Origin of the sequence: Streptomyces sp. NPDC005496 (genome assembly GCF_042872045.1) — a bacterium.
Classification (GTDB): Bacteria; Actinomycetota; Actinomycetes; order Streptomycetales; family Streptomycetaceae; genus Streptomyces.
Genome location: NZ_JBIAJQ010000012.1, coordinates 282,800 through 340,470, shown reverse-complemented (window position 1 = coordinate 340,470; position 57,671 = coordinate 282,800). Strand labels below are relative to the sequence as shown.

41 protein-coding genes and 5 pseudogenes (1 of these 46 cut by a window edge) are annotated in these 57,671 nt (G+C 69.8%); 19 read left to right on the top strand and 27 right to left on the bottom strand.

Annotation, left to right across the window (positions count from 1 at the left end; translation table 11 throughout):
- Window positions 1-411: 411 nt before the first annotated feature.
- The gene (locus ACFYQQ_RS32705) at window positions 412-1,995 is read right to left on the bottom strand and encodes an aminotransferase class V-fold PLP-dependent enzyme (protein ID WP_356243979.1); all 1,584 of its coding nucleotides are present in this window, start codon (window positions 1,993-1,995) and stop codon (window positions 412-414) included.
- Between the two features lie 416 nt (window positions 1,996-2,411).
- Between ACFYQQ_RS32705 and ACFYQQ_RS32700 the strand changes: the two genes are divergently transcribed.
- Both ACFYQQ_RS32700 and ACFYQQ_RS32695 read left to right on the top strand, forming a co-directional pair.
- Window positions 2,412-2,774 (top strand): hypothetical protein, encoded by a 363-nt coding sequence (locus ACFYQQ_RS32700; RefSeq protein ID WP_356243976.1) that lies wholly within the window; start codon window positions 2,412-2,414, stop codon window positions 2,772-2,774.
- Between the two features lie 817 nt (window positions 2,775-3,591).
- Window positions 3,592-4,293 (top strand): DUF4142 domain-containing protein, encoded by a 702-nt coding sequence (locus ACFYQQ_RS32695; protein WP_356175076.1) that lies wholly within the window; start codon window positions 3,592-3,594, stop codon window positions 4,291-4,293.
- A gap of 312 nt (window positions 4,294-4,605) precedes the next feature.
- Here ACFYQQ_RS32695 and ACFYQQ_RS32690 read toward each other — a convergent pair whose 3' ends face one another.
- Window positions 4,606-5,130, bottom strand: a complete 525-nt coding sequence (locus ACFYQQ_RS32690; RefSeq protein ID WP_355789777.1) for a hypothetical protein — start codon at window positions 5,128-5,130, stop codon at window positions 4,606-4,608.
- Between the two features lie 618 nt (window positions 5,131-5,748).
- Here ACFYQQ_RS32690 and ACFYQQ_RS32685 point away from each other — a divergent pair.
- From ACFYQQ_RS32685 to ACFYQQ_RS32670, 4 genes are all read left to right on the top strand, one after another.
- Window positions 5,749-7,212 carry an FG-GAP repeat protein gene (locus ACFYQQ_RS32685; protein WP_356243972.1) on the top strand — a complete coding sequence of 488 codons (1,464 nt, stop codon included), beginning with the start codon at window positions 5,749-5,751 and terminating at the stop codon, window positions 7,210-7,212.
- A gap of 736 nt (window positions 7,213-7,948) precedes the next feature.
- Window positions 7,949-8,443, top strand: a complete 495-nt coding sequence (locus ACFYQQ_RS32680) for a GAF domain-containing protein (protein WP_355789772.1) — start codon at window positions 7,949-7,951, stop codon at window positions 8,441-8,443.
- Window positions 8,444-9,057: 614 nt separating this feature from the next.
- Window positions 9,058-9,935, top strand: a protein-coding gene (locus tag ACFYQQ_RS32675; protein WP_355794764.1) for an IS5 family transposase whose coding sequence is annotated in 2 segments (ribosomal slippage) — window positions 9,058-9,418 and window positions 9,418-9,935 — 879 coding nt in all. Because the reading frame shifts where the segments join, the coding sequence is not laid out codon by codon here.
- A gap of 33 nt (window positions 9,936-9,968) precedes the next feature.
- Window positions 9,969-10,226 carry a DUF6221 family protein gene (locus ACFYQQ_RS32670; RefSeq protein ID WP_355794762.1) on the top strand — a complete coding sequence of 86 codons (258 nt, stop codon included), beginning with the start codon at window positions 9,969-9,971 and terminating at the stop codon, window positions 10,224-10,226.
- A gap of 238 nt (window positions 10,227-10,464) precedes the next feature.
- On the opposite strand, the gene ACFYQQ_RS32665 is transcribed toward ACFYQQ_RS32670, so the two are convergent.
- A complete protein-coding gene (locus tag ACFYQQ_RS32665) occupies window positions 10,465-10,869 on the bottom strand; it encodes a hypothetical protein (RefSeq protein WP_356243969.1) in 405 nt (134 codons plus the stop codon).
- On the opposite strand from ACFYQQ_RS32665, the gene ACFYQQ_RS32660 reads away from it, so the two are divergent.
- The 4 genes and pseudogenes from ACFYQQ_RS32660 to ACFYQQ_RS32645 all read left to right on the top strand — a co-directional run bounded on the left by ACFYQQ_RS32660 (window position 10,852) and on the right by ACFYQQ_RS32645 (window position 13,990).
- Window positions 10,852-10,974, top strand: a complete 123-nt coding sequence (locus tag ACFYQQ_RS32660) for a hypothetical protein (protein WP_388906219.1) — start codon at window positions 10,852-10,854, stop codon at window positions 10,972-10,974. The two genes, ACFYQQ_RS32665 and ACFYQQ_RS32660, sit on opposite strands and share 18 nt — an antisense overlap.
- Before the next feature lie 370 nt (window positions 10,975-11,344).
- A pseudogene (locus tag ACFYQQ_RS32655) lies at window positions 11,345-11,583 on the top strand (alpha/beta fold hydrolase); the annotation flags it as partial.
- A 106-nt stretch (window positions 11,584-11,689) separates the two neighbouring features.
- Window positions 11,690-12,682, top strand: coding sequence for a sigma-70 family RNA polymerase sigma factor (locus tag ACFYQQ_RS32650; RefSeq protein ID WP_356175058.1), 993 nt, complete (start codon window positions 11,690-11,692; stop codon window positions 12,680-12,682).
- A gap of 111 nt (window positions 12,683-12,793) precedes the next feature.
- Window positions 12,794-13,990 (top strand): NAD(P)/FAD-dependent oxidoreductase, encoded by a 1,197-nt coding sequence (locus ACFYQQ_RS32645; protein ID WP_388906216.1) that lies wholly within the window; start codon window positions 12,794-12,796, stop codon window positions 13,988-13,990.
- Between the two features lie 132 nt (window positions 13,991-14,122).
- Here the strand turns inward: ACFYQQ_RS32645 and ACFYQQ_RS32640 are convergent, their stop codons facing one another.
- Together ACFYQQ_RS32640 and ACFYQQ_RS32635 are read right to left on the bottom strand one after the other, a co-directional pair.
- Window positions 14,123-14,608 (bottom strand): GNAT family N-acetyltransferase, encoded by a 486-nt coding sequence (locus ACFYQQ_RS32640; protein ID WP_356175052.1) that lies wholly within the window; start codon window positions 14,606-14,608, stop codon window positions 14,123-14,125.
- A 486-nt stretch (window positions 14,609-15,094) separates the two neighbouring features.
- Window positions 15,095-15,352 (bottom strand): amphi-Trp domain-containing protein, encoded by a 258-nt coding sequence (locus tag ACFYQQ_RS32635; RefSeq protein ID WP_355794348.1) that lies wholly within the window; start codon window positions 15,350-15,352, stop codon window positions 15,095-15,097.
- Between the two features lie 239 nt (window positions 15,353-15,591).
- Between ACFYQQ_RS32635 and ACFYQQ_RS32630 the strand changes: the two genes are divergently transcribed.
- The gene (locus ACFYQQ_RS32630) at window positions 15,592-17,079 is read left to right on the top strand and encodes an FG-GAP and VCBS repeat-containing protein (RefSeq protein ID WP_356175049.1); all 1,488 of its coding nucleotides are present in this window, start codon (window positions 15,592-15,594) and stop codon (window positions 17,077-17,079) included.
- A gap of 439 nt (window positions 17,080-17,518) precedes the next feature.
- Here ACFYQQ_RS32630 and secD read toward each other — a convergent pair whose 3' ends face one another.
- The 3 genes from secD to ACFYQQ_RS32615 all read right to left on the bottom strand — a co-directional run bounded on the left by secD (window position 17,519) and on the right by ACFYQQ_RS32615 (window position 21,056).
- On the bottom strand, window positions 17,519-19,870 hold the full coding sequence (gene secD / locus ACFYQQ_RS32625; protein WP_356175046.1) for a protein translocase subunit SecD: 2,352 nt from the start codon (window positions 19,868-19,870) through the stop codon (window positions 17,519-17,521).
- A gap of 99 nt (window positions 19,871-19,969) precedes the next feature.
- Window positions 19,970-20,347: a hypothetical protein gene (locus tag ACFYQQ_RS32620; RefSeq protein ID WP_356175043.1), complete on the bottom strand. Its 378-nt coding sequence runs from the start codon at window positions 20,345-20,347 to the stop codon at window positions 19,970-19,972.
- A gap of 160 nt (window positions 20,348-20,507) precedes the next feature.
- Complete coding sequence (locus ACFYQQ_RS32615) at window positions 20,508-21,056, bottom strand: hypothetical protein (RefSeq protein ID WP_355793850.1); 549 nt, start codon at window positions 21,054-21,056, stop codon at window positions 20,508-20,510.
- A 33-nt stretch (window positions 21,057-21,089) separates the two neighbouring features.
- Between ACFYQQ_RS32615 and ACFYQQ_RS32610 the strand changes: the two are divergent.
- Window positions 21,090-21,429: pseudogene (locus ACFYQQ_RS32610) on the top strand (transposase); the annotation flags it as partial.
- Window positions 21,430-21,439: 10 nt separating this feature from the next.
- Here the strand turns inward: ACFYQQ_RS32610 and ACFYQQ_RS32605 are convergent.
- Together ACFYQQ_RS32605 and ACFYQQ_RS32600 are read right to left on the bottom strand one after the other, a co-directional pair.
- Window positions 21,440-22,108 carry a hypothetical protein gene (locus ACFYQQ_RS32605; protein ID WP_355793851.1) on the bottom strand — a complete coding sequence of 223 codons (669 nt, stop codon included), beginning with the start codon at window positions 22,106-22,108 and terminating at the stop codon, window positions 21,440-21,442.
- 305 nt (window positions 22,109-22,413) lie between these two features.
- Window positions 22,414-23,490, bottom strand: a complete 1,077-nt coding sequence (locus ACFYQQ_RS32600; protein WP_356175037.1) for a serine aminopeptidase domain-containing protein — start codon at window positions 23,488-23,490, stop codon at window positions 22,414-22,416.
- A gap of 112 nt (window positions 23,491-23,602) precedes the next feature.
- On the opposite strand from ACFYQQ_RS32600, the gene ACFYQQ_RS32595 reads away from it, so the two are divergent.
- From ACFYQQ_RS32595 to ACFYQQ_RS32585, 3 genes and pseudogenes are all read left to right on the top strand, one after another.
- Window positions 23,603-24,238: a GNAT family N-acetyltransferase gene (locus tag ACFYQQ_RS32595; RefSeq protein WP_356175034.1), complete on the top strand. Its 636-nt coding sequence runs from the start codon at window positions 23,603-23,605 to the stop codon at window positions 24,236-24,238.
- Window positions 24,235-25,122, top strand: coding sequence for a PaaX family transcriptional regulator C-terminal domain-containing protein (locus ACFYQQ_RS32590; protein ID WP_355794322.1), 888 nt, complete (start codon window positions 24,235-24,237; stop codon window positions 25,120-25,122). Before ACFYQQ_RS32595 ends, ACFYQQ_RS32590 begins: the two co-directional genes overlap by 4 nt.
- Before the next feature lie 148 nt (window positions 25,123-25,270).
- Window positions 25,271-25,900: pseudogene (locus ACFYQQ_RS32585) on the top strand (DNA polymerase III subunit alpha); the annotation flags it as partial.
- A gap of 496 nt (window positions 25,901-26,396) precedes the next feature.
- On the opposite strand, the pseudogene ACFYQQ_RS32580 reads toward ACFYQQ_RS32585, so the two are convergent.
- Together ACFYQQ_RS32580 and ACFYQQ_RS32575 are read right to left on the bottom strand one after the other, a co-directional pair.
- A pseudogene (locus ACFYQQ_RS32580) lies at window positions 26,397-27,121 on the bottom strand (IS5 family transposase); the annotation flags it as partial.
- Between the two features lie 363 nt (window positions 27,122-27,484).
- Window positions 27,485-29,233 (bottom strand): S8 family serine peptidase, encoded by a 1,749-nt coding sequence (locus ACFYQQ_RS32575; protein WP_356243960.1) that lies wholly within the window; start codon window positions 29,231-29,233, stop codon window positions 27,485-27,487.
- Window positions 29,234-29,763: 530 nt separating this feature from the next.
- Between ACFYQQ_RS32575 and ACFYQQ_RS32570 the strand changes: the two genes are divergently transcribed.
- A complete protein-coding gene (locus tag ACFYQQ_RS32570) occupies window positions 29,764-41,148 on the top strand; it encodes an amino acid adenylation domain-containing protein (protein ID WP_356243957.1) in 11,385 nt (3,794 codons plus the stop codon).
- A gap of 321 nt (window positions 41,149-41,469) precedes the next feature.
- On the opposite strand, the gene ACFYQQ_RS32565 is transcribed toward ACFYQQ_RS32570, so the two are convergent.
- The 3 genes from ACFYQQ_RS32565 to ACFYQQ_RS32555 all read right to left on the bottom strand — a co-directional run bounded on the left by ACFYQQ_RS32565 (window position 41,470) and on the right by ACFYQQ_RS32555 (window position 44,968).
- Entirely contained in the window at window positions 41,470-41,802 is a 333-nt protein-coding gene (locus tag ACFYQQ_RS32565) for a hypothetical protein (protein ID WP_355781991.1), read from the bottom strand.
- A 464-nt stretch (window positions 41,803-42,266) separates the two neighbouring features.
- A complete protein-coding gene (locus ACFYQQ_RS32560; protein WP_388906245.1) occupies window positions 42,267-44,009 on the bottom strand; it encodes an endo-1,4-beta-xylanase in 1,743 nt (580 codons plus the stop codon).
- Window positions 44,010-44,341: 332 nt separating this feature from the next.
- Entirely contained in the window at window positions 44,342-44,968 is a 627-nt protein-coding gene (locus ACFYQQ_RS32555; RefSeq protein ID WP_356243952.1) for a nucleotidyltransferase family protein, read from the bottom strand.
- A 76-nt stretch (window positions 44,969-45,044) separates the two neighbouring features.
- Here ACFYQQ_RS32555 and ACFYQQ_RS32550 point away from each other — a divergent pair.
- Window positions 45,045-45,471: pseudogene (locus ACFYQQ_RS32550) on the top strand (transposase); the annotation flags it as partial.
- A 108-nt stretch (window positions 45,472-45,579) separates the two neighbouring features.
- On the opposite strand, the gene ACFYQQ_RS32545 reads toward ACFYQQ_RS32550, so the two are convergent.
- Window positions 45,580-46,548, bottom strand: coding sequence for an AraC family transcriptional regulator (locus ACFYQQ_RS32545; protein WP_355793665.1), 969 nt, complete (start codon window positions 46,546-46,548; stop codon window positions 45,580-45,582).
- Between the two features lie 108 nt (window positions 46,549-46,656).
- Here ACFYQQ_RS32545 and ACFYQQ_RS32540 point away from each other — a divergent pair, with 108 nt between their 5' ends.
- Window positions 46,657-47,337: an NAD(P)H oxidoreductase gene (locus ACFYQQ_RS32540; RefSeq protein WP_355793663.1), complete on the top strand. Its 681-nt coding sequence runs from the start codon at window positions 46,657-46,659 to the stop codon at window positions 47,335-47,337.
- A 142-nt stretch (window positions 47,338-47,479) separates the two neighbouring features.
- Here the strand turns inward: ACFYQQ_RS32540 and ACFYQQ_RS32535 are convergent, their stop codons facing one another.
- From ACFYQQ_RS32535 to ACFYQQ_RS32500, 8 genes are all read right to left on the bottom strand, one after another.
- Window positions 47,480-48,775: an asparagine synthetase B family protein gene (locus ACFYQQ_RS32535; protein ID WP_388906205.1), complete on the bottom strand. Its 1,296-nt coding sequence runs from the start codon at window positions 48,773-48,775 to the stop codon at window positions 47,480-47,482.
- Window positions 48,772-49,254 (bottom strand): hypothetical protein, encoded by a 483-nt coding sequence (locus ACFYQQ_RS32530; RefSeq protein ID WP_388906202.1) that lies wholly within the window; start codon window positions 49,252-49,254, stop codon window positions 48,772-48,774. Before ACFYQQ_RS32530 ends, ACFYQQ_RS32535 begins: the two co-directional genes overlap by 4 nt.
- 127 nt (window positions 49,255-49,381) lie before the next feature.
- Window positions 49,382-49,888, bottom strand: a complete 507-nt coding sequence (locus ACFYQQ_RS32525; RefSeq protein WP_356243946.1) for a hypothetical protein — start codon at window positions 49,886-49,888, stop codon at window positions 49,382-49,384.
- A 52-nt stretch (window positions 49,889-49,940) separates the two neighbouring features.
- Window positions 49,941-50,804: a hypothetical protein gene (locus tag ACFYQQ_RS32520; RefSeq protein WP_388906199.1), complete on the bottom strand. Its 864-nt coding sequence runs from the start codon at window positions 50,802-50,804 to the stop codon at window positions 49,941-49,943.
- 1 nt (window position 50,805) lies between these two features.
- On the bottom strand, window positions 50,806-50,958 hold the full coding sequence (locus ACFYQQ_RS32515) for a hypothetical protein (RefSeq protein WP_356243941.1): 153 nt from the start codon (window positions 50,956-50,958) through the stop codon (window positions 50,806-50,808).
- 1 nt (window position 50,959) lies between these two features.
- Entirely contained in the window at window positions 50,960-52,048 is a 1,089-nt protein-coding gene (locus tag ACFYQQ_RS32510; RefSeq protein ID WP_356176274.1) for a hypothetical protein, read from the bottom strand.
- Entirely contained in the window at window positions 52,045-53,124 is a 1,080-nt protein-coding gene (locus ACFYQQ_RS32505; protein ID WP_388906195.1) for a phage holin family protein, read from the bottom strand. Before ACFYQQ_RS32505 ends, ACFYQQ_RS32510 begins: the two co-directional genes overlap by 4 nt.
- Window positions 53,121-53,864, bottom strand: coding sequence for a cupin domain-containing protein (locus tag ACFYQQ_RS32500; protein ID WP_355795803.1), 744 nt, complete (start codon window positions 53,862-53,864; stop codon window positions 53,121-53,123). Before ACFYQQ_RS32500 ends, ACFYQQ_RS32505 begins: the two co-directional genes overlap by 4 nt.
- A 288-nt stretch (window positions 53,865-54,152) precedes the next feature.
- Here ACFYQQ_RS32500 and ACFYQQ_RS32495 point away from each other — a divergent pair, with 288 nt between their 5' ends.
- Window positions 54,153-54,827, top strand: coding sequence for a hypothetical protein (locus tag ACFYQQ_RS32495; RefSeq protein WP_356243928.1), 675 nt, complete (start codon window positions 54,153-54,155; stop codon window positions 54,825-54,827).
- 356 nt (window positions 54,828-55,183) lie between these two features.
- Here ACFYQQ_RS32495 and ACFYQQ_RS32490 read toward each other — a convergent pair whose 3' ends face one another.
- The 3 genes from ACFYQQ_RS32490 to ACFYQQ_RS32480 form a co-directional block, all read right to left on the bottom strand.
- The gene (locus ACFYQQ_RS32490; protein WP_355793604.1) at window positions 55,184-56,371 is read right to left on the bottom strand and encodes an Ig-like domain-containing protein; all 1,188 of its coding nucleotides are present in this window, start codon (window positions 56,369-56,371) and stop codon (window positions 55,184-55,186) included.
- 427 nt (window positions 56,372-56,798) lie between these two features.
- The gene (locus ACFYQQ_RS32485) at window positions 56,799-57,284 is read right to left on the bottom strand and encodes a hypothetical protein (RefSeq protein WP_355793602.1); all 486 of its coding nucleotides are present in this window, start codon (window positions 57,282-57,284) and stop codon (window positions 56,799-56,801) included.
- Window positions 57,285-57,424: 140 nt separating this feature from the next.
- On the bottom strand, window positions 57,425-57,671 hold the 3' portion of the coding sequence (locus tag ACFYQQ_RS32480) for a hypothetical protein (protein ID WP_388906190.1). It continues 248 nt past the right edge of the window; the window shows 247 of its 495 coding nt (coding positions 249-495); the start codon falls outside the window, past its right edge; the stop codon is at window positions 57,425-57,427.

Genomic DNA, 57,671 nt, shown 5'->3' with positions numbered 1-57,671 from the left:
TCGGTCGTGCCGGCTGGTGCGGTGTAGCCGAACCGGGCCCGCTATGCCACGGTGATCCCGGTCGTCGAGCACACGTCACACGCGAGTGAAACCCGCCCTAGCCGACGTGCGCGCTGCCGGTGCGGTCACCGACCCTGCATCGGACTGCACCGTGCGCGAGCAACCCTCGGCTACGGGGGCCTCGGCGATGTGCGGCGCAACGACTCGGACCTTCCCGCCCTCGCTGACGAGCTCGTCCCACGACCTGGCACAGGCAACAGTCACCGGACCGGCCGGTGCCGTCATGCCGCGTTGGCAGGCATGGTGGAACTGAACGGCGTAGCGACACGCGCATGTACTAGCAGCCCGGCTGGCATGACGGCAGGCAGTCCACAGGCGAGACCCGCGTCGTGGCAGCGCGAGCAGCCCTTGTCAAGCTCCGTGCAGCGGCCGTAGGTCCGCACCAACTGCAGCGCCGGCAAGCCGACGCGAACTCGATGGCAGCGACGAAACCAGACGCAGAAACTCGGCAGAAGACGCAGTCGGCTCCAAGACCGGTACGGCGTCCGGAAGCGGCACGAAGGCCCCGACCGGAGCCGGAACCGAAGCAGGCAGCGGGGCCGACTCACACTCCGCGTCGGTAGGCAGAGCCGGCACAGCGCGCAACGTGACGGGGGCCCGCAGCGCGGACGCGGTACGCCGGGAGGAAGGGGTATGCAGGCTGGGCGGGGTAGGCGCAGTGCCCGGCGCGGAGGCCGCGAACGGGATGGAGGGGGTGTGGGGGGTGGGCTGGGAGTGTCCTTGGGCGATGGCGTCATGCAGGGCGTTGGCGAACCGGGTGATGTCGCCGGGGGTGATGTCGTGGCTGACACTGGCACGAACGGCTGTGGTGATACCACGCCGGGGCAGATACAGCGGGCTCTCATCGGCGACGATCTTGTCCACCAGAATGCCGCGGTCCGCGAGACGGCGGCGCAGCACGGCAGCGGGTACCTGGGCGTGGCGGAAGGTGACGATGCCACTCTGCCGGCCACCAGCGGCGATCAGTTCGCTACCGGCACTGCTGCAGACGGCCACGCGCAGCAAAGACGTCAACCGGCCGATCTGAGCGCCGGTGCCGACGTCGGCACCGGTGTCACAGCCGGCGGTGCCCAGGTCGGTGCTGGGGTTCGTACCGTCGCTAACGCCATTGCTGTTACCAGGGTCGCTGTCGGTGCTGAGGCCAGGGCCAGCGGCGGAGTTTGCGCCGGTGGTGGGGTGGTGGGTGAGGGCGGTGTTGAGGGCGGCGAGGGCCGGGGCGGGCGCGGGCAGGGGAGGCAGGCCGCCGTGCGGGGCCAGGACCTCGTGCAGGCGTGGTGCGGTGTAGGCGAAGCCCGCGCTGTGGGGGCCGCGCAGGAAACGCCAGCCGTCCCCGGTGAGCAGGTCACAGCCGAAGGCGGCCACGTCCAGGGGTAGTTGTCCAACCGCGTGGGAGGCGTCGACCGCGTAGAGGCAGCGGTGCCCGGCCAGCAAGGCCCCGACCTCGTGGACGGGTTGGACGGTGCCGCAGACCGCCGACACATACGGCAGGCACACCAGAGCGACGTCCTCATCGAGGTGGCGGGCCATCCACGCCACATCAACCTCCCCGTCCGCGTCCTGCGCGATGACCTCGATCCGGCAGCGGGTACGCGCCCGCAGCGCAACCAGTGCAGACAGCTGCGCGGGCGAAGCGTACGGGCTCACCCACACACGCTCCCCAGGATTCAGGGGCAGGCGGGACATCACCGCCGTGAACGCCTGATCGCCCCCGCCACACACCACCACATCCCCAGCCGGCGCACCCAGCATGACGCCCAGCCGGCGCGGCAACTCCCCGTACAGGACGTCCGCGAGACGCTCCTGCACCACCAGCGGGCCCTCCCGGTCCTCCACCCGCGTCCAGCGAGCCATCACCTCCGCCACCACAGGAGACAGGGCGCCGGCGCCGGCGGTGTTCAGATCCACCCGCAGCTGATCGAGCTGTATCGCCTTCACTGTGGGCCTCCCCCGTCAACAACACATATGAGGCAATGTGTTGCCTCCTTCTTGGCAATACATTGCCTGGAAAGAATGGGAGTTGGCAACACGGGCTCCGGCCACACTCAAGGCAAACCGACAAAACGCCACCCCACCGGTGCCGGCTGAGGTGTTCCCGGGTTTCTTCTTGAGGGATTGCCGAGCGTTGCCAAAGACTTCCCCGACGCGCCGACACAACACATAACCGCAGGCCAGAACCGCTTCGAGAGGGCCTGTGAGGCGGTTTCGGTCTGGGCATGGAGTGGTTCTGGCGGGCATGTCGAGTCAAATGCGATCCATTCCCCACCCATTCACGAGAATGCGTTGCCAATCTTCTTGGCAGAAGGTTGCCAAGCCCCGAACACGAAATTGACACACCCAAGGGAGAACCCGCCATGAACCGCATCGTCCGCATCGCCGCCACCATCACCACCCTCACCGCCGCCGCCCTCACCATCACCACCGCCACCCACGCCGCGGACACCGGCCGCCCGGCCCACACCGTCCAGGCCGGCAACATCGGCTGGCCGTCCGCTCCCACCGCCATCCAGACAGGGGACATCGGCTGGCCCACCGCCCCCACCGCGATCCAGGCCGGGGACATCGGCTGGCCCACCTCCCCCACCGCGATCCAGGCCGGGGACATCGGCTGGCCCACCTCCCCCACCGCGATCCAGGCCGGGGACATCGGCTGGCCCACCGCCCCCACCACCGTTCCCGCAGGCGACATCGGCTGGCCCAAGGTCGCCTCCGTCTAAACACCCCCAGGCTCGACCCCCACCTCGTGACGCCCCCGCCGGCCACCACGCCGCAGCGGGGGCTTCGACGTTCCACGAGATGGACCGGGAGATCGGGCTGTCACGGCTTACGCGGCAGCCGCGGCCGGACTCCCGGAGAGGCCGCGCATATAGCACTAGGCGGATCGAGTAAGAGACCCGCGACCCCCGGTGTCGCCCCGGAGATGGCGGCTGTTTTCCTCCAGTGCTTCAGATACAGAGCGTGGTCCTGCTGGTCAAGTTCCCGCGCTCGCGGGTGCTGCTTGCGCCCTGACCTCATCGTCGGTGGCCAGTGCGATCGCCCCGGAGGGCCATACAGGGCGAGACGTGGGCACCTCGGAACCGGCCCCTTCGACAGCACCACAGCCGCCGACGTCGCCAACGCTCTCGACTACGCCGAACCCGAGGCGCGCGAATCTTCTGGTTCGAGGCTTCCTCCTCCGGAGTCAGCTCCGCACGGTAGGTGTCGTAGGCGATGTGCAGGCCGAAGGCGTTCAAGTGGTTCTGCCGGCCGCTGTGGTCCCCGTACGGGATGCGATCGAGGGGGCAGTCGTCCCCCACCGAAACCTTAGGCGTTGCCCGCTCGACCCCACCCTGCTGTGAACCAGAGGGTGCCACGATGAGTACGAGCGACCACAGTTCCTTTGCCCCGCGATGAGCGGGAACCCCTTTCACTGCGTACTCCTCAACGCCCCGCGTCTCGGGGGTGGGAACATTGGCGGGTTATCGAACAAGGGGAGAACCGGTGCGGCGTTCGCGGAACATGGTCGGAACACTATTCGTGGTCGGTGCTCTCATCATGACGCTCGCCGCCTTGGTCTACCCGGCCGTGCTGGGGCTGGACACGACGACGACCTCGAACGACCGGATCATCGCCAACACGCAATGGGGGCCGTTGACGGAGGGCGAGCGGGACTTCGTGGTCAAGGTGCGCGCTGCCGGCCTGTGGGAGCACCCGCTCGGCCTGATCGGGCTGCAGAAGGGGCAGAGCAAGGCCGTGAAGGTCGCGAGTCAGCACCTCGTCGACGGGCACGCGGCCCTGGACGCCAGTTGCCGCAAGATCGCACCAATGCTGAACATCACGCTGCCCAATGTGGCGAGCCCTCAGCAGGTGGGGTTCGTCACCAAACTCCAGGGAGAGTCAGGGAGGCAGTTCGACGTCGATTTCGCCAACATCCTCCGGATGACGCATGGCTCGATCTTCAACACAATCGCCAAGGTCCGCTCGACCACGAAGAACACGCTGATTCGCGCCCTGGCCGATCAGGCAAACAACACGGTGCTCGACCACATCACCGTGATGGAGAAGACCGGTCTCATCGACTTCGACACCACAGTCTTCAACCAGACGACCCCGCCGAAACTGCCCAAGACCGACATGACACCGCCGGCCCCGGTGCCCGGTCAGCCCCAGGTCGTACTCAGCCCGCCGCCCAGCCCTACCTCCACGCCCCTGGATCTGGGCTCCGTCGTCAATGGTGGTCAGCCGACCATTGGGTAGGAGCGCACCTGGCTCTCCCCACCGCCGCCGACGTGGCTCTGCCCCGCCGTGTAAGTCCGAGTCTTACACGGTGTTGGATTGTCGGGCTGTCCATGGGGAAGGTGCAGCTGGCTCGTTCCGGGACGTGTTGTGGGAGATTGCGGAGCCACTCATCCCACAGTCGAAAGTGCGGCCGTAGGGCGGCGAACCGCAGGACAAGCCTCACGAGACGCTGTGACAGCTGTGCCGTGCGCCGCGCCCTCGCTGTGACAACCACCCTTCAACTACCCGGCTTACGAAAGGTACGTCCGGCTCACCGCAGGGGACACCGGCTTATGAGCAGGCGTCGTCCACCTGGGCCAGGAACTCTGCGCGGCTCATGGCTTTTCCGTCGCACCACCACTGCCCAGGGGCCAGGCTCTCGATGTCCGCCTGGGTAAACCTGGTGAGGGCCTTGTAGCGCACCGTCTGGTTCGCCCCGACGATGAACCTCACCGAGTAGTCCCCCTCCGATGCCAGCTTCGTGACGGAATCGGCCTTGCCCTGCCAGCCCGTCGGGAGCTTGAAGAGGCTGAACTCCTGCTCACCGGTGACCGAACCGATCGGGTGGATCGACCAGCCGTCCTGGGCAGCACGGTCCGCTGTGTCCCCCTTCTCGTCACTCCTGAGGAACACGACCTCTTGGATGGCGTCGCCGTCCGAGCAGGGCCGCAGCAGAGCTCGTACGTCTCCGTCCGTGCCCTTGCCGATAGCAACCAACGGGCGCTCGGCCGGACTGCAGCCGGCCGCGAGCAGCGCGAGGGCCACGACCGCACCGCCACGGGACAGTGTGCGAGCCCTTTTGATGTGGCTGATCACGGAACCCTCACCTCACTCCTGGATGATCATGCCGGACCAGCGTCCTGCACAAGTAGTTGATCGTTTATAGGTGTGGGACTTCTACTGCTGGTGCGTCAGTTCCACGTCGCGGCGCAAAAATTCAGCCGCTGCTGCCCTCCGATGACGAGCGTGCGGAGTTGGAGCGGTCGACGCGACGGGCGACACCGGCTCAGGCCGGCTCTCCTGGCGCGAATCGTGCCGGCTTGTGCGGATCCGCAAGAACCTCCGGGTTCTGGAGCACCTCTCCACGGCCGTCGAGGGACGATCAGAGTCGCGCCGCGAACCCACAACGAGATTCTCCGTGCGCCCGCTGCTCAGACGGTCTCTCCCTGAGATCGAAGAGATCGAAGACATTGGCGGCGAGGGCCAGCTGCCGCTGGCATTCGACGGTGACGAGGGACACGCTGGTAAAGCCGGGTCCGGTTCACGTCGCTGGTGATCCAACGACTCCAGCCGCGGGCCTCTCACCGTTTCTGGGCGGCCTGCCGGGCCTGCGGCGGTGTTTCCCGGTCCTGACCGATGGTGCAGGGCAACCATTCAGCCGACCCAGGAGTCACCCGCGTGACACAGTGCCAAACCGAAGTGAAGAGGGTCGACGTGCGTAGAAGACTTCTGGCAGCCACCGCTGTGGCAGTGCTCGCGACAGGCGGCCTGGTCCTGCCCCTCGCGACTCCCGCCTCCGCCGTCGGCGCCACAGCCGACGACTTCAACGGCGATGGCTACAAGGACCTGGTGGTGGCCACTCCCAAGGCCAAGGTGAGCGGACAGACACAGGCAGGGCAGCTGACCGTCCTGTACGGCTCGGCCTCCGGCGTCTCGACCAGCCGTTCCGCACTGATCAGCCAGAACACCCCAGCAGTTCCGGGCACGGCCGAGGCATACGAAAAGTTCGGCACGTCCTACGCCACGGGCGACCTTGACGGCGACGGCTACACCGACCTGGCCGTCGGCGTGCCGTTGGAGAGGGCCTCGGCCGCTCCCGACCTCGGCATCGTCCAGATCCTGTGGGGTGGCCCCCGAGGGCTCGTCAATGGTGCGCTGACCGTGTACGCGGCGTCGGACTCGTCCGCCCGCTACCTGTACGGCTCCGGCCTCGCGGTCGGCGACTTCGACGGCGACGGCCACGACCAGCTCGCCGTCACCGGCCACTCCGGAGTCTCGGTGTTCGGGGACGGATTCACGCGGACCACGGCTCCGGCCCAGACCGACCTGTCGACGGGCCCTTCCGAGGTGACCAGGGGGACGGGATCGATCGCGGCGGGCGACTTCGACGGCGACGGCGCCGACGATCTGGCCGTTTCGGGGGACGACGACTACGAGGACGACGAGCACGGGGAAACGGGCGTGTGGTTCGGCTACTACGCGGGCGGCGCCGACGGTATGACGTTCACCGACAATCCCGCGAGCGTGCCGCTCGCCGCCGCGCACGCACGGGCGGCGGGCGACTTCGACAAGGACGGGTTCGACGACTTGGTCACCTACGGGCAGGGGGCCTCGGGAGCAGGCACCATCGCCGTCCACTACGGCGGCGCCGGCGGCATCCCGGGCAGCACGCGCAGTCGGCTGATCGACCAGGACACCGCGGGGGTCCCGGGCGTGAACGAGGCGGGCGACGGCTTCGGCGGTCCCATCTCCGTCGGCGACGTCAACGGCGACGGCTACGCGGATGCGGCAGTGGGCGCGCCCACCGAGACCGTCGGTACCCTCAAGTACGCCGGAGCGTTCTGGCTGCTCAAGGGTTCGGCCTCCGGACTGACCGGCACCGGTGCCCAGTCCTTCACACAGAACACCGCGGGTGTGCCCGGCACCGCCGAGTTCGCGGACCAGATGGGATCGGGCCTCAGGCTTCAGGACCTGAACGGCGACGGCCGCGCGGACCTCACCGCCGCCGCACGCGGCGAGGACGTCTTCGACGACGACGTCCACTACTCCGACGGTGCCGACTGGATCCTGCGCGGCAGCGCCTCGGGGCTCACGACGTCCGGCGCGGTGTCGTTCAGCGAGAAGACGTTCGGCCTGACCTACCGCAACAAGTCCTTCGGATCGGTGCTCGGAGACTGACCGGACGGCGGTCGGACCGCCCCCACTGGTCGACCTGCACCGCCCTTGGGTTTTGCACGGAGCAACAGCGTCCGCCTGCACCGGTGTTGCGGTCACCGGGCGGGGCGGTTCTCCTGCGCGAGCCGTGCATACATGGCGTGATGTGGAGTGCGTGATCATCGACAGCGACCACTGGGGGCCGCGTTATCCCCGGTCTTCGGGAACAGATGCTGCGCTTTGGGCTGGGCGGCACGGGTGGTGCTGGACGCGAGGGCAATGCGGCGTCGGCCAGTTCGATGTGCGCTTTCGAAATCCAGTGGGGTGTGGGCGCCAAGTGCCACGCTTTGAGGCGTCGCGGGACGTCGTCTTCGAGGACGCTCCTGCCGTCCGGTCATTCCACGTCGGAGATGAGCCGGCTTCGGCGAGGACACGGTCAGCGGCAGAGGTCGGGAATCGGTCGAGCATCGCGCGCACTTCGGTGGCGTCGATGTTTGCGCCGAGCAATTCGGTGCCTGGTTGCATGCGGACGCATTCCGCCAGTGGTCCGGCCACAACCGGGTCAAAGCCGAGTGCGTGGACGAGGGCTGCGATCGTGGCGAGGTCCTCCTCGCCATCCCCGGCGATGGCGATCGACTTGCGTCCGTGGGTGCCTGCCGGGCGGGCACCTTGGAAGCACGTGAAGGCGCCGTCGAGGTGACGGTGCGAAACAACAGCACGATCCTGCCGCCGGATCGGCCAGCACGGACTGGCGATCGTGATGGCCGTCTCCACGGTCCTCCGAGCGGCGCTGCGCCGGGTACTGCACGTCACCGAGACCGACATGGGCAACGTCCAGCTCGCCGAACACGGGATGCTGCGCCTGGAGAAACACACCGGCCTGAACCTGTACTTCACCGACTTCTTCGCCTTCGTCCAGGATTCGACCACCTTGTGCGCGCAAGCCGCCGAGCAGCGTCAGCAGATCACCGTGAAGGACGTCGAATCGGCCGACCTCTTCGACGAGGGCTCCCGCCACGCCATCCTTCAGGCCGGCAGCCGCGCCGCCCACAGCCTCCCCCTCACCAGCCGCGGGCACCTGCTCGGCAGGATCTCCTCCCACCACGAACAGCCCCTTGCCGGCCTCAGTCCCACCCAGCTCACCACCTTGGAAAACACCGGCGCCGCCGTGGGCCGGTGGCTCCACTGGCACAGCCACACCATGGTCCTCGACGCCCTCGAACACCTCCACACCGCCGCCACCCAAAGCCGCTGAATTACGAGCGCAGGCGAGCCGGTGACGGCTCTGCGCATGAAACGTGTACTGGACGCGCTGGCCAGGAAGCCACTTGTAATGACACTGTGTGCGAGCGGGTGCAGGCTCTGGTCGAAACAGAGACGGTCCCCCGTCAACGGGGCTCGCTTAGGAAGGCAGGCGAGAGCCCTCAACTCCCTGTGAGGTGGAGGGCTGTGTGTCCGCTCGACCGTGCCCAGTGCCTGGCCCCGCAGATACATCCGTCGCCGGCCGTGCGGCCGTTGCGGTGGTAGGGCGGCTTGCCCTTGCGGGGAGGGGTAGGCGGTCGATGCTCTGGCGGACGTAGTCGAGGTCGCCGATGGGTCCGGCCGCCGTCCCCGACCGGCTCCCCGCTCAGCTTCACGGCGGCGTCGGGGCAGCCGCGGCGGCAGGCCACCGGCCTTCAACCGCGAGACCTACCAACAGCGCAACACCGTCGAGCGGTGCATCAACCGCCTCAAGCAGTGGCCCGGCATCGCCATACGCTATGAGGAGACCGCCACTGTCTACCTGGCCGGACTCCACATCGCGGGCATCTTCTCCAGCCCGCCCCGATGATCCAAACGAAACCGCCTAGAGCGTGTCTCTGTGATCGGATGGTCAGTCGATTGGATGTGTCTGTCCGATTAGTGATCACTGATGCGATGTGGGACCGGATCGAGCCGCTGATGCCAGCCGATCCGGTCCGCGGTCGACGATGGGCCGACCACCGCCGAACCTTGGAAGCCATCGCGTGGAAGTACCGCACCTGCTCGCCCTGGCGGGATCTGCCGGATGAACTCGGCTCGTTTCAGACCGCTCACAAACGCCTGATCAGGTGGGCCGTGGACGGCACCTGGGAACGCATCCTCGCCGCAGTTCTGGCAGCAGCGGACGCTGACGCCGACATCGGCTGGACCGTCTCGGTGGACTCCACCGTCTGCCGGGCTCACCAGCATGCTGCCGGCGCCAGGAAAAAGGGGCACCAGGCCGGGCCGAACCCGACGACCACGCCCTCGGACGCTCCCGCGGCGGCCTGAGCACGAAAGTCCACCTCGCCAGCGATAGCCGTGCACGGCCACTGGCCCTTCGCGTCACCGCAGGCCAGGCGGGCGACGCCCCGGCCTTCGAGACCGTCATGGCCGGCATCCGTGTTTTGCGAAGCGGACCCGGCCGACCCAGAACCCGACCCGATGTCGTCCTGGCTGACCGCGCGTATTCCTCCCGCGCGATCCGCAATCACCTCCGGCGACGCGGAATCCGCGCTGTCATCCCGCAGCCGTCCGACCAGGTCGGCCACCGGCTGCGGCGCGGCCGCGACGGAGGCCGCCCACCAGCCTTCGACGCCGAGGAGTACAAGCAGCGCAACGCCGTCGAACGGTGCATCAACCGCCTCAAGCAATGGCGCGGCCTGGCCATGCGAACGGACAAGCTCGCCATCGCTTACCAGGCCGCACTCCACGTCGCCGCCATCCTCATCTGGACACTCGCTTGACCGCCCAAGCACCTTGCCCGCAAGGATGTCCACATGGACGATCTTGTGGAATTCCTCGTCGCACGCATCATGGACGACAACCACGCTTACGCCTATGTGGCCGGCGTCCTGGGCGGCGAGGCTCTACTCGACAGCCACCTCCCCATGCTCGACCTGATCGAGCAACTGGCGAAGGACTACAAAGCCATGGACCCCTCGGACTCCCGCTCGGTCGGCCTGGCCTACGCACTGCGAGTCCTTGGCCAGTCATACGCCGAACACCCCGCCTACCAGCAGGAATGGCGCCCCTAGCCTTTCAAGGAGACAGTCTCTAGCTGAGACACCTGGGCGCACGTTTCGGGGCAGTAGCTCTCATACTTACTCGGCCGTTTCGGCTTCCCGGCCTCAGCGACTGCCCGGCGGAGGAAGGTGACTGTGGAGGACGTGTCCGTACTTGTCGATCTTGACGTGGGCTTCTTCCTGATGTCCTCTGCGAACGTCCATACCGACAAGTCGGCATCCACGCGGACTTCCTGTGTGGTTCCCTGGTCTACAGCTGTCCCCTCGGGGAGTCCTTGCTCCGCTCGTGCTTCCTCCGCCGGTTCCAGTCCTGTAGGGCCACCTCGGCGACCAGCCGGGTGCGCCACTCTTGCAGACGCTTCATCTCGTAGTCGCCGAGGTTCTCGTCGATGCCGTAGATCGTCCCCCGTTCGGCTTCGATCTCATCCTCCAGGAGGTCCAGGGCCTCCTGGAGGTCGCCGTTCAGCTCCAGCGCCGTGACCAGGGCCGTGCGTATTGACCGTGCCTCGTCCTTCCGCTGCCAGCCGAAGGTCTGGGACTCGGCATACAGGACTCGCAGCAGGCGTACCCCCTCGACCGCTTCGCCGTTCTCGGCGAGGAACCGGGCCAGGCTCGCCCGCCAGCGGTGGGTGTCGGCATGGTCGGGGCCCAGCACCCTGGCGGAGTCGTCCGCTCCCGCCCGCGCCTCCGTGACGGCGCCGTCCAGATCACCGACCCCGCGGCGGCGCCCGAGGACGCGGGCCTGGTGAGCCGGCTGTGACCGGCCCGTCCGAAGGGGACGTGCGCAGGGGTGGGGTGTGCCTCTCCGGTGGCTGGCCGCGTCTCTGCGGTGATGTCACCGTAGAGCTGGACGGGCCTGGGCCGCTTGACCAAAGGAGACGCAGGACTTGTCATTTGGGGACACCGCACAGCGGACACCTCTCGGTGGCGAGCTGCGTGCGGGAGGTGGCGGACATAGCGGAGAGAGAGCCGCAACCGGACGAGTCGGGTCCTGTCCGGAATCACCGTCGCTCTTGATCGGCTCGCACTCCTATCGAACCCCTGCGATCAGCGGATCCACCCGCCACTACGACAGCACCTCATCACCCGGAGCTGTGGAACCCGGCGCCACTGCGAGACGGCACTTGGGCGAGTGCATCCAAGGCCTCCCCGAGACGCACTTCACCGAGGACCCGCGGAAGATCGATGTCCCGGTGCTCCTCACGCACGGCACCGACGACCCGGTCGTGCCCTACGCGGACGCGGGACCCAAGAGCGCCCAGACCCTGCGGAACGCCACTAAAATGCCTACGAGGGATACCCGCACGGGATGCTGTCCGTCCACCCCGACGTCCTCAACCCCGTGATCCTCGGCTTCCTTACGACTTAGCCGCCCCTCCGGGCACGTGCGGGTCCCGTGCGTACGGCGCCCGCAACCATCTGCCGGGCCCCCGACCACCTGAAGATCGAAGGAGCCGTCTGCGTAGGATCCTGGAATGGCCCTGCCCTTCAGCGACGTCGACCAGTTCGAGGCGGCAAGGCCGCGCCTCGAAGCCATCGCCTACCGCATGCTCGGCTCGGCGAGTGAGGCACAGGACGTCGTCCAGGAGACTTATCTGCGATGGCAGGCCGCAGATGCCGCCCGCATCGACGTCCCCCATGCCTGGCTGACCAAGGTGCTCACCAACCTCTGTCTCAACCAGCTGACATCGGCCCGCGCCCGCCGTGAGACCTACGTCGGTGCATGGCTGCCGGAGCCGTTGCTCGAAGGCGACCCGATGCTGGGCCCGGAGGAGACGGCCGAGCAGCGGGAGTCGGTGTCGTACGCCGTGATGGTCCTGCTGGAGCGGCTCTCGCCCAAGGAGCGCGCGGTGTACGTCCTCAGGGAGGCGTTCGCGTACTCCCACCGCGAGATCGCCGAGATCCTCGATCTCAGCGTGGACGTGAGCCAGCAGACCTACCATCGCGCCAAGAAGCACGTGGCGCAGGGCAGGGAGCGAGGGCCTCTCGGCGGAACTCCCGGCGCCGTCCCCGGCGAGGAGGGGGCCGGTATCGACACATCGGCCGCGCGCCGGATCGTGGAGGAGTTCCTCGCCGCCGCGACCAGCGGAAGGATCGAGCCCCTGATCGAACTGCTCACTTCGGACGCCATCGCGGTCGGAGACGGCGGCGGGAAGGTGCCGGCCCGGGCCAGTGCCTGGGAGGGCGCACGCGCGGTGGCGAAGTTCCTGCGCGGGATGTTCAAGCCGGCCAAGGCCAAGCGGGACCTGGTCGGCGGTTCCCCCGACCTGTACGCGATCCGCGCCAACGGCGGTCCCGCGCTCGTCGCCGTGGTCGACGGGCGCGTCTTCGGCATCATGTGCCTGGAGCGGACGCCGGAGGGCATCGTCGCGATCCGCAGCCAGGTCAACCCGGACAAGCTGCACCGCGCGACGCAGCGCTGGGCGGCCGGCGGCTTCGGCTCCCCCGTGCTGGCCGAAGCCCTGTGACCCATGTGGCGCACGTCACACCTTGCTCCTGTCAGGAATCGGCGGGCTGTCCGGTTCAAGGGGCGTGACCGCGCCAGGGGGTGCGGGAACCGCGCAGACAGGAGCCAAGACATGCAGCACCGGATCATCGTCCTCGGGGGCGGCTACGCCGGGACGACCGCGGCGGGCCGACTCGCCAAGCGGCTGCGCCGTGAAGACGTCACCATCACTCTCGTCAACGCCGAACCGGACTTCGTGGAACGGGTCCGGATGCACCAGCTGGCCACGGGCCAGGACCTCAAGGCGCGTCCGCTGCGCGAGATGCTCGCCGGCACGGGCGTGGAGCTGAAGGTCGCACGGGCCACCTCCATCGACGTGGACCGCAAGACGGTGGCCCTCGAAGGGGCACAGGGCACGGCGGAACTGCCCTACGACACCCTCGTCCACGCCATCGGCAGCCGCGGTGCCGACCACGGCGTCCCCGGTGTCGCCGAGCATGCGCACCAGATCGCCGGCCGCACCGGCGCGCTCGAACTGCGCGAGCGCCTGGCCCGCCTGGCCCCGGGTGAGGAACTCCTCGTCGTGGGCGGCGGTCTGACCGGCCTGGAGTTCGCTACCGAGGTGGCCGAGGCCCGCCCGGACCTTGACACCACACTGGCCACGCGCGCAGAGCTGGGCGACTGGCTCTCCCCCAAGGGCCGCGCCCACCTACGCAGGGTCATCGACGGGCTCGGGATCCGCGTACTGGAGAACACAGCGGTGACCGCCGTGGAGGCGAACCGGGTCACGACCGAGGACGGCCGGACTCTCCCCGCTGCCGTCACCGTGTGGACCGCGGGCTTCGCCGCCCATCCCATGGCGGCGGCGACCGGCCTCGAACTCGCCGATGACGGCCGCGTCATGGTCGACCGGACGATGCGTTCGGTCTCCCACCCCGACGTGTACGCGATCGGTGACGCCGCTCAGGCAATCGGCGCCGGTGACAGACCACTGCGCATGTCGTGCGCTTCGGGCGTCCCGATGGCCTGGCAGGCCGCCGACGCCATCGCCGCGCGCCTCACCGGCGGCAAGCTGCCGAACGTGTCACTGCGCTATTTCAACCAGTGCATCTCCCTGGGCCGCAGGCAGGGCCTGATCCAGTTCGTCACCGCCGACGACCAGGCGGTGGACCGCGCCCTGACCGGCCGCTTCGCGGCCCGCTACAAGGAGTTGGTCTGCAAGGGCGCCGCCTGGGGCACCAGCCATCCGACGCTGGGCATGCCGGTACGGCGCCGGCGCGCGGTGGCCGGCGGCCTCCCGTCGAAGGAGACAGCACAGGCGGCGTCCTGACGCGCATGCCATCGGCACGGCACGGATGTCACGGACTCCTGCGTGGCATCCGTGCCGGCCGGCCGCTGCGTCGTCGCGCAGTTGTCGCGGTCATGACCCCTGGGCGCGGGACGCCGGAGACGGCCGGCGCGTTCACTTGTCCGCGGCCGCCGGAGCGTGACGCAGCCAGGTGTAGTCGACGGGCTGGGCGGCATTCCAGTCCTTGGCGAGTACTGGATCCACCGGCACGAACCCGGCACCCAGATAGCACCGGAGGGCCCTGTCGTTGTCCGGGTGCACACGCATGTACACGTCGTCGAAGCCCGCTTCGATCGCCCCCGCCAGCAGGCCCCGCACGAGTTCGCGCCCCAGACCTTCACCTCGTCGTGCGGGGTCCACGATGAGCCGGGCCAGTTCCACCTCGTTCTCCTCGGCGTCGAGCCACAGTTCCCCGTAGCCGAGGAGTCTGTCGTCTTCGACGAGCACGTAGGCTCGTACGTCTTCGGCCGTCCGCCACGCGGAAACCGTTTGTTCACGCACCGGGAACTCGCCCCCGCACCACATGACGACTTCTGCCTCGGAGGTCGGCCACCGGGCCACCGAAACGGCGTCGGCGGGGGCAGAACGACGAAGATTCATGAGGTGGATCCATCCTGGCCGGGGCCGACTCGGTCTGGTGGCAGCGGTGGTCGTCTGATCCAGGCACCACGCCGGCGAGACTACGCGGGGCGCTCCGGCCTTCGCCTCCCGATAAGGGCCCGCTGCCCTTCCCCCGGCCGGCGACGTCAGTAGCCGTCAACTCCCCGACACGCCGGCGGCCCACCAGAGGGGCCAGGGCCACAGTCGCCACACACGCCTGGCTCCCCGCAACAGAGGCTGTTGCGGGGAGCCAGGCCGGAGCCGGGCTGTTCACCCAACCCGGCGGCGAACGAGTAACCGCAGCACCTCGCACCCCTTTCGCGCGTCCCCGCGCGAGAGGCAGTCGCCTCTGGCGGGTGCCTTTCCGGAAAGGGCTGCGTGCCTCCGGCACGGAGTTCATGGAGACGTCGACGGACAGGATGAAGCAGACGGAGGCATACGTCTTCATGATCCGGTCGATGAGGCGGCGCGGGGGCCGCGCAGCGGTCAGTCGCCTGTGTCTGAAGGCCGGTCAGGCTGCTTCGTACTCCACGACAGCTCGATCTCAAGTTCGATCTTGCCGTCCTCCAGTTCGACCTCGATCTCCGTGCGGAGTTCGTCGGGAATCCGAAGTGTCAGCGTTCCGGGCCCGAGGTCCAGTTCCGCCTGGCCACCGCGCCGGAGTGCGGCTGCCAGGGCGTCGAGCTGATCGGCGGCCTCGACGCGTGACATCGTGCGCTTCTGTTCGAATTCAAGATCCTTCACAGATACCTCACCAGCCGAGGGGAACATGGGATTTCCCTTCCCATCCTGACGCCATTCGTCCTCGTCAGCCCGTCAAAACGGACGGTGCGCGCCTTGGGTGCCCTAGTTCAGCGCCACACCTGTCTCCTCGGTTACGAATCCATGACATTGGGACGTACAACTGGGATCGCCCAACTCGAGTCGTACCAGCTGAACGCGGCCTTCCGCGTACAGAACCGACCGACTCGAAAGGTTCACGTATGTCCCGAGCACACCGCCGAACCCGTACCGCGCTCACCACACCCCTGGCAGCCGCGGTGCTGCTCGCCGGAGGATTCGGCGCCATGGCTCTCACCGGGGGCCCGGCGCTGGCGGCCACCGGGTCCGCGGACACGCAGGACGACTTCAACGGCGACGGATACGCCGACCTGGTCGTATCGGCTCCGGACGCCACGATCTCCAGCAAGGCCAAGGCGGGCTACGTGGCCGTCACGTACGGCTCCGCCAATGGGGTCTCCGCCGCCAACAAGAAGCTCATCAGCCGCTCCACCAGCGGCGTTCCCGGTTCCGCCACCGCGAACCAGCGATTCGGCACCAACTTCACCAAGGGTGACCTGGACGGCGACGGCTTCAGTGACCTGGTGATCTCGGGCGGCAGTCCCGGCTCCGTCATCCTCTGGGGCTCCGCCTCCGGACTCACCGGCGGCACGGCCATACCCCGGTACGGGCAGTCCCCCACGACCGGCGACTTCGACGGCGACGGCAAGACGGACCTCGCCCTGTTCTCCTACCTGTCCGGCGCAGGCGACGACCCGGCGAGCGGCGACGCCACCGTGTGGAAGGGCCCGGTCACCCGCGCCGGACAGCCCACCGCCACCCTGCCGCTGCTGGACAAGGCCGACTGGTGGGGCTACGACGCCAACGACGCGTCCTGCGCCACCAACGGCGGCTGCCAGGAGGACGGCGACTCGATCAGTGGGCCCATCCGCTCCACCCGGACCGGCGACGTCAACGGCGACGGCAAGGACGACATCGTCGCCTGGAAGTACGCGGGCGACGGCCAGTGGGGCAACCGTCTGTTCCTCGGCGGCGGCAGCACGGGCTTCACCAGCGGCTGGGTCCCCGCGGACGGCACGGCGACCGGTACGGGCACCGGCATCGGGGACGTGAACAACGACGGGTTCGACGACGTCGTCGTGGGCAACTACTGGAACGGCGGCAAGGTCCAGATCGCGTTCGGGTCGGCCTCCGGCCTGTCCGAGGAGCGCGTACAGACCTTCGACCAGGACCTGCCCGGCTTCCCCGGCGTGGAGGAGGAGGGCGACGGGATCGGCTCCACGGTCTCGGTGGCGGACGTCAACGGTGACGGCTTCGGCGACATCGCACTCGGCATCCCGGGCGAGGACATCGGAGACATCGACAACGCCGGGGCCGTCGCCCTGGTCCCCGGAAGCGCCTCCGGTGTCACGGGCGCCGGTACGCAGACCTTCCACCAGGACACCGCCGGAGTACCCGGAGTCGCCGAGAAAGACGACCAGTTCGGCACGAGCAGCGCGCTGCTGGACCTCGACGGTGACGGCCACGCCGACCTCGCGGCCGGTTCCGTGGCCGAGAACAGCTGGAACGGCGCGGTCTGGGTGCTGCGCGGCACGGCGACCGGTCTCACGGCCAGGTCGTCCCTGGCGTTCGGCGCCGGCGACCTCTCGGCGCCCGCCACGGGCGCCCGCTTCGGCGCGCTCCTGCGCTAAGCGAGCCGATCGGGCAACGCGGGGTTCGGTGGGGCGGCCTCGCGCGGTCCCACCGGAGCCTCGCCGTTCCCGATGAAGGGTCCCCACTCTCCGCACGCGCGCGGATGGTCCCTAGGCCGGCTGCATCGGGAACGTCCTTGCGGACTGCTCCCCGCACGCGCGGGGAGGGTCCCGCCCGGGTCGTGATCGGGTGCGGCCGGGGACTTCTGCTCCCGCACGCGTCGGGATGGTCCCAACGGCGATGCGCTTCGCCACAAGACGCGCCGCTGCCCGGCCGATACAGCGGCCTCGTCGTACGGCACATCTGCTCCTCGCAGGCGCGCGGCCGGTCCCACAGCCCCGCGCGGGGTGCGGTCCCCGCACGCCCAGCGAGGTGGGGGCTGCATTGGGAAGACCAAAACGACTCAGGCGTGCAGCGACAGAAGCCCGCACTCTGGGCTCAGACGACCGCCCCCGTCCCTCTGTCCTTCTTCCTCCGCGCCTCCAACGGGGTGTACCCGTCATCAACTCCCACCGCGGCGTGGCGGCCCGGTGCCGGTGGTGGTGGCGGGTTGCGGTGTTCCAGGGCGATCGCGATCGGGACGGCGGTGAAGATGGTCGAGGCGATGCCGACCAGGACGCCCGCGATCAGGGCCACGGAGAAGTCCGCCAGCGAGTCGCCGCCCAGTACCGCCAGTGCGGTCAGGATGAACAGGGCTCCCATGCCCGTGTTCACCGTGCGCGGAAGTGTCTGGACCACCGCGTGGTTGGCCGTTTTCTCCAGGTTGCCTCGTGGGTCTCGGCGGCGCGCTTCGCGGACGCGGTCGAAGACGACCACCGTGTCGTTCACGGAGTAGCCGATCACCGTGAGCAGCGCCGCCAGGAAGACGCTGTCCACCGGCCTGCCCAGCCAGGCGAACAGGCCCACCACGAGGAGGACGTCGTGGACCATCGCAGAGACTGCCGCTGCCGCCAGGGTCCAGCGGAACCGCACGCTGAGGTAGATCAGTTGGGCGGCCACCGCGATGCCCAGGGCGAGGAGCGCCTTCTGGCGCAGTTCGCTGCCCAGGCTCGGGCCGATCTGTTCGTCACGCTCCACCGTGACGGTTCCGCCGGACTTCTCCAAAGCCGCCTTGACGCGCTGCTGTTCGTCGTCGGTGGTGAGCTTGTCCGTGCGTACGGTGATGTCGCCGTCGCCGGACTCCTGCACCACCGCGCGCGGGAACCCCGCGTCGGCCACGGCGTTGCGGGCCGTGTCCGCGTCGACGGACCGGCTGGTGCTGTACTCGACGAGGCGGCCGCCGGTGAACTCCACGCCGAAGTCCAGGCCGCGGATGAGGATTCCTGCGACGGCCAGCGCCACCAGGAGTGCGCTCCCGCCGAGCCAGCGGCGACGGTGGCGGACCAGGTTCGGGTTGCGGCCCGACAGCCATGTGCGGACTCGGCCCGTCGAGGCGATGCCCGTCAGACCGGGGCGCTTGCGTACGAAGCTGCGGGCGACGGCGAAGTCCGCGAGCGCGCGGGTGATCACGAGCGCCGTGAGCATCGATGCCAGGACGCCGATGCACAGGGTGACCCCGAAGCCCTTGACCGGGCCCGTGGCGAAGAAGAACAGCAATCCCGCAGCGAGCAGCGTCGTGATGTTCGAGTCGATCACCGCGCTCCATGCCTTGGCGAAGCCGGTCTTCACCGGCTTCGCCAAGTCCTTGGAACGGGCGCCCAGGTACTCCTCCCTGGCCCGTTCGAAGACCAGGACGTTTGCGTCCACCGCCATGCCGATCGCCAGGACGAACCCGGCGAGCCCCGGCAGCGTGAGCGTCGCGCCGAGCGCCACCAGAGCGGCGTACGAGATGAGGCCGTACAGCGCGAGGGCCAAGGCGGCGAGTGCGCCAAGGAGCCGGTAGACGACGGTGATGAACAGTGCGGTCAGGGCGATGCCGATGAGCGCGGCCTTGGTGCTCGCCTCGATCGCGTCGGCGCCGAGCGTCGGTCCGACCGTGCGCTGCTCCACGACGTTCAGGGGCACCGGCAGCGCGCCGCCCTTCACGAGCGCCGCCAGGTCGCGTGCCTCGGCCCGGCCGAAGTCGCCGCTGATCTGAGTGGAGCCGCCGGTGATGCCGGTCCCGCACACCACGTCCGCGTCGACGCCGGGCGCCGAGATGATCTTGTTGTCGAGGGTGATGACGACGCGGCGCTCCGGAGCGCCCTGAGGGGCGCAGGCCGCGTCCGCGGTGATCTTCGCCCAGGTGTCGCCCGCGCCCTTGCGGAAGTCGAGGGAGACCATCCAGCCGTTCAGCGACTGCTGGTCCAGGACCGCCTCGGCGTCCTTGACCCCCTCGCCGGTGAGGGCGGTGGGGCCCAGCTTCAGGTGGTTGCCCGGCTGGTCCGGGTCGGGCAGGGTGCGCGACCCGTCGGCCTCGGGCTTCGCGGAGCCCTTGTCGGCCGTCGCCCCCGTCACCGGGTGGACCGTCAGCTGTGCGGTGCGGCCGATGACCTCGGCGGCCTTGCGTGGGTCCTGCACTCCGGGCAGTTCCACGATGATCCGTTTCTCACCGGAGCGGGCGATGCCGGGTTCGGAGACGCCGAGGGCGTCGACGCGCTGCCTGATGACCTCCAGAGCGCGGTCGGTGGATGCGGCGTCGGCCTTGACGGTGGGTGAGTCCCGGGTCTCCAGGACGATCTGGGTGCCACCGCGCAGATCGAGGCCGAGGCGGGCGGATTGGGTCAGGGCGATGCAGAGGGACAGCGCGACGGCCGCCAGCGCGACGATCGCCCTCCACAAGGGTGGGCGGGACAAATGTGCGCGAGACATGCGTACTCCACGATGAGGGCAGGACGGAGGGACGCGTGACCGGCCCCGCGCGGTGTGCGCCGGGTCGAGAGGGTCAGGCGTCGATGACGGTCTGCGTGCTCATCGGTGGGGCGGGCCGCGCGGGGCGGCGGACTCGGCCGGCCTGTGCGGCGGCGCGAGTGCGGTGGCGGGGCCCGTGTCAGGCCCACCCAGGGCGCGGCTCGGGGCCGTGTCGACGGCCGTACGCGCGGGGCCCGCGGGCTGCGGGCCCGGGATGTGTGCGTCAGGTCGGTGCGTGACCGCGACATGCAGCGCCGGGACGTCGTCCGGTCCTGCCCCTTGTCCGGCGTGCCCCGCCACCATGTGGTGGGCGAGCGGCCGGCCTGCGGGCATGGGCATGCTCTGCGCCCCGGTCACCGGGACGAACAGCGCCAGGACGGTGACGACGAGGGTCAGCGCGGACGCGGCCAAGCGCGCGGAGCGGCTCCGTTGCGGCACGCGTCCCCCATCCCTACGGTGCTCGTCGGGTGCGCACAACGTGGCCCCTCCACCTCAACGTATGGGGTGCCCGGTCCGTTCCGTGTTCCTCGGTTCCCGACGGAGGCAAGGAGAGCTCGTGCCAAGCCGGCGAATCCCGGTGGCAGTTGTCAAGCAGGCCCTAATCCCAGTGGCTGGGATCGTGGACGGCCCGGGTCCACTGGGCCTCGAACTCTTCTAGGCCGATCACGAACGGCACCCAAGCGGGGTCGTAGCGGTCCACCAACGGCGGGTTGAAGGGCCAGTCCTCGGGAGTGCTCCGGTAGGACATTCCGTCCTCGGTCAGCTCGACCTGGCGGAGCCGACGACCGTCGGGGCCGACCTCCATCAGGTAGACCATCGGGTCGTCGTCCTCGTCCCACCGGCGGCTCAGGTACAGCAGGTGCTGGCCGGCCAAGGCTCCGAAGCCCGGCATGCCACGCTGGGTCTCTCGTTCGGCTCGCGCTTCGGCCAAGCCGGGTGGTGTGGTCGGTCCGTCGACGTCGGCCTCGTCAAGACCCCAAGTCTCGGCCTGCGCGCGGGTGGCTTCGGTGTGTACGACTTCCACGCCGGCGAAGGTCTCCAGCACCTCATGTTCGGACCGGGCGTGGACCCACCACCAGACGCCGCCCATGCCGTAGTCGTGCAGGACCAGAAAACGTGTCTTCGATGCAGCGTCGGATGGGGCCACCCGCACACCCTAAGGCGCCGAATAATTGATCTTGTGGCGGGTCGAAGCGAATTGACGGAGGCGGCGTGGCAGCGGATAGCGCCCGTTGCCGCAGGTGAACGGGCACGGCCGTCCGTGGCGGGACCACCGTCAGGTGGTCATGGCGTGCTGTGGCGTCTGCGGACCGGGCTCCATGGCGTGACCTGCCTGAGCGATACGGGACGCCGGCAGACGGCTGCCATGGGAATCAGACGGCACTTGGGCCCGCCTGCTCGAACACATCCAGGTCAACGACGAGGCGGTGGGCCACCTGGAGTGGACCGTCTCGGTCGACTCCGTTCGGCGCGTAACGGGGGTCGCCCGCGAACAACGCTCAACCGGGGAGCGCCACGGGCAGTTCGGGATCAGCCGCCACCCGAGCCGGCCGAGGCCGAACCGCCGGAGACCCAGCCGGAGTTGGGTCGCGGCCGATCACGCGTGCTGCGCTCGGTGCGCAGCTCCACCACGACCCCAGCCGGGCCGAGCAGGGCCGTCAGCGCGTCGGCGAGCCGCTGCGGGTCGGCGAGCCGCTGCGGGTCGCCGCCGTCGGGGAACGTGAGCCGCTCCCGGACGCCCTGCAGGACGAGTTCCAGCCCGAGCGTGGAGACGGCCGGCTTGTAGTCCCCCTGGTAGGGCTCCACCACCGTGTGCGTCAGCCGCACCTCGCTCAGGGCCTTGACGGGCAGCCAGTCGTCCGGCGCGGTGGCCCGGACCAACCGCACAGACGCGGGCACCCCGGCCGGCGCGAACTCCACCCGCAGGATGTCCCGGGCCCGGGAAAAGACCAGCGCCAGCCAGCCGATCAGGTACTCCAGCCCGGCGATCACCCCCACCACCACGAACACGGTCGACGCCCGCGCCCCGGCCAGCACCATCCAGAAGGCGACGAGCAGGGTCGGCACGCCCAGAGCGAGCGGAGTGAACAGCGCCGGCCCCGCCGAGGCCAGCGCGTTCCACATCCGCCCGGCCGGGCCGATACGCAGGACCAGATCCGTCGAGTCGGGGCCCTGCCTCAGCAAGGGATGGGTGGCCATGCCTCCAGCGTAGGACCGGTCCGCAAGAGCGCCTCGACCGTATCCGGCTGATGGGGCACGGCTTCTGACGGCCCGTAGCCCACAGCCGACGGGCACGGCGTGCTCCCAGGGCTCGAACCACGGGTGGGGCCACCGCTCGGCGGCGGCCATCAGCCGGCTCCATCTATGTCTGCGGCGAGGAACTCGGCACCCGTGTCGTCGCCGCAGACATCCGCGCCAAGTGGCACAGTCCCGAAGTCGGCGGCCACTCGCGCCGCTTCGCCCTGCCGGTCTCCGACGAACGCGCCGTGCCGGGTTCCGTCTCGTCATCCATGCCGTCCCTCGGCATTCCCGCCAGGACCGGCCTCCTCGAGGAAGTGCCGCTGGTCGCCCAGGAATCCGTCCGCGAAGAGCGTGCGCGGGGCGAAGACGGCGGTGAGCGTGAATCTGAGGTCCGACCGTTCGACGGACCGCTTCACCAGGGAGTGGGCCGCGTCCGGGTAGTGCTTGACCGTCAGTGCGCCGCCCGCGTCAAGCACCTTCCGGTAGTCGCGTTCCGTCTCGGCGGTGTCCACGTTGACGTCGTGGCCCGCCAGAGTCAGCAGCACCGGCACGCCGCGCAGGGCCCGCAGGTCCCGGGTGGCGTCCGCAGTGTGGTTCCTCGTGATGAAGCGCCACCGACGGGCCGTCATCCCGTCCGCGTCGCCGTGCGTCGCCCGGAGGTACTCCTCGAACGTCGCGTGCCGCTGAAGCAGGCGGCGAACGGTGTCGCTCCGGGCGATCTCGGCCTTGGTGCGGGAGGCGGACGCACCGTCGGCCCGCAGTTCGGCGAGCAGGTTGTAGCGGCCCTGTCGGAGCCAGTTGATCGCGGGCGAGACCGCGATGACGAAACGCACGGACGTCCTGGCGGCGACCTTCGGCAGGACCCAGCCGGCCTGGCTGGCGCCCCAGAGCCCGATCCGGTCACCGTCGATGTCCGGGCGGGTGCGCGCCCAGGCGATGGCGGCGGCGGTCTCGTCGGCGCGGTCGTCCATGGACTGGTCGAGCCAGTCGCCGGGCGCGCCCGCGACGCCTGGCTTGTCCCAGGACAGCGAGGCGTACCCGGCCCGGGCGTTCGCTTCCCACAGGGGCCGGTAGCCGCCCTCGTGCGTGGCGTCGAGCGGTCCGTCGCCGTGGACGTACACGACCAGGCCGTGGCGTGCGCGGCCGTCGCGGGGAGTGCTCAGCACGCCGTTGAGGATGTGGTCGCCGTGGCGGATGGAGACCCGCCGCTCGTCCATCGCGTAGGAGTTCTGCCACAGCGCCACGCCCGTGAGGCCGGCTGTCACGACCAGGACCGTGACGAGCGACCACACGGCTGCGCGGAGGCCGCGGCGACGCCGCGGCCCGGTCCCCGAAGTCATGGGAGTGATCACCTCTGGTGGGTTCATGAGGCCAAAAACTATCACTTCTTCTACGATCGTATCCGTTCTGATAGTTTTGCTCCGAGGTCGTGAAGCGAGCGAGGGGAACGGCATGGAAGTGGATGCAGTGGGCGGCGATGCGGGAGTGGTGACGGTCCGGCGGAGCATTCCGGCCGGCGCGGAACGGCGCGCGGCCGAGCTGTACTGGGACGCCTTCGGCCGCAAGCTCGGACCCGCGCTGGGTCCCGCGGACAAGGCGATGCCCTTCCTCGCCGCCCACCTGAACGCCGATCGCGCGATCTGCGCCCTCCTCGACGGACAGCTCGTCGGCCTCGCCGGCTACCAGCTCGGCGGCCGGGGCCTCACCGGCGGGTCGGCCGCCGCCGTGCTGCGCGCGTACGGACACCTGCGGGGGATTCACCGACTGCTGCTCCTCACCCTGTTCGAGCGCCGGCCCGCCCCCGGGCAACTCGTCATGGACGGCATCGCCGTGGACGCACGGACCCGCGGACGCGGGGTCGGCACCCTGCTCCTGGAGGAAGTCGCCGCCGTCGCGGCCGAACAGGACTGCCGCGAGATCAGACTGGACGTCATCGACACCAACCCACGGGCCAGAGCACTGTATGAACGGCGCGGCTTCACGCCCGTGCGCACCGAGCACACGCCCTACCTGCGAAAGTTGCTGGGGTTCGGCGCGGTGACCACGATGCGTCGCACGGTCGGGACGAGAGGAGCGGCACAACTGTGAGCGACGAGACGGACCGCGTGGAGGTGCCCACGCGCCTGCTCGTCCACGCATTGATCCGCGAGGACGGCACGGTCGGCGCGGACGAGCTGTACACCGTCGCCGGCACCCTCGGCATGAGCGACCAGCAGGTCCGGCTCTGCGTGAAACGCCTCGTGGCCGAGGGCCGGTTCACCCACGAGGGCCGGGGCCGCAAGGCCGAGCTGCGGGCGACGGCGGACACCACACGCGCCCTCTCCCCCAACCCGGGCTTCCTGCACCACGCCTTCCGGCAGGATGCCGGACTCGCACCGTGGGACGGTGTCTGGCACCTGGCAGCCTTCGCCGTACCCGAGTCGGCGCGCACGGCTCGCGACTCGCTGCGCGAGACGCTCCTCCACCTCGGCGGCGCTCCCCTCCAGGGCGGCCTGTACGTGAGTGCCAACCACTGGGAGCCGTACGTCGAGGAGGCGGCCCACCTCCTCGGCGCCCACGACGCGCTGACCCTCCTCACCACGACGGATCTGCGCAGGGGAGACGTCCGCGAGCCCGCCGAGCTCGCCCGCCGTCTGTGGCCCCTGCGGGACATCGCCGAGCGCTACCACCGTCTGAGCCGTGTCGCCCGCCCCCGCCTCGCCCGGCTCACCGAAGGGGCCGGCCTCTCCCCCGCCGCGGTCCTGACGATCGCCGTCGAGCTGGCCGCCGAACTCACCCGTGCCATGGAGCGCGACCCGCTGCTGCCACCCCAGCTCCTGCCCCGCCCCTGGCCGGGCACCCAGGCCCGTGAGCTGGTGGCCCAGTGCTGGGCGGCGTTGGGCAGACGGGAAGACGACGGGTCACTCCCCGTCCTCTTCCGCAGCTACACCGACATCGCCCGGGAGGCAGTGGAGCGCACCTCGGGCCTGTGATGCCCCGGTTAGCACCGGCGCACGGGAACCCAGGGCCGCGTGGCCGTCCTATGGGCGGTGACGGGACTCGTCAGGCGCGTGCTTCTTGGGGCCCCCGGCCGGAGGCTGGGTGGAGTGCCGAGCGTGCGCGGAGCTGATGACCGCGTAGCCGAGCGGGCTGCCGGAGATGAGCGGGTGGGGCAAGCTCAGCACGGAGGTGGAGACGTTGTCGATCGACGTCACGCATCATCTGATGGACCACCACCGGCTGCTGCGCGAGCTCGGCGCGGTCGACGCAGCCCACCTGAGGGACCTGGTTCCCGGTCAGAAGGTGCTGGTGGCCGGCGTGCGGGCCTCCACCCAGACGCCGCCGATCCCGTCGGGGAAGCGGGTGATCCTCGTGACGCTGGAAGACGGTTCAGCCTTGGTGGACATCGCGTTCTTCGAGGACTCACACGAGGCGTGCGCCCACACCGTGTTCCACAGCGGGCTCCTGCTCGTGCGGGGAACCGTCGAGGCCCGGGGGCCACGGCGCACCCTGGTGGGGCAGATGGTGTGGGACCTGGACGAGGTGGCCGCCGCCCGCCGCGACCACGGCCCGCAGGCCGACCTCGACCTCCTCGGCCGCCGCTCCCTCGCACCTACCCCCGCCCAGCCCACTGCCCCGGTCCCGCAGCGCACCCTCACAGACGGCACAGCCGGAACAAAAGTCCACCCGTACGCCGACCTTCAGCCCGCCTGCACCCGCTCGGCGGACCTGCGCCGGCTTGGCCACCGGAGCCAGGGTTCTCCAGGCTGAGCCCTGTCCCACGAGACGTCTGCGCACACTCGACGTCAGGGTTCGCTCTGCCCCTTCTCTGGCGCTTCCGGCGTGCCGGTGAGTGCATTCGTGGGTGGGGAAGATCGGTAGGCCATGCGTCTACTGCGTCAGAAATTTAGCCCTATGAGCCGACTGGAGAAGTGCCTGGTGGTGCGGTCCGGCCCCGGCCAGGGGCGGGGGCCCGCCGTGGACTTCGGTCCTGCGTCGGGCAGGCGAGCCGCCATGCATCGACATCAGGATCCCGAAACGGACGAATGGCGGGCCAACTCGGCTGCCATACGTCGCAGGACAGTGCGGTTGGCGCGCCGCATCGTCGCTCGGACGACGGGTGCCAGCAGGCGGTCGGCGACCGGGGCGCGCACCCAGGTGTATGTGAAGGCCACGTGGCTCCCACCGCCACGCAGCGGTTCGATGGTGTAGGTGCCCTGGGCTCGGCGTCGGCCGGCCGCGCTGACGTTTTGCTCCACGATGCAGCGCGGCGGGGCAGACGTCGACAGCCTGCCAGCCAGGACACCGTTCGTTCCACGACCCATCTGTGCCGGCCAAGCCGTTGCGACGACTCCACGCCTTTGCGGGCGATGCGGGGTGTGATGCCGCGCGCCCAGAGCCATCGGCGCAAGTGGTCATAGTCGTAACCCTTGTCACCGTGGAGCTTCGCGGGTCGCCTTCTGCGAGGCCCCCGGGGTGAGCGGATGGGTGGGATACCGCGCACGAGCGGCTCAAGGCCGAGGCTGTCGTGCATGTTGGCGCCGGAGATGCCCAGCGACAGCGGCAGGCCGTTCCGGTCGGTGATCAGGTGGATTTTCGATCCCAGTTTGCCGCGGTCGGTCGGATTCGGTCCGCTCAATGGCCCCCCTTTGTCGCCCGCACGCTGACCGAATCGATCACGCAGCGCGACCAGTCCAGGTCGCCGCGGGCACCCATTTCATCAAGCACAACGCGGTGAAGTCGGGCCCAGACCCGCTCCCGGCTCCACTGGCTGAACCGCCGGTAGACCGTCTGCCAGCACGGTCCGAACACCGGCGGCAGCTGCCGCCACGTGCACCCCGACGTGGCCACGAACACGATGGCCGTCAACACCTCACGATCACCGGACCGACGCTTACCGCCGCCTTGCGGACGCGTCACCTCCCTCAGAGGCACCACCCGTCGAAACAGCTCCCACAGCTCATCCGGCACTAGCCGCTCAGCAAGACTCATCACACCAAACCAACGAGCCGAGACAGCCATCAGAAACGCTGTCTTAGCCAGCACATTCGCCAACGCGGCTGGCTCAGCTGACTCGGTCGGCAGTCGGGGACGGCCGGGGCCGGAGAATCCGTCCGGGAGGGGCCCGGTGCTGGCGGTGCCCGGCCAGTTCCGGGTAAGTCCCGCCCGGGCGTGGCCACATGGCCGACGACAGCGCTGTGGTTCTGGAGATCTGGTGCGACCAAGACCAGGCGGCGGCTCGCTCGGAGGACGCGACTTGCAGCCTGCAGCGCGCAGCTCGGTCAGACGGGCCTGGTGCAGCGCGCCCAGACCCCGGCTTGGGCGCGCTGCATTGAGGGATCGCTCGGACAGGTCCTAGAAGGTCAGGTTCCAGGCGTCGATTTTGCCGGTGTCGGAGGCGGCGTTGTCGTTCACGCGCAGCTTCCAGGTGCCGTTTGCGACCTCCGACGAGGCGTTCACGGTGTAGGTCTGGGCGATGTTGTCGGCGCTGCCGCCGGAGTGATTGTGCAGCGTGTAGACGCTGCCGTCCGGCGCCACCAGGTCGACCTTCAGGTCACCGATGTAGGTGTGCTTGATGTCCACACCCACCTTGAGGGTGGCCGGGGCGTTCCCGGTCACGCCGGTGACGGCGATCGGGCTCTCCACGGTCGCGTTGTCGTTGATGGCGAAGTCCGCGAGGTTTTCGAAGTACTTACCGGGCGGCGGGGTGGTCCCTACGGCCTTGAGGGCGTCGACTTGTCCTTCGCCGAAGAACGAGTTGTTGGCCGTCGTGCCCGTGCAGCGGCTGTCCGCGGGGCAGGCGATGTCGTTGGCCTGGGCGGCCAGCTTGGCGCGGATCTGCGCCGGGGTGATGCCCGGGTTGGCGCTGGCGATGAGTGCCGCCACGCCGACCACGTGCGGGGTGGCCATCGAGGTGCCGCTCTTGCTGCCGTAGCCGCCGCCGGGGACGGTGGAGTACACGTTGCTGCCCGGCGCCGCGACGTCGATCACGCCCTGCCCGTAGTTGGAGAACGAGGCCTTGGTGACACCCGTGCCGTTGGCCGCGACCGTGACCACGCCCGGCAGCTCGGTCGGGATGTCGAGGCAGGCGTTGGTGATCGTGCGGGTCACCGGCGTCGAGTCGTTCGGGCTCGCGGAGTCGGTCGTCTTGTGGGCGAGGTCGTAGTTCTCGTTGCCCGCGGCGGCGATCTGGAGCGAGCCCTTGCCCTCGGCGTACTGCTGGGCGCGCTTGACGCCCTCGATGATGGCGGCCTGGTCGACGTTGTCCGGGCAGTTGAACTGCCACGGGTCCGTGTAATAGCTGTTATTGGTGACCTTGAAGCCGTGGTCACCGGCCCAGACGAAGCCGCAGATGGTGTTCTCGGCGAAGAAGAAGGAGTTGCCCGGCTCGGCGACCCGGACCGCGGAGATCTTCACTCCGGGGGCCACGCCGACGACGCCCTTGCCGTTCTTGGCCGCGGCGACGGTGCCCGCTACGTGGGTGCCGTGCGTGTCGACGTCCCGCCATGCGCCGGTACGGGTGTCGGGCTTGCCGTAGGCGCAGGAGACCGAGTCGGCCGCGTTGAAGTTGGGCGCCAGGTCCTGGTGTTGGTCGTCCACACCGGTGTCCAGGATGCCGACCGTGACGGAGGCGGAGCCCGGGTTCGTGGCCCAGGCCTGGTCGGCCTTGATCTGGCTCATGTCGGCCCGGACCGGTTCTCCGGCCGGGGTCGATGCCTGGGTCGGATTGGCCGGGAGCGCCGGGTTGTAGGCGTCGGCCGGGACGTCCGAGGTACGCGTGGCGCCGACCTGCTGCACACCGGCGACGCCGCGCATGGTGGCGGCGAATCCGCTGGACGCCGAGTGGGCGACGATCACGCCGATGGCGTCGAAGTTGGAGAAGACGGTGCCGCCGTTGGCCGTGATCGCGGAGCGGACCGCCGAAGTGTCACCCGGGGCGGTGATCACGAGGTAGGCACGCGTGCCGGCCACCCAGGTCGCGCTCTGGGAGGCCGGCACGGCGGCCGGAGCGTGGGCGCCGGCGACCGGCGCGGTGGAGGGGCCGACGGGGAGCGTGCCCGCGAGGGCGCCAGGGGCACCGAACGCGAGGGCAGGGCCGAGCATGGCCGCCAGAACCAGCGTGCGTCTGAGCCGACTGGATATGTGGGGTATCAATGCGTCCTCCGGAGACGGCCCGGCCGTGCGGAGGGCACCGGCGGGGCTGTACGAAACGAGTGGTGGATGCAAGATGTCAGGGGTGTGCTCACGTACGGAAGTACCTTTCCGTGCAGGGGTGTTATAGAGGGATGGCTGAAAAGAGGCGTACTCCGGGCATCGGAGGGCCGGGGTCCACCGCCGCTCTGGCCATCGAACTGCACGACGCCGCGCGTGAGTTCCGCTTCCTGAACGCCGGGCCGATGCCGGGGTGCGTCCCGTCGGCGGGACACATCACGGCGCCGCGGGGCCGCCCCGCGGCGCCTGCGCGTCCCCCTTGCATCAGATTGATGAGTGAGTCAATTCACCCACCACCGCGACCAGTTCGCCGAGTCGCACCGACAGGCAAAGGGCCGTACGGACTTCGAATTGCCTCCCGTGCTGGGCATTCTCGGTTGGTCACCCCGCCAGCCGGTCGCGCACGCGTCGAGGAGTAGCCGATGATCCCGTTGTCCTTCGCTCAGCGCCGGCTCTGGTTCCTGTACCGGCTGGAGGGGCCGTCGGCGACGTACAACATTCCCTTCGCGCTGCGCCTGGAGGGGGAGTTGGACACGGCGGCCCTGGCCGCCGCCGTGGCGGACGTCGTTGCCCGGCACGAGAGTCTGCGCACCCTGCTCGTGGAGAGTGAGGACGGCGTTCCCGAGCAGCGGATCCTGCCCGCCGAGCAGGCCGCGACGCCGTTCCGAGTGGTCGACGTGGCCGCCGAAGCGGTGGGACAGGCGATGCTCGACGTCGTGCGTGCGGGGTTCGAGCTGGACCGGGACCTGCCTCTGCGGACCGCCGTGTTCCGTGTCTCGCCCCGTGAACACACGGTGCTGTTCGTGTTCCACCACGTCGCGGCGGACGGGGCGTCGATGGCGCCGTTCGTCCGGGATCTGCTGTCGGCCTACGAGGCACGCGGGCACGGCACCGCGCCCGACTGGGCTCCGCTGCCCGTCCAGTACAAGGACTACACCGTGTGGCAGCGGCAGATGCTCGGAGACGAGGACGACCCCGACAGCGTCGCCGCCGAGCAGTTGGAGCACTGGCGCCGCGAACTCGACGGGGTGCCGCAGCCGGTTCAGCTGCCCCTGGATCGCCCACGGACCGGCTCGGGAGGTCACCGCGGCGCCGAGGTCATGTTCGAGCTGGAACCCGAACTGCTGTCCGGGGTAAGGAAGCTGGCCGCGCGGCACGGTGCCACGGCACCGATGGTCGCCCAAGCGGCCCTCGCGGTCCTGCTGCACCATCTCGGCGCGGGCAACGACCTGACCATCGGCAGCCCCATCGAAGGGCGCGCCGACGAACAGCTCGAGGACCTCATCGGGTTCTTCGCCAACACCTGGGTGCTGCGCGTCGACCTCGCCCGCAACCCCACCTTCGGCGAACTGCTGGAACAGGTCCGCGACCGGGCCCTGGCCGCCTACGACAACCAGGACGTCCCCTTCGAGCACCTGGTGGAACTCCTCGACCCCGACCGCACCACCGCCTACCAGCCGCTGTTCCAGGTCATGTTGGCCTGGCAGTTCGTCTGGCCGGAGATCGAGCTGCCGGGCCTGCGGGGCACGCTGGTCTGGCCCGGTACCGAGACGGCGAAGTTCGACCTGTTCCTCAACATCGTCCCCGACGCCTCGGGGCGGGCCTACGGACGTCTGGAGTACGCGACTGCTCTGTTCGACCACACGACGGCCGAGACCCTCGTCGACCGCTATGTGCGGGTGCTGCGGCAGGTGGTCGCACGTCCCGGGACCAGGCTCGGCACGGTGGACGTGCTCACGGGGACCGAGCGGGCAAGGCTGGCCCGGTCGAACGAGACGGCGGCTCCGGTGCCGGCGGCGACGGTCCCGGAACTGGTCGCCGCCCAGGCGGCACGGGCCCCGCAGGCGACCGCCGTGGTGTGCGGGCGGACCTCCTTGTCGTACGGGGAGCTGGAGGTCCGCGCGGGTCGGCTTGCCGCGGTGCTGCGTGAACGGGGTGTGGGGCCGGACGTTTTGGTGGCCGTGGCCCTGCCGCGTTCGGTGGACCTGGTCGTCGCGCTGCTGGCCGTCCTCAAAGCAGGCGGCGCCTACCTGCCGATCGACGCGGCGTTCCCCTCCACTCGCGCCGGCCTTCTGCTGGACACCGGACGCCCGTCCTTGGTGCTCACCCACCACGACACCGCACATATGGTGGCCGGCTGCCAGCCTCCGCTGGTGCACCTCGACGACCTGGACCTGGACCTGGACGGCCCCGTCGTCGACGCCGCGACGGCCGGGATCGGCCCCGACCATCTGGCGTACGTGATGTTCACGTCCGGATCGACAGGGACCCCCAAGGGCGTCGCCGTCACCCACGCCGGTGTCGTCAACGGCGTACGGGACCTGGCCCGGCGCCTGCGGGTCGAGGCCGGTTCGCGGGTCCTCGCGGCGACCTCGGTGAACTTCGACGTCAGCGTCTTCGAGATCTTCACCGCGCTGACGGCCGGAGCGAGCGTCGAGATCGTCCGCGACCTCCTCGAACTCGCCGAGCGCAACGCTTGGTCGGGCACCACCATAAGCGCCGTACCGGGGCTGGTGTCCGCGCTCCTCGACCAGCTCACCGCCGACGGCTCCAGCGGCCTCCACCTGGACGTGGACACCGTCGTGCTGGCCGGTGAGGAGCTCTCCGGCGACCTCGCCCGCAGGGTGCACCAGACGCTGCCGGGCACCCGGGTCGTCAACGCCTACGGCCAGACGGAGAGCTTCTACGCCTCCGCGTTCACCGTCCCGCGGGAGTGGACCGGGTCCGGTGCGGTACCGGTAGGGACCCCGCTGGCCAACATGCGGGCCCACGTCCTCGGGCCGGAACTCGCCCCGGTCGCCCCGGGCGTGACCGGTGAGCTGTACGTGGCGGGCCCGGTCGCCCGCGGCTACCACCGAAACGCCGCCGCCACCGCCGAGCGCTTCGTCGCCTGCCCGTTCGGCCCGCCGGGTACGCGCATGTACCGTACCGGCGACCTGGCCCGGTGGGACGCCGAGGGCCGGCTGACGTATGCCGGACGCGCCGACGACCAGGTCAAGGTCAACGGCATCCGCGTCGAGCCCACCGAGATCGAGACCGTCCTGGCCCGGCACCCCGCCGTCAGCCGGGCCGCCGTCACGGTGTGCGAGGACCCCTCCGGGAGCAGACGGCTCGTCGGTTACGTGGTGGCGGTGGACGGCGGTGCCGGCGACGGTGACTTCGCCCTGGACGCCGGTGTCTCGGTGGCCGACCTGCGGCGGTTCGCGGCCAGGCGGCTGCCCGACTACATGGTGCCCGCCCACCTGCTGGTCCTCGACCGGTTGCCCCTGACCCCGAGCGGGAAGCTGGACCGGGCCGCGCTGCCGGAGCCGCAGTTCGCGGGCGCCGAGTACCGGGCGCCGCGCGGCGAGGCGGAGCGGGTGCTGGCCGAGGTGTACGCCGATGTGCTGGGCGCCGGGCCCGGGCAGATCGGGGTCGACGACGACTTCTTCGCCGGTGGCGGCGACAGCATCCGTTCCATCCAGGTGGTGGCACGGGCCAAGGCGCGCGGTGTCGTCGTCACCACCCGGGAGATCTTCGAGCACCGCACGGTCGCCCGGCTCGCGGAACTGGCCGAGAGCCGGACCGGACAGGAGCCGGTGGCGCCGGCCGAGTTGGAGGGCGGGGGTGTCGGCTGGGCGCCGCTGCCGCCCACCGCCGCGCACGTGCTCGCGCTGGGAGGCGGCATCGGCCGGTTCTGCATGTCCGCGCTGCTGACCCTGCCCGAGGACACCGACCGCGCGGAACTGGTCGCCACCCTGCAGTCCGTACTGGACCGGCACGACGTACTGCGCTCCCGGCTCGACCGCGAGCGGCCGGGCCTGTGGATGGAGGCGGCCGGTCACGTCGACGCAGCCGCGCTGTTGCGCGAGGTCCCCTGGTACGCGGCCGACGCGCAGACCGAACTGGACGAGGCCGCCGACCGCCTCAACCCGGACGCGGGTGTGATGGCCCAGTTCGTGCGGCTGATAACCGACGACGGTTCGGACCGGCTGCTGATCGTGCTGCACCACCTGGTCGTCGACGGCGTCTCGTGGCGGATCCTGCTCCCGGACCTGGTGGCCGCCTGGCAGCAGGTCCGATCGGGCACTGCCACGCGACCGGCGGAGACCGGCACTTCGCTGCGCCGATGGACCCATGCCCTGGCCGAGGAAGCCGTCCGCCCCGAAAGGATCGCTGAACTACCCCTGTGGCAAGGCATCCTGGGCGGCGATGAACCGGTAGTAGGGGCCCGGGAGTTGGACGGCGTACGTGATGTCGCCGCCACCGTGGACACGGTACGCGTCGGCGTCCCGGCCGACGTCACCAAGATCCTGCTCGACACCCTGCCCAAGGTCTTCCGCGCCGGCGCCGACGACGGCCTGCTGACCGGCCTCGCCCTGGCGCTCGCGAGCTGGCGCCGGACCCGCGGCGTGTCCGGGCCACAGGCGACGTCGGCCCTGGTCCGACTTGAGGGCCACGGCCGCGAGGAACACCTCGTGCCGGGCGCGGACCTGTCCGGCACGCTCGGCTGGTTCACCGCCATGTACCCGGTCCGCCTGGACGTGACCGGCATCGACCTGGCGGACGCGTTCGAAGGCGGCCAGGCGGCCGGCCGCGCGGTCAAGGCCGTCAAGGAACAACTCCGCGCGGTACCGGACTCCGGCCTCGGCTACGGCCTGCTCGCCCATCTCAACCCCGACACCGCCGCCGCACTGGCCGGGGCGCGCCGCCCGCAGATCGGCTTCAACTACCTGGGCAGGACCTCCGGTACGGACATCCCCGAGGAACTCCGCGGCCTGGGCTGGGCGCCGGAAACCACGCGCGCCGACCTGATCGCGGCTCCCGACCCGGACATGGAGGTGCTGTCGGCGCTGGAGATCAACGCGGTCGCCGCCGACACCGGGAACGGCGAGGAACTGACCGCCTACTTCGGCTTTCCCACCGGCGTCCTGTCCCGCGAGGAGGTCGGCGAACTGGCCGGTCTGTGGGTCCGGGCGCTGACGGCGCTGGCCCGGCACACCACCACAACCGACGCCGGCGGACTGACCCCCAGCGACGCGCCCCTGGTCACCGTGACCCAACAGGAGATCGACGCCTGGGAGGCCCGCTTCGGCAGGCTCGCCGAGGTATGGCCGGCCACCCCCGCACAGTCAGGACTGCTGTTCCACGCGATGCTCGCCGGCTCCTCCTTCGACGCCTACCACATGCAACTCGTGTTCCATCTGTCCGGCGAGGTCGACGCGGAACGGATGCGCCGAGCCGGACAGGCGCTCCTGGACCGCCACCCCGCCCTGCGCGCAGCGTTCGTCGACCGGGCGGACGGCGATCTCGTCCAGGTGATACCGGAATCGGTGACGCTGCCGTGGCGGCACCTCGACCTGACCGCAGCCGAAGAGCCGCAGCGCACCGCGGAGTTCGAGCGGTTCCTCGACCAGGACCGGACCACCTACTTCGACGCGGACACTCCGCCGCTCATCCGGCTGGCCCTGGCCACCCTCGAACCCGACCGGACCGAACTCGTCCTGACCGCCCATCACGTCCTGTTCGACGGCTGGTCCACACCGCTGCTGATGCGCGACCTGCTCCTGCTCTACGCCGCCGACGGCGACCCGACCGCGCTCACCCCCGCGCGCGACTACGGCGACTTCCTCACCTGGCTCACGCAGCACGACCACGAGGAGTCCGCGCGCGTCTGGGCGGCCGAACTCGACGGTGTCCAGGAGCCCACCCTGCTCGTGCCGCACGCGGGAACGCGGCACGATTCCGCGGGCATCGGCGCCATCGAGGTCGTGTTCGAGGGTAAGCAGGGCCTGTCCCGACGGGCCGCGGAGCTGGGCGTCACCCTCAACACCCTCGTTCAGGGCGCCTGGGCCGTGCTCCTCGCCCGTCTCACTGGGCGGTCGGACATCGTCTTCGGCGCCACCGTGTCCGGGCGCCCGGCCGCGGTGAAGGACGTCGACAGCATGGTCGGGCTGTTCATCAACACCATCCCCGTCAGGGTGCGTTGTGAGCGGCAGACCACCTTCGCCGACCTGCTCACCGACCTGCTGCACCGGCAGGCGGCCCTGCTCGAGCATCACCAGCACAGCCTCGCGGAGATCCAGCAAGCCACCGGGCTGACGACGCTGTTCGACACGATGGTCGTGTTCGAGTCGTACCCCATCGACCGGGACGCCATCGGCGAGGCCAACTCCGCGGCCGGTGTGGCCATCACCGGGCTGCGCCCGTTCGCGGGCTCGCACTACCCGGTCATCCTGGCCGCCGCGGCCGATCCCCAGCTTCAGCTGGTCCTGCAATACCAGAAGGACCTGCTGGACCAGGAGTCCGCGGCCGACATCGTCGCGCGGTTCGTACGGGTCCTGGAACAGGTCGCCGCCGCGCCCGAGACCCCGATCGGCGCCATCGACGTGCTCGGCGAGGACGAACACGACCGCCTGGTACGGCAGATCAACGACACGGCCCGCCCGGTCGCCGCGACCACCCTTCCCGGCGCCTTCGAGGCCCAGGTCATCCGCACCCCGGACCGCGTCGCGGTGATCGCCGAGCAAGAGGCGATGACGTACGCCGAGTTGAACCGGCGTGCCAACTGCCTCGCGCACTGGCTGATCGACCAGGGCGCGGGACCCGAGCAACTCGTCGCGGTCAAGATTCCCCGTTCGGTGGACCTGCTCGTCGCGGTGTACGGCGTGGTCAAGGCCGGCGCCGCCTACGTGCCGCTGGACACCGAACTGCCCAAGGACCGCGTACGCCACATCCTGGCCGTCGCCGACCCCCTGCTCCTGCTCGACGGGACGCTGCCGGACGTGTCGGGGTATCCGGACACCGACCCGGAGCGCACCTTGTCCCCCGACAACACGGCCTACGTCATCTTCACCTCCGGCTCCACCGGCGGCCCCAAGGGCGTGCCCGTCGCCCACCGCTCGATCATGAACCGCATCCAGTGGGGCCTGGAGCACTTCCAGGTCACCGTCGAGGACCGGATGCTGATGAGCACCTCGGCCAGCTTCGACGCCTCGGTGCCGGAGATGTTCTCCAACCTCCAGACGGGCGCCTCGATCGTCGTGGCCAGGGCCGAGGGCCGCCGCGACCCCGCCTACCTCGCCCGTCTCATCCAGCGCGAACAGGTCACCGGCGCGTTCTTCGTGCCCTCCCTGCTCTCCTCGTTCGTCACCGAGCCGGCGGCCGCGAACTGCACCAGCCTGCGCTGGATCGAAGTCGCAGCCGAGGCCTTCCCCGCAGCTCTGGCCAACCGCTTCACCGAACTGCTCCCCACCTGCTCCGCCCACAACCTCTACGGGCCCACCGAGGCCACTGTCGAGGTCACCGGCTGGCAGCACGTCCCCGGCGCCGACCGCGTCCCGATCGGCACCCCGATCTGGAACAACCAGGTCTACGTCCTCGACGCATCTCTGCGCCCGGTCGCCCCCGGGGTGGCCGGCGAGCTCTACCTGGCCGGCACCTGCCTGGCCCGCGGCTACCTCGGCCAGAGCGCCCTGACCTCCGAACGCTTCGTGGCCTGCCCCTTCGGCCCGGCCGGCACGCGCATGTACCGCACCGGGGACCTGGTGAAGTTCAACAAGGACGGCCAGGTCGAATACCTGGGCCGCACCGACTCCCAGGTCAAGGTCCGCGGCTTCCGCATCGAACTCGGCGAGATCGACCACGTGTTGTCCGGGCATCCCTCGGTCGCGCAGGCCGCGGTCGTGGTCCGCGAGGACCAGAAGGGCGACCAGCGCCTGGTCGCCTACATCGAACCCGACCCCGACGCCGCCGTCACCGACACCACCGCCCAGATCGAGGAATGGCGCCACGTCTATGACGACACGTACACCGTCTCGGCCCAAGGAACGTTCGGCGAGGACTTCCAGGGCTGGAACTCCAGCTACACCGGTGAACCGATTCCGCTCCAGGAAATGGAGGAATGGCGCGACGCGGCGGTGGCGCGCGTACTGCGGTTCGCGCCGCGCCGGGTGCTGGAGATCGGCGTGGGATCCGGCCTGCTGCTGGCCAAGATAGTCCGCGAGGTCGAGGAGTACTGGGGTACCGACATTTCGCCGACGGTCGTCGACCGGGTCCGGGCCCAGGCCGACGAGGCCGGTCTCGGCGACCGGGTCCGGCTCAGCGCCCAGGCGGCCGACGACCTCTCCGGGCTGCCCCGGGGCGCCTTCGACACCGTGATCGTCAACTCGGTGGTGCAGTACTTCCCGAGCGCCGAGTACCTGGACCGGGTGCTGTGCCAGGCCATGCGACTCCTCACCGACGACGGGCGGTTGATCGTCGGCGACGTCCGCAACGCCACCACCCTGCGAATGCTGACCACCGCCGTGCAGCGCGCGGCACACCCGTACGCGCCCTCGAGCGAGGTGCGGACCCTGGTGGAGCAGGCACTGCTCGCCGAGCGGGAGCTGGTGGTCGCTCCGGAGTGGTTCGCCGACTGGGCGCGTGAGCATGCCGGCAGCGTGGACATCCGGCTGAAGGCGGGGCAGGCGCACAACGAACTGACCCGGCACCGCTACGAGGTCGTGCTGCACAAGGCGCCGACCGATGTCCTCGACGTTTCAGGCGTGCCCGCGGTGGCGTGGGGCGGGGAAGTCGCCAATCTGGCCTGCCTCGGTGACTGCGTCGAGCGGGCGGCCGGTGGCCCGGTGCGAGTGACCGGGATCCCCAACGCACGGCTGACCGAGGAGGCCGCGGCGGCGACCGCCACCGCCGGCCGAGGCCCAGACACCGGTGCGACCGCCACCGTGGGCCGAGGCACGGCCGCCGCCATGACTCCCACCGGTGGCGGAGGCACCGTCGCGTCCTCCGGGCTGCCACTCGATCCGGAGGACGTCGCCGACTGGGCGCGGCGGCAGGGTCTGGACGCCGTCCTCACCTGGTCGGGCGAGACCGTCCACGCCTTCGACGCGATCCTCCTGCCCGAGCGGAAGGACGGGCCGAAGACCGTCTCCGGGGGGTTCGTTCCACGTGCTGGTGCCGACCGGATCCGGGTGAACGCCCCGGCGCTCGCGAAGGCGATCGGCCCTCTGCTGTCGGAACTGCCCGCATACCTGCGTGAACGCCTTCCCGACTACATGGTCCCGGCAGCCTTCGTACCGCTCTCGCGGCTCCCGCTGAACCCGGCCGGAAAGATCGATCGACGAGCACTGCCCGCGCGGCACACGACCGTCGTGAGCGGTCGTGGGCCGCGCACGCCTCATGAAGAGAAGCTGTGCGCTCTCTTCAGCGAATTGCTCAGTCTGGAGAGGGTCGGCATCGACGACGACTTCTTCGCGCTCGGGGGGCACTCGCTGCTCGCCACCAGGCTGATCAATCGCGCCCGCGCCGACATGGGGATCGAGATACCGATCCGCAAGATCTTCGACCTGCCCACAGTCGCCGCGTTCGCCGAATGGTCCAGCAAGGCGGCCGCACCCCGCCGCCTCCGGTTCGAGCCGCGCGATCACACGGGGGAGAGCGCCGCGACTCCGCTGTCCTTCGCGCAGCGCCGCATGTGGATCCTGCACCAACTGGATCGTGGCACGGCGACCTACACCATCTCCCCGACGTTCCGGCTGACCGGGACACTGGACGAGGCCGCACTCGGCGCCGCGATCGGTGACGTCGTCGCCCGGCACGAGATCCTGCGCACCACCTATGTGACCGACGCCGACGGTGAGCCTGAGCCGAGAATCCTGACGGCGGAACAGGCGCCAGTGCGGGTGCCGGTGATCGACGTGGCGCCCGAGGACGAGTCCCGGGCGATCGAGGAAGCCGCCGCTCACTGGTTCGACCTAGCGGCAGAAATACCCTTGCGGGCAACTCTGTTGCGCCGCTCCGCCCAGGAGCACGTCCTTATCCTGGTCATCCACCACATCGCCACGGACGGCAGTTCGGGGGCACCGCTTGCTCGCGATCTGGCCGAGGCCTATGCCGCGCGCCTGGACGGACGGGCCCCGGAGTGGCAGCCGTTGAGGGCGCAGTACAGGGACTACGCCCTGTGGCAGCGCGAGTTGCTCGGCGACGTGGCGGACCAGGGGAGCCTGGCCGCGGCGCAGAGCGAGTACTGGCGCAAGGAGCTGGACGGCGTACCGGAGCCGCTGAACCTGCCGCTCGACCGACCCAGGCCCGCGGTACGTAGCTCCGAGGGTGACATGGTCGCTGTCCTGGTGGGGCCCGAGTCCGCGAGCCGGCTGCGGAAACTGGCCGACGCACGCGGGGTGACCCTGTCGATGGTCCTCCAGGCCGCGCTGGGCGTGCTGCTCGGCCGACTGGGTGGCGGCGAGGACGTGCCGATCGGCAACCCGATAGCCGGCCGCACCGATGAAGGACTGGCCGACATGGTCGGATTCTTCGTCAACACCCAGGTGCTGCGGATGGATCTCTCCGGCAACCCGACGTTCGCGGACCTGCTCGCACGGGTGCGGGACAAGGCGCTGGCGGCCTACGAGCACCAGGACCTGCCGTTCGAGATGCTGGTCGAGACGCTCGACCTCGAGCGCTCCGCGGCGTACCAGCCACTGTTCCAGGTGCTGTTCGCCTGGCAGAACTTCGACAAGCGGAAACTCGAACTGCAAGGGCTGGAGGTCGAGTTCGAGCAGCACCTCACGTCCACCGCTCAGGCCGACCTGATGTTCAGCATGGCGGAAGACGTCGGTACCGGGGCGCTGCGAGGCGACCTCGTCTACGCGACCGAGCTGTTCGACCGGGAAACGGCCGAGGCGATCTCCGCGGGGTTCGTGTCGGTGCTGGACCAGTTGGTCGCCGCCCCGCGGACTCCGGTCAATGCGATCGAGGTGCCGGGGGCCGGACGGGGCAGGCTCGCGAAGGAGCCGAGCGACCGCGGTCCGGGAACCACACGCGAGGGGAACATGAGCGACTCCGGTCCGCGCAACACGCACGAGGAGAAACTCTGCGCCCTGTTCGGCGAGTTGCTCGAGGTCGAAGGGGTCGGAATCAACGAGGACTTCTTCGCGCTCGGAGGGAATCCGGACCTGGCCACCCGCTTGAGCACACGCATATGCGAAGAGTTCGGCATCGACCTGCCTCTCAAGACGATCACTGATTACCCCACGGTGGCCGAGCTGGGCGGGCTGGTCGTCGTCGGCGGTACACCTGACGACCAGAGCGACTCGTACGGGGTGGTGCTGCCCCTGAACAGGGATCCCGGTACGGGCAAGCCGCCCCTGTGGTTCTTCCACGGTGGCGGCGGCCTGGGCTGGGCGTTCTTCACCTTCGCCCCGCATGTGAAGGACCGGGCGGCGTACTCCTTGCAGTCCCGTGGCTCCAACGGCAAGGATCCGCTGGCGGGTTCGGTGGAGGAGATGATCGACGACTACCTCACCCAGATCCTCGCCCGCCAGCCGGAAGGCCCGTACCACCTGATCGGCTGGTCCTTCGGCGGCCCGGTCGTGCACGCGGCCGCGGCGGAGCTGGAACGGCGCGGCCACCGTGTCGGCCTCGTCGCGGTCCTGGACGCCCCACCCGCGACCACGTCCGCGGACAGCCCGTTCAAGCAGGTGGCGGGCAGGACGGCGGCGATGTACCGGGGGGACGTCGAGGAGGTGTTCGGCGAGTACATGAACACCGACAACCTGGACGGTTTCCTGGAGGACATGTCCAAGGTGGGCGCCAACAACCTCAACAAGATGGCGGTGTTCGCGTCACCGGTCTACCGAGGCGACCTGGTCTACTTCAACGCGAAGTGCGACAAGGTCGACGGGCTGACGTCGTACGGGCCCGGCTGGCGCCCGTACGTCCTCGGCTCCCTGGAGGAGTACGACATCGACGCTTCCCACCACGACCTGCACATGCCGGGGCCGGCGGGCCAGATCATGGAGGTGATCGCCCGCAGGCTGGCGGAGTGAGCCGAGGACCTCCGGGCGACGGGCCGGACCTCAGATCTCGCATAGGGAGAATTCGCGCTCGCAGAGCTTGTTCGCGCCGGGCGTGACCTTGCTTGTTGCGTGAATGTGCCTGAGGCTGCGGGCACGCTCGTCGGGCTGTTGCTGGAATCGTAGTAGGCCCGGCAGACGGAATCGTGCAGGGCTGATGACGATCCCGCTCTCCCCCGGGCTTGCCCTTCGCCCCAGTTGGTTCACGAAGCGAGCCGACTGGGGGCATGTGGGGAGCGGAAAGCTGACGGGCTCACCCATCACACAGGGGTGAGCCCGTCAGCTTGGGACGGCTCAGTATGAGGAGGGGACGAAACCTTCTGACTGGTCGAGGTGGAAGGGAGAGCCCGGCATCTCTGGAGTCCATCCGTTGGCCTGTGCGATGCGGATGCCGTCAGCGACGGCATAAGGAACGACCGCGCTGGCTGACTCGATCCGCCAGTTGTTTGGATGCGGCTGGTTCGTCGTGACTACCAGCGTGCTGCCCGGCGAGTCGGCCAGTTCGACCGCGTAGGTCAGTGGTGACCAGAGCAGGGCCTGGCAGTAGGTCGGGCGCCGGCGGATTCTCCAACGGTAGGTGATGCCGTCGACCGTGATGCGCCGGGATCCCTTCTTCACCAATGCCATGCCATATCCCCCTCGCAGAGAAAAGTATCGGCTTGCGACGGGTGGTTCGATAGAGTTTCCCGCCGGGTCGTGACGAGTCGTTTCCCCAGTGAACCCCAGTGCCCAGTCGGGTGAACCCGGCGCTGACAGGCTTCTGGCGGCTGCTCCCGACCCGCCTCACCGGGGCCCATGATGATCACTTTGGTGCGGGCCGCGACCGCGGCCGCCGCAACCCTCGCCCTGCCCCTGCCCCCCTTCGCGCACGCCGTCAACGCCCCGCAGCGCCTCGTGCCGGAGACGCTGCCGATCGGTCTGGTCGTCGACGCCCTCCCCCTGGCCCCCGAGGACCGCACCGGCTGCCAGCGCACCAGCTTCAAGCACTGGACGGACGGCGACATCCCTTCCGACGGCTGCAACGCCCGCAACGAAGTCCTCTTGCGCGAGGACAACCGACTACCACCGACACCAAACCGAGGAATGATTCCTCACTCCTCGTCAAAAGCCTCGAGCAGGCGCTCGTACGCCAGTTTCGGCCGTAGGGCCGCGTCCCACGGCAGGGAATCAGCCGTGCGCGGAGGATAGATCTTGGTGTCGGCGGTGGAACCGTACCGGTCGGTGAATCCCCACGTGGAGAACGATGTGCAGTTCGGCTCCTCCAGGCAGACCCGCAGCTTGCCCGCCATCTCATCAGCCTGGGTCTGCCGCCCGTCCTCCTCGTCCTCACCTATGGGCACGTCCATCTCCGACACCCGCGCCTGAATCCCGAGCTCCGCCAGATCCCGCACATGGCTGCGGAAGGTCTCCGGGTCGATGCGGTCATCGGGTGCGTACTCGTGGTTCTGGAAACCCACGCCGTCGATCGGAACGCCGCGTTCCTTGAGCCGCTCGACCAGATCGTAAAGGGCGTCCCACCGCTCGCCTTCCTCCTCGACCCCGTACTCGTTGAGGAACAACCGCGCCTTCGGATCAGCGCGGTGGGCGGCCCTGAACGCCTCGTCGATGTACTCCTCGCCCATGGCCTCGAACCACGGGCTCTGCTCGGAACGCAGACCGAGATCCCCGTCGGTGTAGCTCTTCTCGTCGTCGGACATGGGCTCGTTGACCACATCCCATTCCGCGACCTTTCCCTTGAAGTGCCCGGCGACCGTGGCGATGTGCCGGAGCATGGTCCGGCGCACCTCCTCGGGGTCGTCGTTCTCCCGCATCCAGTCGGGCAGAGCCTCGTGCCAGACGAGGGTGTGCGCGTGCACCTTCATGTCGTTCGCGCGGGCGAAGCGTACGAGCAGGTCCGCGTCGCGGAAGTCGTAGACGCCCCGGCGCGGGTGGAGGAACTGTGGCTTGAACGCGTTTTCCGGAGTGAGCATGGAGAACTGGCTCCCCGCGAGCGCCCGGTAGCGTGAGTCGGTGAGCAGCGGGTTCTCGGCCAGGGCGGCGCCGACGTCGAACGGCCGCCCCACGTCTGCGGCCCGCGCACGCAGCGAGTCGTCGGACTGCTCCTGGCGTAGCTGCGGCGCCTTGATCACGCGGAGCGCGTCACCGCTCTCTGCCCGCGCCGTCAGTTGCGTCAGACGCCATCCCTCGCGGCGCTCGTCTTCGCCCGCGTCCGCCTCGAGACCGAACCAGACGGTGCCCTCGGCGAACACCCCCGGGTCCTGCACGGTTCCCAGCCGCCGCCCGTCGGCTTTCACGCGGAAGGTGTCACCGATGCTCGACACGGCGAGCGTCACCGTCCCGGAGCAGCCGCAGTCGAAATTCTTGGAGGTGGCCGGCTCATCGCCCTCGCCGTCCCATATCTGTACCTTCACTTGTCCGTCGGCGGTCACACCGACGCGGAGTGAGGGCCGCTCCTGGCGCCACTCGTCGTAGATGACCGGCACCCGTCCGTACAGCCGCAGCCATGAGTCGCCGGCATCGTCACCCACACCGGACATGCGCGCGGTGACGGTGAAGTCGCCATCGGACCTGAGATGCGGACCGGCCAGGTTCAGCGGGGGGTTGGGCTGGCCGCCGGAGGAGTCCTGCTCCACGATCCGCCGATCCGATGCGCTGACCCGCAGGATGTCGTTCCGCGCGGTGGTCCCCGGCATCTGCGTCCAGTCGTGGTTGCGCAGAAGGTCTTCGCCGTTTCCGCCGCCCGCGCCTTCGCCCTGCCCCGTACACCCGGCCGCCACCGCCATGACGAGCACCACGGCGGTCAGTCGCTGCCACGTCCCCCCACCAAGGTCCACGAACCCTCCCACTCTCTTGTTCGAGACGAGATCAACGTCTCGAAACCGGGCCACAGTTCATCACACACGGGGTACGGCGTCCTTGCGTGGCACGTCCCAGCTGGTGTGGCGGAGCGGGCAACGGACCTCTGCACGGACGGTCGCCTTGAGCAACCCCGTGGAGGCCGTCCTGCGGCGCGACCTCGACATGCTGCGCTTCCTTGACGGCACGGGGATGTACCAGGGAAGGGAGGACCAGCACCTGGTTCCACCAATTCAAACGGCTCCGGATCCGCTACGCTGTCCTGCTTCAACTCGCCTGCACCATCTTGCGCTTGCGTCAGCTCCGCGCATCAGGATGAGACAGGGGCCGGAGCGGCGGACTTCGAAGGCCAATCGAGGACGGTCAGCTCCGGCCATTCTCGCCGCCAGCGGGCCGTCTTGGTCTCGTACACCTCACGCGGGGCCAGCACTGGATTGGGCCGGACGACGAGATTGAACACGTCGGAGAGCCCGTGCGGTGCATAGACGCGCCACTGCCCGTCTCCCTCCAAGCGCACGCCCAGGCAGCACGTGGTAGCCGCGAAGTTGTCGATGGCAGTCTCGGTCGAGGCGTACGGGGTGCACGCTACGCCGAATTTCTGCTCGTACCAAAGGTGGACGCGGGCTTCGTTGCGGACCTCGACGTCTGCCGGCAGCCCGGCAAAGGTTGCTGCGGCAGCCTTGATCACCGCGTCCTCTGCTTCCCACGACAGATCGTGGTCGTCGAAGTAGAAGACGTCATAGTCCTTGATCCCACTGGTGGGGGGCCTGTCCGTGACCACGTTCCAGACGGTCTGGAACACGCAGCCCGCCGTCAGATACCAGCCCGGCAGCCCCAGTGCCACCGTGCGCTTCAGCACCTCCAACAGCACCTCGTTGCGGGACAGTACTGACTTCAGAGCAGCGAGCTGCTCGTCGAGCGGAAGGCGACCAATCACCGCTCATGCCTACCACGTGACGGGCCAATAGCGCCTGTAGATCGCCCTCGAGGCTCGTCCGACGAATCTCATCTCGCCGATCTCGCTGGGGATTTCGGGCGGCAACATGCACGACCGGCTCGGCCTGGAATCCCTCGTGCGCGGGATTCCGCCCGTCCGTCCCCGTCGCGGTCCAGGGCAGCCAAGGCCGGCAAAGCTGCATGGAGAGAAGGGCTACGACTACGACCACCTGCGCCGCTGGCTCAGCAAGCGCGGCATCCGCCATCGCGTCGCAGGCAAGGGCATCGAGCCTTCAAAAGAGCCTCGGCCGCCACCGCTGAGTCGTCGAGAAGACCGTGTCCTGGCTCGCCAGCCGCTGTCGTCTCCACCGCCGCTGCGAGCGCAAGGCCGAACACTTCCTCGCCTTCGTGGGCATCTCCGCAGCCCTCATCTGCCACCGTCGCCTCACCGTATGGTCGACGCCTGAGTCGATACGGGCGTCGAGCACGCAAACCGCAGAGTGAGCAACTCCTCCCCTGGACTCGTGCGCATGCGTGGGGGCCCGTGGCTGGACAGGTTGCCGCCCTCGCTGATGGTGTACGCGTCCACTCCCCACCTGCCACACCGCCCGTCTACTTCGCACCGCGAGAACCGGACGCTGCCGCGAGCACTCCGGCACGATAGGTGCTGGGGCTTCGGCCCTTGTGGCGTTTGAACGCGGCACTGAAGCCGAAAGCGTCGGCATAGCCGACGGACCTGGCGATCTGCGCAATGCCGAGGTCGGTGTCGGACAGCAGCGCCTCGGCCTCCTCCATTCGGCATTCGGTGACGTAGGCGAGAGGCGGGCGGCCCATCAGGCGGGTGAAGCGCTTGGCGAACAGTGCCCGGGAGACGCCGGCTTGAGCGGCCAGGGAGGCCACTGTCCAGGGTTCGGCGGGCCGGTTGTGAAAGGACTGCAGCGCGGGCGCGAGGACCGGGTCGGCAAGGCCTCGGTACCAACTCGGCGCGTCGGCGCCGGCCTTGTCGAACCAGATGCGCAACGTGCACACCAGGGCCCAGTCGAGGAGTCGGTCCATCAGTGCCTGCGATCCGGCCGAGAGACGGGCGGCGTCGGCGGCGGCCGTCTCCAGCCAGGCACAGACCTCGGCGTCGTCCTTGACCACCAGAACAGGGGGCAGGGCACGCAGCAGCCGCTCGTGGCGGTGGCCCGATGCACGATAGGCGCCCACGATTAGCGCAGTCGCCTTCTCCGAGTCGGCGCCCCACTGGATACCGACGAGTTCCCGCGCACCGCACTCGGGGCTGTCGGCGAAACAGGTGATCTCGTAGGCGGCGTGGGAGCCGTCCAGGGTGGCGGGGTGGTCCACGAGGTGGAACGGGTCAGGTCCGCGCACGATGGCGGTGTGGCCCGCGTGGATCGCTTGTTCCGTTCCGTCGGACAGCAGTAGAACACCCCCGCCCCGCAGCACGCTGATCATGGTGAGTGGCGCGATGTCCGCGAAGCGGACGGCCCAGGGCACCGTGAGGACGACGTGACTGACGACCGCTCCCTCGGCACGAATGCCGCTCAGCAGAGAACTCAGAGGATCCATGGGAGGCACCGTAGACGATCTCCTATGTTTCGGAGCGACTCTCCCATGGATCATCTACTCCATCGCGGCTGAAGTGGACTCGTACACCGGGCCGACCGAGACCAACCGGGAGACACCGTGAGGCAGCAGGACAGCCGTGCCAGAACAGCCCTCGTCGTCGTCGCACACCACCGCACCGATTCCCTCACCGCGCACACGGCCCGCCATGCCGCCGCACAGCTCGAAACCGCCGGATACCGCGTCGACCTGCTCGACTTGCACGCCGAGGGGTTCGACCCGCGGATGAACGTGGCGGACCAGCCGGACTGGGCCAACCGGGAAAAGAGGTACTCGGACGAGGTGCACACCCACATGCGGCGCGTCCTCGACGCCGATGCCGTCGTCGCCGTCTTCCCGGTGTACTGGCAGGGCATGCCCGCCATCCTCAAAGGCTGGATCGACCGCGTATGGAACTACGGTTTCGCCTATGGCCGCAACAAGCCCTACCTCGCCGGCAGGCGCATCCTCTGGCTGGGCCTGGCCGGCGCCACTGCCGACGATCCGATCGTGGCAGGCATGCGGACCATCCTCGAAACCAGCCTGAACGAGGGCATCGCCTACTACTGCGGTTTCTCCCGCTCCACCGTCGGCCTGCTCACCGACGCGGAAGAACGCCCCCAGCGCATCGATGGTGAAGGCAATCTTGTGGTCGGTGACGCGATCACAGGCGCGGAGCGAGAGGCGCAGTACACGGCTTTCGACCGTCGCACAGGGGAGTTCGTGGAGGCTTTCATCGCCCAGGAACCCGTGGCGGCCTGACGCCCACGCATCGCAGGAACACGAGAGGCCACGTCGACGTCCCTCCGTTGCGAGGACAGTTGCACAGTGGCCTGCCATTTGAGCAGGGAGCAGACACCGGCAGACGGTGCACCCCGAGGTGGGTCCGTCGGGGTTCCCACGGTCACAGGTCGTACGCCCGCAGCCACAGTTCCAGGGTGAGTACGAGCCACAGCTTGCCGCCCTGGCGCGGCAGCAGCGTGCCCTCGCCGCGCATCCAGGTGCGCACGGTGTCGGGCCTGAACAGACCCCGCCGCCGGGCATCGCGCCCGAGCAGCAGATCGTTGCCCAGTTCGCGCAGCGGTCCGCTCAGCCACTGCTGCACCGGGACCCGCATCCCGCTCTTGGGCCGGTCCACCACGGTGGCGGGCAGCAGATCGCGTACGGCCTCCTTCAGCACCGACTTCTCGGCCGTGCCCCGCAGTTTGAGGGCGGGCGGCGTGGCGAAGGCGTGGTCGATGACCTGCCGGTCGAAGAGCGGGGCGCGGCCCTGGAGCCCTTGGGAGGCGGTGAGCCGTTCGACTTTGGTGAGGATGTGGTGGGCGCCCTTGGTCCGCAGATTGCAGTGCAGCAGCTGGTCGAGCAGGTGGGTCATCCGGTCCGGGCCGGTGAGGTAGGGCTCGACGAAGCGCTGTGGGGCCGGGGCGGAGTCCAGCGCGGCGAGGGCTTCGGGGGTCAGCAGGTCGGGGAGGTCGGTCCAGCACTTGCGGTAGGAGCGCAGATAGGCGGTGGCCCGGTCCTCGTACCACGGCGTCCCCGCCGCGCCCGGCGCACCGGCGTGCATCTCCTGGACCAGCATCGGCAGGTTCTTGGGACCGCCGAACACGGGGTCGCCGCCCTCCCCGTTGAGGACGATGCCGTGCCCGTCGCCCGCGACCGCCTCCGCGAGCATCAGGTTGGGCACGGTCAGCGGGTCGCCGACGGGGCTGTCGAGGAGGGCGGCGGTGTCGGCGAGCCGTGCCGCGACCGCCGAACCGGACACGGTCAGCACCCGGTGCCGGGTGTGGCAGTGGGCGGCGACGAGCCCGGAGTAGCCCAGTTCGTTGGGGAGTTCGTCGCCGAAGCTGATGGAGTAGGTGTGCACGGGGTGACTGTGCAGCTTCGCGGCGAGCGCGGTGACGAGGGAGCTGTCGACGCCGCCGGACAGCAGGACCGCGACGGCGTCGGCCTCGGGCAGCCGGCGTGCGGTGGCCTCTTCGAGCAGGGCGCGCAGCTTCAGGGCGTACGTGTCGTCGGGTCGTGGCCCGCCCGGCTCGTCGTGGCCCTCGCGGGGTTCCCAGTACACCTGTTGGGTGAGAGTCCCGTCGACGGCCAGCCGCACGACCCGTCCGGGCAGGACCTCGCGCACGCCTTCCAGCAGCGTCTCCTCGCCCGGCAGGTAGGCGAAAACGAGGAAGGAGCGTACGGCGGAGAGGTTCATCCCGGTGCCCAGCGCGGGCCAGCGGCGCAGGCGCGCAAGGAGGTGGCGGCGGCCCACGTGTCGTCGGCGCGGGCGTAGAAGAGCGTGCGGGCGCCGACATGGTCGCGGATCAGCACCAGGTCGCGGCCGTCCAGGACTGCGAGCGCGAACATGCCCTCGGCGAGCGCGACGCCGGGCGCGCCGAGCCGGGCCCACAGCCGCAGCAGCACCTCGCCGTCGCCGCAGCCGGGCGGGACGGGGGCGCCGGCCCTGGCGAGCGCGGTGAGCAGGTCGGCGCGGTTGTGCAGGGTGACCTCGCCGACGGCGCGCATTCCGGACGCCTCGAACGGGCCTTCGGCGTGGCCGGGTTCGTCGGGCAGCAGTGCCAGTCCCGGCGCGAGAGGTGGGGCTCCCATGGCGGTGAGGTGGGCGTCGGCGGCCGTGGGCCGGGCGTCGCGGTGCCCGGGGTCCGGGCCGAGACAGGCGCAGAAGCGTGCCATGGAGCGAGGGAGTCCTTTCGTCGTTGTGCCCGGCCGCGCCCGCGCGGTCCTCGGGAGGTGGAGCGTGCGCGTACGGGCGTCGTGGTGGGTGCGCGGCGCCCCGGTCCGGACCGGGGCGCCGCACCGGTCAGCCGAAGTCGTCGTCGCTCCAGCCGCCGTCGCCGTCACTCCAGTCGCCGCCGTCCCAGTCGTCCCCGCCGCCGTCCCCGCCGCCGTCGCCGCCCGAGGCGGACGAACTCTGGGCCTGCTGGCGCAGTTCTTCTTCCTCCTCCGGCGTCAGGTGTGCGGGTGGCAACTGGGCGGCGGTGACGCCGAGGCCGACGAGGATCGCTCCCATCCGGCCGCCGAACGACGTACGGTTGATCATCACGGTGTCGCCGCTGCCCCACAGCGTCCGGCCGTAGCCGATGTCGCGCCCGTAGGTCACGGTGCCGTCGGCGAGCAGCCGCTTGACGATCCGGTCCCCCAGCAGTTCGTCGGTGCCCGCACCGCCCCGGTCGTCATGCCAGTCCACCACGCCACCGGGGCCGCGGCGGCGCCACTCCTGACGGCCGTCCTCGTAGGTGCGGTGGACGCTGCCGTCGGCGAGCAATTCGTCGGTGTAGCCGATTTCGCGGGGGCGGATCATGCTCATCGGTCCTCGGGTCTGCGGTGCTCGGGCATACGGTCCTCGGGGCGGCGTCTGATCATGCGTCGGGCCAGGTCATGAAGCCCGCGGTGCGCAGCTCGCGCAGCTCGCCCCAGACCGAGTGCCGGGAAGGGCGGGGGCCGCGGGTCAGGCGCAGTACGGCGCGCAGGAGCCGGGCCGGCGCCACCGAGGCGACCTCGGCGAACCGGCCGCCGGCGAGCCAGGCGACCTCCTCGGGCCGCAGCCCCGGAGGCAGCGCGCCGAGTGCGGGGACGGGTCCGGGTGCGCGCCCGGTCACCAGGCGCAGGGTGCGGGCGTGCCGGGGCACCAGGCCGAGCGAGGCCACCCGTACTCCGGGTACCGGCCCGAGCTGCTCGCGCACCCGGGCCGGCAGGGTGACGCCGGTGGGGCTCGCGTCGTGCAGGACGTGCACGGTGGCGCCTTCGGCCCGCTCCAGGGCGCCCACCAGCCGGGGGTCGAGCGGCAGGTCGTCGGCCGCGCTCAGCACGGGGCAGGCCGCCTCCAGGTGAACGTGGTTTGCCAGCAGCATCCAGGCGATGGAACGGTCCTGGCAGATCAGCAGGCGCGGCAGCCCGTAGGCGTAGAGGTCGGGCTCGCGCGCGGGCCCGCCGATCGTCGGGGCCGCACGGTGCGGGGGCGGGAGGAGACCGGCCGGCTCCAGTCCCCGCAGCGCCTCGGTGAAGTGGGGGAGCCTGAGGGGCGGGCGCGGGCTGTGCGGGATGCGTCGCAGCGGCGCGGGAGTGGGCCTCAGGACGCGGCAGGTCTCGTAGTACAGCTGCCGTTCGGTGTAGCGGATCCCGCCAGGCAGGGTCGCGCGCCGGGCGGCGACGCCGATCGCCCGCTCCAGAACCAGGCGCGAGACCGGTCGCGATGACACCGGCGGGTCGATAAAGGCAGGCATGTCAGTTCGCGTCCTTCCAGGGCGACGGCTGCGGCTGGTTCGGGAGCCGGAGCCCGGCGGTGTGCCCGCGCGCCGGTGCCGCGCGCAGAGCGGCGACCGGCGCGGCAACGCCCTTGGAGAGCGCGGCCGCATGCGACCCGACGAGTACTCGCATGTCAGATTCCCTCCAGCTCGGTTGACTGCGGCCAGCTCAGGAATCCGAGCTCTGCGGCCCGCAGTTGTGCCGGCTCCGGGGCGCTGCGGGCGCGCTCGACGGCTCGGGCGACGGACGCCTCCAGCAGGGCCGGGGGGACCGCGGCGACCGGGCCGAGCCAGCCCTGGCGCAGCCACGCGGCGTCCTCGGGGGCGAGCCGTTCCATCCGCCGGAGCCAGCCGGCCTCCCCCGACCTGACTCTCTCGGGGGGAGTCTCGTGCAGGACGACGGCCCCGCGGTTGCCCCTGACGGCCTTCACCGGCAGACCCGCGTCCACGACCACCACGTCGGGGCGGCTCGCGCGAACGTCGGCCAGCAGCTGGAAGCCTCTGGCGCTCGCGTCGTGCAGGACGATCACGGGCCCGGTGGGCGGCACATCGGCGAGCCGGGCCGCGAGGGTCAATCCCTGCCGGTGCGGGAAGTCGTTGGCGGACAGGAAGGCGCGTACCACCCGGTCCGGGCACAGCAGCGCCACCGTCCGCTCCTGCCGGGCCCGATCCCTGGGCAGGCACGCGGCGTCGCCGGCCGTCTCGTCGTCCACGACGCCGGGTGGCAAGCCGCCGTGGACACTCACCCAACGCCCGAGCATCATGCTCCGGAATACGTGCGCATCTGGCTCCATGCGTGCGCCGGCGCGGCGGGCCGGCCGGTACGGCCGCCCCTTCGCCAGCAGGTACACGACGACGGCCGCGCCCGCGCTCCCCCACCACAGCAGCCCGGCGTGGGCGGTGTCCGGCATCCGCACGGCGAGCACCGCCAGTCCGGCGACGAGCACGACCGCCACCGTGCGTCCCACCCATGGAGGGCGACCGCTGCGCTCAGCCGCGTCCCAGGTGCGGTTCTCGGCGCGGGCCAGGTACCACAGCTGGGTGAGGGTGATCGTGCGGCGGCCCTCGTCGGTGTGGGTGCGGGCGATGCGTGCGATCCGCGTGTCGTGCATGCCCCGGCCGTGCACCTTGGGGTCGAGGGCGAAGGCCCGCTCGCAGTGGGCGCACACGCTGTTCGTGCGTTCCTTGCGCGGCAGGGAGGTCTGGCAGTGCGGGCAGATCATCCGCCGCCTCCGCCGGGCCAGGTCATGAAGCCCAGGGAGGCGGCGCGCCGACGTTCCGGGTCGGTGGCCGTGCCGGCGCGCTCCACGGCACGCGTGACGACCGCGAGCAGCTTGGCGGGCGGGACGGCGACCAGCGGCAGCCCCCACCCCTTGGACAGCCGCTTCAGCTGGTCGGGGGGATACTCCCCGCTGCGTCGCAGTACGTCCATGACGGCGTCGCCGGGCGGCTCGCCCCGCACGGGCACGGCGTTCGGGCGGTCCCGCGCGGCGTCGGGCGGCAGTCCGAGGTCCACGACCCGGTGCTCCGGGTACGCCTCGCGCACGCGGTGGGCGAGGGTGAGACCGGCGGCGTCGGCGTCGTGGAGCAGCAGGACCGTTCCCGGGCTCGACGGGCCGAGGACGGCGGGCAGTTCGTCGGGAGTGGCGACCAGGCGCAGCCCGTGGCGGGCGGGCAGGCCGGCGGCATCGATGCATACGGCGACGGAGGGGTCCGGGCAGAGCAGCACGAGCCCGCCGGATCCGGGCTCCGACGCCGGGGCCTCCGCCGCACGACCCTTGTCGGTACGCGGGGACGGCCGAGGTGACGGATACTGCCTGTCGCTCATCACCCCCGGAGGGAGCGAGCCGTAGACGTCGGTCCACTGCCGCATCAATGCGGTACGGAAGGACTCCCGGGAGACGCGGGCCCGACCTCGTCTCCACCCCGACGCCGCCGCGATGAGGAAGCCGAGGGCGGTGACCAGGAGCAGGCCCCCCAGCACCGCGAAGAGCACCGCACCGCTGATCAGCCCGACGACGCCGAGGACGAGGCCGAACAGGGCGGCCACTCCGCCACAGCCCGTCTCCGCGTCGCTGTCCTTCAGCGACTTGCGGGACAGGGCGTACCACAACTGCCCGGTGGTGCAGCGCAGTCGGCCTTCCTCGGTCAGCTTGGCGGCGACGCGGCGGACGCGGAGGTCGTTCAGGCGCAGGGGGTTGGTCTTGGGGTCCAGTGCGTACCTGCGGCCGCATTTGCCGCAGACGTTGCCGGGGCGTTCCTTGCGCAGCAGGGACTGTTCGCAGTGCGGACAGATCACGCGGGGCCCTCCAGTCGGTGGGCCAGCCGCCGCAGTCGGGCGGCGAGGCGTTCCTTGACGGTGGTGACACCCGGTCCCCTCAACCGCTGGACCCGTTCGATGTCACGCAGGGCGGCGGCCAGCGCCAGGTAGTCGGTGCGGGCAACGGTGCCGGTGGAGCCGGGAGGCGCGACCGTGCCGTCCGCCGGGCCCGCCGCTCTGCGGTCCGCCTCCGGGGCGGTGATCGCGTAGTCCTCGTGGTCGATGCCGTAACCCGTGTTGGCGGCCAGGATCGTCAGCGGAGAAGTGTCCCGATTGGCGAAGGAATGCGGCATCATCTCGGGGATCCTGATCAACTCGCCCGGCGTGAGCGGGACTTCGGTGACCCGGTCGCGCTCGGCGTCGTACAGGCCGCAGGACGCGTAGCCCAGGCTGAGGACGAAGTGCTCCCCGCCGTGCGCGTGCGGGGTGAAGGCGCTGCGCGGGCCTACGACACCGAGCTTGACGGTGGCGTTGGAGGGACGCTCCGGCGAGGTGGCGGCGTCACCCACGAGGTAGTGGGCGAACTGCCCGTCGTCGATGAACCGCAGGAGATCCCGCTCCGGACCGAGGTCACGGGCACCGTCCCGGTCGGCGAGGGCGATCGAACCGTCGGGCAGCAGCCGGTACAGCCGCACACCGCCCGGCAACTCACTTGTGCTGATCGGCCCCTTCGCGGTGGCGGCCGCACCCGGCACACCTTCCTGGACATCACCGAACAAGAGTTCCTCCCCCCATGCCCACCCCGGCAAGTACGCGAATGGTAAGGCGTTGATCGAGAACGCGGGGAGGGTCCGCACGAAACCCGGGGTGATGCCACGGTGAACCACGGGTGGACACAGCCCACGGGCCAGGGACACGGCACCGCCCTTTTCACCCCCGCCGTGCGCCTCCGCACGCCCCTGAGCGCCGGATGCGCCGGTCAATTCCTCAGCCCCGTAAGGGAGTTCGGCACCGCACCGGGGTATGCATTGTGCGTCCGTGGGCGCGGGAGCGGGGAGGCCGGCACTGTGGCACGCCTTTCGTGGACGTCCCAACCCCCTCCCTCGCGTGGGCCACGCACCCGGCACGTCGTACGCCGACTGCGCGCCCAGGGCATGGCCGGACCCGCCTTCCGCGACGTGCTGCCCGCCCTCACCGGGACGGTGCTGACCGTCAGCTCCGTCGTCGCGGCGCTCGCCGTGGGGTACCGGGTCGCGGGTGTCGGCGTCCCGCTCGCCGCGGCCGCCCTCCTGCTGGTGACCGTCCCGCTCACGGTCCGGTACCTGCGCCCGGGCGCTCGCCGCCGCAAGGGCCACTACACGGAGCGGGAGTTGTTCGCGCTCGACACCCAGGAACTGGCGCTGGCAGTGGCCCGGATGCTGCGCCGGGACGGCTGGCGGGTGCGGCTGCTGTCCGAGCCGGAACGACCGCGCCTGTTCGCGAGCCGCACCGACGGCCGCGAACTGCACGTGGCCTTCCGCCCGGTGGCCGAGCCGCTGCCGGACGAGGACCCGCCGCTCCCCCGCGTCCGACGGTCGGAACCGGACCGCCTCGTCCACCTGGTCGTGCACCGGGGCACCTTCCGGACGCGCGACGTCCAGTGGGCTCGACGTCAGGAAAACACCCTCCTGCTCGACGGCGCGGCCCTGGTGCGCTGGGCGACGGGCGTCCCCTTCGACGAACTGCGTCCACCGGAGAAGTGACGCGGTCCCAGCAGCCGCTCGGTTGTCCGGGCGGACGTTCGGCGTCGAGCGTCGAGCCGCGTCGACATGTAGCTCAGTAGTGAGAGCGCCGGGCTTATTGACAGAACTGTGGCCCAGGCATGAAACCCGACCCGCTCTTCATGGAAGATCCCTGTGCGCGGTCGCCGGAGTGCAGCACAATCAGCTGCGTCACGGGGAAGAGGACTGAACCCCTGAATGAGGACCACGTCCTGGACAGCCGGTCCGGCAGGGGCAAGCGGGCCGCGTGGCAGGTATGGACGTCGTCAGGAACCAGGCGGCGGCCGCTGAGCGCCTCGATAGGAGGATTCAGGTTCGCCTACGCGAGCGACCTCGCGTCAGTTCGATGCGCTGCTCGAGACCCACGTGCTCCACGGCATGTTCCAGTCACTGAGGCCGTTGTCCGGGGCCACGGTGGCCTTGTCCGACGAATTCTTGACGATCACGACGTCACCGGTGATCGAGTTGTCGAAGAACCACGCGGCGGGCTGCTTTCCGTCGCCGGCGTTCCTGACGTCCTTCAGGCCGACGCAACCGTGGCTGGTGTTGACCTTGCCGAAGACCGAGTCGCCGCCCCAGTAGTTGCCGTGGATGAACGTGCCCGAGTCCGTGAGGCGCATGGCGTGCGGCACGGCCTTGATGTCGTAGGAGGGCTTACCGTCCTTTTCCGTGAGGCCGACGGTCGCAGCGTTCATGTGGACATGCCGGTACTTCTCGGAGATGACCATCTGGCCGTTGTACGTCGGGTGCTCGGCGCTGCCGGACGAGATGGGGATGGTCTTGATCGTCTTGCCGTCCCGTACGACGGACATCTGCATCGTCTTGGCGTCTACGGTGCTGACCTGGCTCCGGCCGATCTTGAACGTAGCCGTCTCCTGGAGGCCGTCGAGGTTCATCTTGACGGTGACGGTGGAGCCGGGCTTCCAGTAGTGCTCGGGGCGGAAGTCCAGTCGGCTGTTGTTGAGCCAGTGTCCGACGATCTTCTCGCCGCTGCTTGAACTGACCTGGATCTTCGACTTCACGCCGTCCTTGTCGCCGATCGCCGTGTCGAAGTTGAAGGTCACGGGCATGCCCACGCCGACGGTCGAGCCGTTCTCGGGGAAGAGGTGGCCGAGGAAGTCGTTGGCCGGGGAGACCGTGGAGATCGCGGTGTTTTCCTCGGCGGAGCGGCCCTTCGTATCCTGGGCCTCCGCGGCGACCTGATATCGGGTGGCCTGTCTCAGTGGGCCGTCCGGCGTCCAGGACGTGCCGTCCTCGGACAGGGTGCCCGGAACCTCCGTACCGGTCGCGACGGCGGTCATGGTCACCTTGGTGAGGGTGCCGTCGCTGACGGTGACATTCACGGGGTCGTTGATTCCGATGCCGTGGGCCCCACTGGGCGTGATCCTTATTCGGGCGTCGGAGACGTCCTGGGTGTCCGTCTGATGCGCCGACCCCCGCGTTTCCGGGTGGGCCCCGGTGTCGCCGGTGGCGGCGTAGCCGGTACCGGCCAGGGCCGTGAGCACGAGGGCTCCGGCCGAAGCCATAAGCACGGCGCCTCGATTGCGTGCGGTGATCAAACGCTTCTCCCATGCCGCCGGTCTTTGAAGCCCATCGCTGATCAACAGAGAAGGGCAATCAGCTCCAACGGATCATTTTTGCCTATTAGACCGTTTTGGTGAACGGTTTGTGGCGGTTTTCACACATTGAGTGCACACCCATTGAGACCCGCCCGACGTGGGGTGGCGTGTGATCGATCAGCTCTCCCCCACCGGTGTAGAGGCCTACAGGGAGAGGCCTCGCGGTGACCTGATCGTTAGGGCGGTGCCAGATGGCCGCTCAAGGGGTGCCGCACTGACAAGCGCTCCCGGCCCCGACGCTCACCAGCAGGCCGGCGTTCGCCCTTCCCTTTCACCGGCACCACAGCAGCAGCCGTCGTCGGCCGCTTCGTCTTTGTGGAGGGCCAGCGCCTTGTCATAGAGCGGTGGTTCCCACACTGCTGACCCAGACGTTGAAAGGCACAGACTGCGTCCCCGGCGCGTTCTGCCCGGAGTCGTTGTGCACGTCTTGAAGGTCGGAGCAGGCGATGACACCCGGGGCGCCGTCCACCAGATACCCCTCGACGACCCGACCCAGATCATCACAGGGCACAAAGGGCGTGCCGAACGGCAACAAGTGTGCGGGCACGGAGCCGGTGGAGCACCGAAGCTGCCCGGCCTGCCGGTCGTGCCACACGTAGAACGTCGCCGCCCCGACAAAGCCCAGCCCGTGAACACGGTCTCGGATCACCGAGGCCGTGCGCTCAAACGCCGCGACCACGTCGCCTACCGACAACGACCGCCTGTCCTCATCGTGCGCCGTGAGCGACCACGTGTTCGTCTCCCACTCCAGACGCCGGTCACCGGGCTCCAGTACCAAAGGCTCGTCGGCGACCTCGGCGATCCACTTCAACAACACCACGCCAGTATCCCCACCAGGGCCCCCACCCCATCAACCACGCATCGGAACACTGTGCCTGCCACCGGCCCGCAACCCGCCGACCCGCTGCCCGAAGAAGCCAGTCCACGCCCAGCGGCCAGGCTCCTGCTCCAGTCCGGCCGCTACGACAGCCCGCCGTATCCCGGCCGATGATCGGCCACGCGCCGGGCTTCGGCCCTGACCTCGGCATCGACCTCGGCCACCGCGGCCCCGTCTTCCAGGACGCCGTACTCGTCATCCAGGGCGGCAAGGCGCTCGGCCAGGGGCAACTGGTGGCCGAACCTCTGGTGGACCTGCCAGGTGAGCTCCCACGGCGTCATCGTGCCCGCCAGCAGCCGGCGCGCCAGCGCCCGCACCGCCGCTTCGTCC

What these genes read in the sequence shown, in the direction of transcription:
- ACFYQQ_RS32670 (WP_355794762.1), top strand. Translation starts at nt 9,969, where the DNA reads ATGGACGATCTTGTGGAATTCCTCGTCGCACGCATCATGGACGACAAC.
- ACFYQQ_RS32700 (WP_356243976.1), top strand. Translation starts at nt 2,412, where the DNA reads ATGAACCGCATCGTCCGCATCGCCGCCACCATCACCACCCTCACCGCC.
- ACFYQQ_RS32520 (WP_388906199.1), bottom strand. Translation starts at nt 50,804, where the DNA reads ATGCCTGCCTTTATCGACCCGCCGGTGTCATCGCGACCGGTCTCGCGC.
- secD (WP_356175046.1), bottom strand. Translation starts at nt 19,870, where the DNA reads ATGTCTCGCGCACATTTGTCCCGCCCACCCTTGTGGAGGGCGATCGTC.
- ACFYQQ_RS32600 (WP_356175037.1), bottom strand. Translation starts at nt 23,490, where the DNA reads ATGACTTCGGGGACCGGGCCGCGGCGTCGCCGCGGCCTCCGCGCAGCC.
- ACFYQQ_RS32565 (WP_355781991.1), bottom strand. Translation starts at nt 41,802, where the DNA reads ATGGCATTGGTGAAGAAGGGATCCCGGCGCATCACGGTCGACGGCATC.
- ACFYQQ_RS32510 (WP_356176274.1), bottom strand. Translation starts at nt 52,048, where the DNA reads ATGATCTGCCCGCACTGCCAGACCTCCCTGCCGCGCAAGGAACGCACG.
- ACFYQQ_RS32490 (WP_355793604.1), bottom strand. Translation starts at nt 56,371, where the DNA reads ATGGCTTCGGCCGGAGCCCTCGTGCTCACGGCCCTGGCCGGTACCGGC.
- ACFYQQ_RS32515 (WP_356243941.1), bottom strand. Translation starts at nt 50,958, where the DNA reads ATGCGAGTACTCGTCGGGTCGCATGCGGCCGCGCTCTCCAAGGGCGTT.
- ACFYQQ_RS32570 (WP_356243957.1), top strand. Translation starts at nt 29,764, where the DNA reads ATGATCCCGTTGTCCTTCGCTCAGCGCCGGCTCTGGTTCCTGTACCGG.
- ACFYQQ_RS32680 (WP_355789772.1), top strand. Translation starts at nt 7,949, where the DNA reads ATGGCCGTCTCCACGGTCCTCCGAGCGGCGCTGCGCCGGGTACTGCAC.
- ACFYQQ_RS32630 (WP_356175049.1), top strand. Translation starts at nt 15,592, where the DNA reads ATGTCCCGAGCACACCGCCGAACCCGTACCGCGCTCACCACACCCCTG.
- ACFYQQ_RS32595 (WP_356175034.1), top strand. Translation starts at nt 23,603, where the DNA reads ATGGAAGTGGATGCAGTGGGCGGCGATGCGGGAGTGGTGACGGTCCGG.
- ACFYQQ_RS32640 (WP_356175052.1), bottom strand. Translation starts at nt 14,608, where the DNA reads ATGAATCTTCGTCGTTCTGCCCCCGCCGACGCCGTTTCGGTGGCCCGG.
- ACFYQQ_RS32645 (WP_388906216.1), top strand. Translation starts at nt 12,794, where the DNA reads ATGCAGCACCGGATCATCGTCCTCGGGGGCGGCTACGCCGGGACGACC.
- ACFYQQ_RS32650 (WP_356175058.1), top strand. Translation starts at nt 11,690, where the DNA reads ATGGCCCTGCCCTTCAGCGACGTCGACCAGTTCGAGGCGGCAAGGCCG.
- ACFYQQ_RS32535 (WP_388906205.1), bottom strand. Translation starts at nt 48,775, where the DNA reads ATGAACCTCTCCGCCGTACGCTCCTTCCTCGTTTTCGCCTACCTGCCG.
- ACFYQQ_RS32530 (WP_388906202.1), bottom strand. Translation starts at nt 49,254, where the DNA reads ATGGCACGCTTCTGCGCCTGTCTCGGCCCGGACCCCGGGCACCGCGAC.
- ACFYQQ_RS32525 (WP_356243946.1), bottom strand. Translation starts at nt 49,888, where the DNA reads ATGAGCATGATCCGCCCCCGCGAAATCGGCTACACCGACGAATTGCTC.
- ACFYQQ_RS32575 (WP_356243960.1), bottom strand. Translation starts at nt 29,233, where the DNA reads ATGCTCGGCCCTGCCCTCGCGTTCGGTGCCCCTGGCGCCCTCGCGGGC.
- ACFYQQ_RS32660 (WP_388906219.1), top strand. Translation starts at nt 10,852, where the DNA reads ATGGTCGGGGCCCAGCACCCTGGCGGAGTCGTCCGCTCCCGCCCGCGC.
- ACFYQQ_RS32605 (WP_355793851.1), bottom strand. Translation starts at nt 22,108, where the DNA reads ATGGCCACCCATCCCTTGCTGAGGCAGGGCCCCGACTCGACGGATCTG.
- ACFYQQ_RS32695 (WP_356175076.1), top strand. Translation starts at nt 3,592, where the DNA reads ATGACGCTCGCCGCCTTGGTCTACCCGGCCGTGCTGGGGCTGGACACG.